This window comes from Streptomyces cyslabdanicus, from assembly GCF_052663305.1.
The window spans coordinates 1-47,199 of record NZ_JBQRUW010000049.1; the positions used below are offsets into that span (position 1 = coordinate 1).

Here is a 47,199-nt window from a genome sequence, read left to right on the forward strand (position 1 = left end):
TCGGTGGTCATAGCGTGAGGGAAACGCCCGGTTACATTCCGAACCCGGAAGCTAAGCCTCACAGCGCCGATGGTACTGCAGGGGGGACCCTGTGGGAGAGTAGGACGCCGCCGAACAAATTGTGAGAGGGTTGGACCCCGAACTTCGGTTCCGGGTCCAACCCTTTTTTGTTGTCCGTTACTTGAAGTTCATGTTGCACAACCAGCATCCGCCTCATGGGTATTGCTGCTCTGCTCAGGGCCGCCGGCGTCGGAGTCGGTGACGAGGTCGTCGTGCCGGCGTTCGGCAACGTGGAAGTCGCCGAGGCCGTGACACAGGTGGGTGCGCTGCCGGTGTTCGCCGACATAGATCCCGTGACGTACTGCCTCGACGCCGGTGCGGTCGAACAGGCCCTGACCCCGCGCACGGTGGCCGTGGTCGTCGTACACCGGTTCGGCCGGTCCGCCGACATGGAGCGCCTGCACGCGACGGGCCGGCGACACGGTCTGCTGGTGCTGGAGCAGGGCGAGTCCGAGGCGCCGTACGACGAGATGGCGCAGCGCAGGGAGCGTGCCGCCTATCTGGACACCAAGCTGCGGGGCGTACGGACGCCCGACGGCGGTGACGGGCACACCTATCAGCAGTACGTGGTGCGAGTGCCCGGGAACGGCCGACCCGACCGGGACGCCTACGCACGTGCCATACGCGCCAGGGGGGTTGACTGTCGCGTGCCCGTGAAGACCCCTGTGCACCGGCTGCCGGAGTTCCGCCGGTGCGTGTCCCTTCCGGAGACCGAGCGGGCCGCCGAGGAGACGCTCACGCTCCCCGTGGAGGCCTCGTTGACGCGCCGGGAGATGCAGCGGATCGTCTCGGTGTGCAACGCGCTCGGCGGACCGATCATGGTTGGGGGCACGGCCCTGTTCGGGGTATGATCTATTCCGTTGCCGCGGGGGGAAATCCCCGAAAGGCGACCGGCCCCTATAGCTCAGTCGGTAGAGCGTCTCCATGGTAAGGAGAAGGTCAACGGTTCGATTCCGTTTGGGGGCTCCAACGAAAAAGGCCTTCACCCATCGGGTGAGGGCCTTTTCCATGCCCTGCGGCGCCCTACTGCTGAGCCCTGCGGCGCCCTACTGCTGAAGACCCGGCACTCGCATCGCCAGGATCGCCATGTCGTCGGACGGGGCGTCCGAGGCGAAGCGCTCCACCGCGCGCATGATGCGAGCCGCCACCGCACCCGCCGTCAGGCCCGTACAGGTGGTGAGAACGTCGGCGAGACCGTCGTCGCCGAGCATCCGGCTGCCCTCACGGCGCTCGGTGACGCCGTCCGTGACGCACAGCAGGACGTCGCCCGGGTCCAGCGTGATCGTCTGCTCGTACAGCTCCAGGTCCTCCATGACGCCGAGCAGCGGCTGGGGGTCGGCGGCCGGCTCCACCGTGCCGTCCTGGCGCAGGCGCAGCGGCAGCGGATGGCCCGCACAGACCACCTTCAGCCGGGCGCTGCCGTCCTCCTGCGGCCACAGCTCGCCGTACAGGAGCGTGAGGAAGCGGCTGCGGGCGCCCTCGTCGAGGATCGCGGAGTTCAGGCGCTCCAGCACCGCCGGGCCGCCGAAGCCCTCGCGGGCCAGCAGCCTGAGCGCGTGCCGGGCCAGGCCGGTCACCGCGGCCGCCTCCGGGCCCGTACCGCAGACGTCGCCGATGGCGAAGCCGTAGGCGCCGTCACGGATGGGGAAGAGGTCGTAGAAGTCTCCGCCGACCTCGTTGCCCTCGCCGGCCGCGCGGTAGATGACCTCGACCTCCACACCCTCGACGTCGGGGAGCCCCGGCGGCAGGAGGCTGCGCTGGAGGGACTGGCTGATGGCCGTGCGCTCCGAGTACAGGCGGGCGTTGTCCAGGGCGAGGGCGGCGCGGCGGCTCAGGTCCTCGGCCAGTTCCAGGATCTCCTGGCGGAAGTGTTCGTCGGTGGGCTTGCCGAGGGTGAGCATGCCGATGACGCGGTTGCGGGCGACCAGGGGCAGGACGACCGTCTCGCCGCCGACAGCGGCGGCCGTGGCGAGGGTCGGTCCGATGGCCGTACCGATCCGGTGGTGCGAGTCGCCGAGGCTGAGGCTGCGCATGGAACTGCGCAGGGCCGCCTGGTGGGCGGCCTCGCCGGGCGCGGTCCACACGCGCGCTCCGGGCGTGGGCACCGGGTCGGGCGGGGCGATCTTGGAGAGCAGGGACTTGATGCCGTCGATCAGTTCCTCGTCCTCGTGCAGCACGTAGGACAGGTAGGGGTCGGAGGCCTGGTCGGCGATCGTGTAGACGGCGCACCAGGTGGCCAGGGTGGGGACCGTCATCTGGGCCATCAGGGCGAGGGTCTGGTCGCGGTCCAGGGTGCCGGCCAGCAGGTCGGAGGCCTCGACGAGGAAGCTGAGGGAGCCGCGGCGCAGCCGCTCCAGCTCGCCCAGGCGGGCCGACTCGACGGCGAGGGCGATGCGGTCGGCGGCGAACTGGAGGCGCAGCGCCTCCTCGTTGGAGTACCGGCCGGGTGCCTCCGCGGCGACGCCGAGCGAGCCGGTGAGACGGCCCTCGACCTTCAGCGGGACCGTGACGACCGAGCGCATGCCCGTGTTGTTGAGGAGGGGGACGGCGCCGGGGACGGCGGTGAGGTCGTCGTGGACCGCGGGCATCCGGGCGGAGCCGTAGCGGCCGGGGCCCGCCTCGACGGGGACGCGGGCGAAACGCTGCCGCGCGGAGGGCAGGCCAGTGGAGGCGCGGACCTCCAACTCCGTTTCGTCGTCGGTGGCCAGCAGGAGGAACGCGGCGTCGCCGTCGAGCATGTCGCGGGCGCGTTCCACCGTGCGTTGCAGTAGGCCGTCGAGGTCGTCGGGGGCGGGAGAGCCGATGAAGACCTCGAACGGGTCGGTGCTGGGGCCCTCGGAGACGCTGCCCGCGTCGGAGGTCGACGGGAAGCGCAACGGTGTTTGGAGCACGGCGCGTTCGTGGTCCCGTACGAGCAGGCAGACCGTGGAGGGCTCGCCGTCGGTGTCGCGGACACGGAGGTGGGAGGCGTAGACGGGGATGACGCGGCCGTGGGCGCCGCGGATGCCGTAACTGCCTTCCCAGCGGGAGAGTTGGAGTGCCTCGGCGATGCCGGTGCTGGTGCCGGGGGTGTGCGGCCAGGCGGCGAGGTCGGTCAGCGGCCTGCCGGTGACCTGCTTGGCGGCGTAGCCGAACAGCTCCTCGGCGTCCTCGTTCCATGCGGTGACGGAGCCGCCGCGCTCGATCTGGACGACGGCGACGCGGACCCGGCCGTCGGCGAGCGGGAGGAGGTCGGCGGGCAGGCTGGGGCCGGCGGCGCGGGTGCCGACCGGGCGCTCGGGCAGGTCCAGTTGGAACCAGACCTTCTTGTGCGTCAGCGTGTACTCCACGCCCCAGTGGCCGGCCAGGGCCGCGCACAGTTGCAGGCCGCGGCCGCCCTCACGGTCGGGGCTGCCCATGTTGACCGCCGAGCTCTGCACCGGGAGCTCGCGCTCGGGGTAGCGGTCGCAGACCTCGATGCGCACCCCGTCGTCGCTGCGCAGGCACAGCACGTCGGCCGCGGTTCCGGCGTGGACGACGGCGTTGGTGACCAGTTCGCTGGTGAGGACCACCGCGTCATCGACGATGTCGCCGAAGCCCCACCCCTGGAGGGTGTCGCGGACGAAGGACCGGGCGGTCGCGACCGATCGGCCCAGGGGATCGAAACTGGCGGCCGCGCGCGCGGTGATCACAGAACTCCTCGTCCGGTTGTCGACGTGGGGACCCTCGTGGCCGACAGGCTCGCGTCGCTGCTCCGGCAACTGCGGTCCGTTCGGCTGCGGCTCCGGGGTAGGTCCCCCCGGGATCACTCCGGTGGTCATGTCTGCGGCCGCCCTCCGATGCCCGCTCGTTCCCGTGCCACCGCCCAGACCGGACGGACCGGTGCGGCTGGACAGCCCCATGCAAGGTTACTTACCTTCGCCGTCCACGCGGATGCCGGTCGCCAGTGTTTCCGCCCCGAGGGTGTGCGGAGGGTGTGCGAAGCTGCCGAACTGTTATGGCCTGGTTCGGCCGGGGTGAAACACTGGGCAGGCTTCTGGTGAAGGTCCGGGCAGGCTGAGTGTGTTCTCTGCACCCAGGGCAGCAGCTCTCCCTGTGTGCTGATTACATCGGACAGTAATACGCAGCAGTAACCGGTACGTCGAGCGGCCGTACCGCAGCACAGCGGTGACGGTCGACCCCTGCGGGAGGGACACAGTGGAGTCTGGCGCAGTGACGCGGGGCACGAAGACGCGCGCGAAGGGCGGACAGTCCCCGAAGAACCGGCGCACGGCGCGCAACGGGACCACCGAGGTGGACACCGCTTCCCTGAACCGGCTGCTGGCCGCGCTGGTGTCGATGCGCGACGGCAATTTCCGCAGGCGGCTCACGGTGTCCGGGGACGGCGTGATGTCGGAGATCGCGGCCGTCTTCAACGAGGTGGCCGACCGCAATCTGCATCTGACCGGCGAGTTGTCGCGGGTGCGGCGCATGGTGGGGCGTGAGGGAAAACTCACCGAGCGGCTGGAGACGGGCGCCTGCGAGGGTTCCTGGGCGACGGCGATCGACCACTCCAACGCGCTCGTCGACGATCTCGTACGTCCGGTGTCGGAGGTCGGCCGGGTCCTGTCCGCGGTCGCCGAGGGCGATCTGTCGCCGCGCATGGAGCTGCGCACCCAGGTGCCGGAAGGGGCCGGGCATCCGCTGCGCGGTGAGTTCCTGAAGGTCGGGCGGACCGTCAACAACCTCGTCGACCAGCTGTCGACGTTCACCGACGAGGTCACGCGGGTGGCCAGCGAGGTGGGCACGGAGGGCAAGCTGGGCGGGCAGGCGCGGGTGCGCGGTCTGTCCGGGTCGTGGAAGGACCTCACGGACTCCGTCAACACCATGGCGTCCCGGCTGACGGCGCAGGTGCGGGACATCGCGCTGGTCACCACGGCGGTGGCCAAGGGCGATCTGTCACGGAAGGTGACCGTCCATGTCGCCGGCGAGATGCTGGAGCTGAAGAACACCGTCAACACGATGGTGGACCAGCTCTCCGCGTTCTCCTCCGAGGTGACACGGGTGGCTCGCGAGGTGGGCACGGACGGCATCCTCGGTGGTCAGGCGCATGTGCCCGGGGTCGACGGCACATGGAAGGAACTCACCGACTCGGTGAACCTGATGGCCGGCAACCTGACGGCGCAGGTGCGCGGGATCGCCCAGGTCACCACCGCCGTGGCGAACGGCGATCTGTCGCAGAAGGTGACCGTGCCGGCGCGGGGCGAGGTCGCGCAGCTCGCCGAGACGATCAACCAGATGACCGAGACGCTGCGCATCTTCGCGGACGAGGTCACCCGGGTGGCCAACGAGGTCGGCGCCGAGGGCCGCCTGGGCGGGCAGGCGAACGTGCCGGGGGTGGCCGGCACCTGGAAGGACCTGACGGACTCCGTCAACACGGTGTTCCGGAACCTCACCACGCAGGTGAGGGACATCGCCACCGTGACGACGGCCGTGGCCAGCGGTGATCTGTCGCAGAAGGTCACCGTCGACGTGGCCGGCGAGATGCTGGAGCTGAAGAACACCGTCAACGGCATGGTGGACCAGCTGTCGTCGTTCGGTGCCGAGGTCACGCGGGTGGCGCGGGAGATCGGGGTCGAGGGCGAGCTGGGCGGTCAGGCGCAGGTGGCGGGCGCGGCGGGGACCTGGAAGGACCTCACCGACTCCGTCAACACCGCGTTCCGCAACCTCACCGGGCAGGTGAGGAACATCGCCCAGGTGACGACGGCCGTGGCGAACGGCGACCTGTCGCAGAAGGTCACCGTGGACGTCTCCGGCGAGATGCTCCAGCTGAAGAACACCGTGAACACGATGGTGGACCAGCTGTCGTCGTTCGCGGACCAGGTGACCCGGATGGCCCGGGACGTGGGCACGGAGGGCCGCCTGGGCGGTCAGGCGGTGGTGCCGGGCGTGTCGGGCACGTGGAAGGAGCTCACCGACTCCGTCAACTTCATGGCCGGGAACCTCACCTCGCAGGTGCGGCAGATCGCCCAGGTGACGACGGCCGTGGCGCGCGGTGACCTCTCGCAGAAGATCGACGTCGACGCGCGCGGGGAGATCCTGGAGCTGAAGAACACCATCAACACGATGGTCGACCAGCTCTCCGCGTTCGCCGACCAGGTCACCCGGGTCGCCCGGGAGGTGGGCACCGAGGGCCGGCTGGGCGGGCAGGCGCAGGTGCCCGGGGTCGCCGGTGTGTGGCGGGACCTCACGGACTCCGTGAACGGCATGGCCGGCAACCTCACCGCCCAGGTGCGCAACATCGCCCAGGTCGCCACCGCCGTGGCGCGCGGTGACCTCTCGCAGAAGATCACCGTGGACGCGCGCGGGGAGATCCTGGAGCTGAAGAACACCCTGAACACGATGGTGGACCAGCTCTCCTCGTTCGCCCAGGAGGTCACAAGGGTGGCCCGTGAGGTGGGCACGGAGGGCATCCTGGGTGGTCAGGCCGAGGTCCAGGGCGTCTCCGGCACCTGGAAGGACCTCACCCAGTCCGTGAACTTCATGGCGAACAACCTGACCAGTCAGGTGCGCAACATCGCCGAGGTCACGACCGCCGTCGCCAAGGGCGACCTGTCGAAGAAGATCACCGTCGACGCCAAGGGCGAGATCCTCGAGCTCGTCACCACCGTCAACACGATGGTCGACCAGCTGTCGTCCTTCGCCGAGCAGGTCACGCGGGTGGCCCGTGAGGTGGGCACCGAGGGCATCCTCGGCGGCCAGGCGCACGTCGCCGGCGTCGTGGGCATCTGGAAGGACCTCAGCGACAACGTCAACCTGATGGCCAACAACCTGACCATGCAGGTGCGCAACATCTCCCAGGTCGCGAACGCGGTCGCCAACGGCGATCTGACGCGGACGGTGACCATCGAGGCGCGCGGTGAGGTCGCGCAGCTCGCGGACACGTTCAACACCATGGTGAAGACGCTGAGTTCGTTCGCCGACCAGGTCACCAAGGTGGCCCGCGAAGTGGGCACGGACGGCATCCTCGGCGGCCAGGCGTACGTCCCGGGCGTGGCGGGCACCTGGAAGGACCTCACCGAGTCGGTGAACCAGATGGCGTCCAACCTGACCGGTCAGGTGCGCAACATCGCCATGGTCACCACCGCCATCGCCAAGGGCGATCTGACCAAGAAGATCGACATCGACGCGCGCGGGGAGATCCTGGAGCTGAAGACGACCATCAACACGATGGTCGACCAGCTGTCCAGCTTCGCCGAGGAGGTCACCCGGGTCGCTCGCGAGGTGGGCACCGAGGGCCAGCTCGGCGGCCAGGCACGCGTGCGCGACGTCGACGGCACGTGGCGGGACCTGACCGAGTCCGTGAACGAGATGGCCGGGAACCTCACCCGGCAGGTGCGCGCCATCGCGCGCGTGGCCACCGCGGTCACCCGCGGCGACCTGAACCTGAAGATCGACGTCGATGCCTCCGGCGAGATCCAGGAGCTCCAGGACTACATCAACAAGATGATCGCCAACCTGCGCGACACCACGATCGCCAACAAGGAGCAGGACTGGCTCAAGGGCAATCTCGCCCGTATCTCCGCGCTGATGCAGGGCCGCCGCGACCTCCAGGACGTGGCCTCGCTGATCATGAGCGAGCTGACGCCGGTGGTCTCGGCGCAGCACGGTGCCTTCTTCGTCGCCATGCCGCTCGCCGACGACACGGACCTCGGGGGCGAGGGCGAGGACTCCTACGAGCTGCGGATGCTGGGTTCCTACGGCTACTCGCTGGGCTCCATGCCGACGTCGTTCGGGCCGGGCGAGGGGCTGATCGGGACCGCCGCGCAGGAGCGGCGCACCATCCTCGTCGAGAACGCGCCCAGCGGCTATCTGAAGATCTCCTCCGGGCTCGGCGAGGCGCCGCCCGCGCAGGTGATCGTGCTGCCGGTGCTGTTCGAGGGGACGGTGCTCGGTGTCATCGAGCTGGCGTCGTTCACGCCGTTCACGCACATCCAGAAGGACTTCCTGAACCAGATCGCGGAGATGATCGCGACCAGTGTCAACACCATCTCCGTCAACACCAAGACCGAACTGCTGCTGAAGCAGTCCCAGGAGCTGACCGAGCAACTGCGCCTGAGGTCGGCGGAGCTGGAGCAGCGGCAGAAGGCCCTTCAGGCCTCCAACGCCGAACTGGAGGAGAAGGCCGAGCTGCTGGCCCAGCAGAACCGCGACATCGAGGCGAAGAACTCCGAGATCGAGGAGGCCCGGCAGGTCCTGGAGGAGCGCGCCGAGCAGCTCGCCGTCTCCATGCGCTACCGCAGCGAGTTCCTGGCCAACATGTCACACGAGCTGCGTACGCCGCTCAACTCCCTGCTGATTCTGGCCAAACTGCTCGCCGACAACGCCGAGGGCAACCTCTCCCCGAAGCAGGTCGAGTTCGCCGAGACGATCCACGGCGCGGGCTCCGACCTGCTCCAGCTGATCAACGACATCCTGGACCTGTCGAAGGTCGAGGCGGGCAAGATGGACGTCTCCCCGACGCGCATCGCGCTCGTCCAGCTGATCGACTACGTGGAGGCCACCTTCCGCCCGCTGACCGCGGAGAAGGGCCTCGACCTGTCCGTACGGGTGTCGCCTGAGCTGCCCGCGACCCTGCACACCGACGAGCAGCGGCTGCTCCAGGTCCTGCGCAACCTGCTGTCCAACGCGGTGAAGTTCACCGACTCCGGGTCGGTGGAGCTGGTCATCCGGCCCGCCCGGGACGACGTTCCGCAGGCGATCCGCGAGCAGTTGCTGGAGGCCGGTTCGCTGACCGACCCGGACGCGGGCATGATCGCCTTCTCCGTCACCGACACCGGCATCGGCATCGCGGCCAGCAAGATGCGGGTGATCTTCGAGGCGTTCAAGCAGGCCGACGGCACCACCAGCCGCAAGTACGGCGGCACCGGTCTCGGGCTGTCCATCTCACGAGAGATCGCGCAACTGCTCGGCGGCGAGATCCACGCCCAGAGCGAGCCGGGCCGCGGCTCCACGTTCACCCTGTACCTGCCGCTGCACCCGGGGGACCTGCCGCCGCAGGGCTATCAGCAGCCCGGCTCCGTGCTGGACGCCGGCGAACTGGTCGCCGCCCCCGAGCCGGACCCGTCCGGACAGGCCGCCGCGCAGGCCGAGACGCCGGCGGAGGTGAAGTCGTACCAGGAGGCGCAGCACGGCCCGGCCGCGCTCTTCCGGCGCCGCCGCAAGGCCCTGCCTCCCACCGAGCCGAGGCCGGCGCAGCACGGGCAACCGCTTCAGGAGCAGTGGGTGGTGGCGTCGGCGGGCCCCGCGGAGCCCGAAACGGTCCCGCAGGGGCACCGCGACATCCGGTTCGGCGGCGAGAAGGTGCTCATCGTCGACGACGACATCCGCAACGTCTTCGCCCTGACCAGCGTCCTGGAACAGCACGGCCTGTCCGTGCTGTACGCCGAGAACGGCCGCGAGGGCATCGAGGTGCTGGAGCAGCACGACGACGTGGCGGTCGTCCTGATGGACATCATGATGCCGGAGATGGACGGTTATGCGACGACCACGGCGATCCGGCGGATGCCGCAGTTCGCCGGGCTGCCGATCATCGCGCTGACCGCGAAGGCGATGAAGGGCGACCGGGAGAAGGCGATCGAGTCGGGTGCCTCCGACTACGTGACCAAGCCCGTCGACCCCGATCACCTGCTGACCGTGATGGCGCAGTGGATGAGCGGGGAGTGACGGCGCGGCGGTGACCGGAACCTTCGGAGGGTGTGGGACGTTGTCGACTCGGAGGCCCCGGAGCCGTGTAGAGGTGCGGATTCCGGGGAACCTTCTGGTCTCCCGCGGCGTTTCCGCCAGGTGCACAGTGACATCACGGTGACAGGGTGTGGCGACGGACGGGGTGCGGCTACGATGACCGGCACAAGGACGGGCGACGCAAGGAAGTCGTCCTCCGGGGCGGCACCCGCCGGTGCCTCCCCGGTTCCTGCGGACAGGGGTGGCCCCAAGCCGGGGCGAGGAGGGCGGGCCATGGTGCAGAAGGCCAAGATCCTCCTGGTCGATGACCGGCCGGAGAATCTGCTGGCGCTGGAGGCCATCCTCTCTGCGCTCGATCAGACGCTGGTGCGGGCATCGTCCGGGGAGGAAGCGCTCAAAGCACTGCTCACGGACGACTTCGCGGTCATTCTGCTGGACGTCCAGATGCCGGGCATGGACGGCTTCGAGACGGCCGCGCACATCAAGCGGCGGGAGAGGACCCGGGACATCCCGATCATCTTCCTCACCGCGATCAACCACGGCCCCCCACCACACCTTCCGCGGTTATGCGGCGGGCGCGGTGGACTACATCTCCAAGCCGTTCGACCCGTGGGTGCTGCGCGCGAAGGTCTCGGTCTTCGTGGACCTGTACATGAAGAACTGTCAGCTGAAGGAGCAGGCGGCCCTGCTGCGGCTCCAGTTGGAGGGCGGCGGCAAAGGCGCGGTGGGCGACGGCAAGGAGTCGGCCGGCCTGCTCGCCGAACTCTCGGCCCGTCTCGCCGCCGTCGAGGAGCAGGCGGAGGCCCTCTCCAAGCAGTTGGACGACGAGTCCGCCGACGCGGCCGCGGTGGCCACGGCGGCCCACCTGGAGCGCAAGCTGACGGGTCTGCGACGCGCCCTGGACGCGCTGGAACCGGGTACGGGGAGCGCGTCGTCGGTGCCTTCGCAGGGCTGAGGCCGCATCCGGGGCGCGGGGCGCCGGCCCACTCGGCGAGCGGCGGAGTCGGGCCACGCCTCCCGTGACGTACAGCTCTTGAGGGTGTGTCAGCCCGGCTCCTCTCCGGACACGACACGAACGGGTGAAGCAGCGGGCGCACGTGTCCGCTGTCGTCTCCCCCGGTAACCTCACACCCATGGCCTCACGTCCCTCCGCAGCCAAGAAGCAGCCCGCGAAGAAGGCTGCCGCTCCCGGAGCGGCTCCGCCGAGGAAGACCGCCGCGAAGAAGGCCCCCGCCAAGAAGGCGCCTGCCAAGAAGGCCGGGGGCAAGCCCGCGTCCAGGCCGGCGCCCAGCCCGACGGGGGGCGTGTACCGGGTCGTGCGCGCCCTCTGGCTCGGGCTCGCGCACGCCGTCGGCGCCGTATTCCGCGGAGTGGGACAGGGCGCCAAGAACCTCCATCCCGCGCACCGCAAGGACGGCGTCGCACTGCTGCTGCTCGCCGTCGCCCTGATCGTCGCCGCCGGCACCTGGGCCGATCTGCGCGGGCCCGTCGGCGACCTGGTCGAGATCCTGGTGACCGGCGCCTTCGGCCGGCTGGACCTGCTGGTGCCGATCCTGATCGCGGTCATCGCCGTCCGCTTCATCCGGCACCCCGAGAAGCCCGAGGCCAACGGCCGGATCGTCATCGGACTGTCCGCCCTGGTGATCGGCGTGCTGGGGCAGGTCCACCTCGCCTGCGGCTCGCCCGCCCGCAGCGACGGCATGCAGGAGATAAGAGACGCCGGGGGGCTCATCGGCTGGGGCGCGGCGACCCCTCTGACGTTCGCCGTGGGCAAGGTACTCGCCGTACCGCTGCTCGTGCTGCTCACGGTGTTCGGCCTGCTGGTCGTCACCGCGACCCCGGTCAACGCGATTCCGCAACGGCTGCGGCTGCTCGGGACGAAGCTCGGCATCGTGCACGACCCGGAGACCGACGAGTACAGCGACGACGACTCGCGCTACGAGGAGCAGTGGCGCGAGGTACTGCCGGCGCGCTCCCGCAGGCGGCCGAGCGCCCCCCAGGACTACGACCCGGACACCGCGGAGCAGGAGGCCCTCTCCAGGCGGCGTTCCCGCCCCCGTCGCTCGGCGGTGCCGCAGCCGGACATGGAACGGCAGATGGACGCCGTTGACGTCGCCGCCGCTGCCGCCGCCGCACTCGACGGCGCGGTGCTGCACGGCATGCCGCCCTCGCCGATCGTCGCGGACCTCACCCAGGGCGTCGGCGTGGGCGACCGGGGCGAGAGCACCACCCCGACGCCCGTGCCCGCCGCACGCCCCGGCGAGGACGGCCGCCCCGGCGAGGACGGCCGCCCCGACGAGGACGGCCGGACCGGGCGGTCCCCGCAGGACGCGCCGGCCGAGCGGCCCGCGAGCCGGCAGCCGTCCGGGGTCCCCGACCTCACGAAGACCCCGGCGCCCCAGCCCCGCGACCTGCCGGCGCGCGCCGAGCAGCTCCAGCTCGCCGGCGACATCACCTACTCCCTGCCCTCACTGGACCTGCTTGAGCGGGGCGGCCCGGGCAAGGCGCGCAGCGCGGCCAACGACGCCATCGTCGACGCGCTCACCAACGTCTTCACCGAGTTCAAGGTCGACGCTCGCGTCACCGGGTTCACCCGTGGCCCGACGGTCACGCGCTACGAGGTCGAACTCGGGCCCGCCGTGAAGGTCGAGCGCATCACCGCGCTGGCCAAGAACATCGCGTACGCCGTCGCGAGCCCGGACGTGCGGATCATCAGCCCGATCCCCGGCAAGTCCGCGGTCGGCATCGAGATCCCCAACACCGACCGGGAGATGGTGAACCTCGGGGACGTGCTGCGCCTCGCGGCCGCCGCCGAGGACGACCACCCGATGCTCGTCGCGCTCGGCAAGGACGTCGAGGGCGGCTACGTGATGGCCAACATCGCGAAGATGCCGCACATCCTGGTCGCCGGCGCCACCGGCTCCGGCAAGTCCTCCTGCATCAACTGCCTGATCACCTCGATCATGATGCGGGCGACCCCGGAGGACGTGCGCATGGTCCTCGTCGACCCCAAGCGCGTCGAACTGACCGCGTACGAGGGCGTCCCGCACCTGATCACGCCGATCATCACCAACCCCAAGCGGGCCGCCGAGGCCCTGCAGTGGGTCGTACGCGAGATGGACCTGCGGTACGACGACCTGGCGGCGTACGGGTTCCGGCACATCGACGACTTCAACGAGGCCGTGCGCAACGGCAAGGTCAAGGCGCCGGAGGGCAGCGAACGGGAGCTGAAGCCGTACCCGTACCTGCTGGTGATCGTGGACGAGCTCGCCGACCTGATGATGGTCGCGCCGCGCGACGTGGAGGACGCGATCGTGCGCATCACCCAGCTCGCGCGGGCCGCCGGTATCCACCTGGTGCTCGCCACCCAGCGCCCCTCGGTCGACGTGGTCACCGGTCTGATCAAGGCCAACGTGCCGTCCCGGCTCGCGTTCGCCACCTCCTCGCTGGCCGACTCGCGCGTCATCCTCGACCAGCCGGGCGCCGAGAAACTGATCGGCAAGGGCGACGGGCTGTTCCTGCCGATGGGCGCGAGCAAGCCGACCCGTCTTCAGGGCGCGTTCGTGACCGAGGCGGAGGTCCAGGAGGTCGTCCAGCACTGCAAGGACCAGATGGCTCCGGTCTTCCGGGACGACGTCGTCGTCGGCGGCAAGCAGAAGAAGGAGATCGACGAGGACATCGGCGACGACCTCGACCTGCTGTGCCAGGCGGCCGAACTGGTCGTCTCCACGCAGTTCGGCTCGACGTCCATGCTCCAGCGCAAGCTGCGGGTCGGTTTCGCCAAGGCGGGGCGCCTGATGGACCTCATGGAGTCCCGGGGCATCGTCGGGCCCAGCGAGGGATCCAAGGCGCGTGACGTTCTCGTGAAGCCCGACGAGTTGGACGGCGTGCTCGCCGTGATTCGTGGGGAGTCTGAGGGGTAGCAGGAAGACACCGTCCGGCGGATGTGCTGGCCGCGGGTGGGCACGTGGACCGTGATCCACCCGTTAGCGAGCCGCGGGCAACCGTTTCGCACGGGCGTACGTCAAGTTGAGCGAGAGGACCGGTGCGGGTCCCACCCCGGACGCCACATCTGTCCCACCATCGGATTGTCCGGCCATTCCGATGGCGTACAAAGTCCTACCGCCGGTTCGCTTCATCCTTTGGCACATCCCTAGACTGAACCCCCAGCACAGGCGGCTACACGCTCGAAAGGCGCCCCCGTGTCCATCGGCAACTCCCCTGAAGACGAGCGTCCCTTCGAAGACGTTTCCGAGGAAGCCCGCCCCTCCGTCGGCCGCGCCCTGAAGGAGGCACGGCTCGCCGCCGGGCTGACCGTCGACGACGTCACCAGCGCCACCCGGGTCCGCGTCGCCATCGTGCACGCCATTGAGGCCGACGACTTCGCGCCCTGCGGCGGCGACGTCTACGCCCGCGGCCACATCCGGAACCTGGCGAAGGCCGTGCACGTCGACCCGGTCCCGCTGCTCGCGCGCTTCGACGCCGAGCACGGCGGCCGCCCCGCCCCGACCCCGGCCGCCCCCCTCTTCGAGGCGGAACGTATTCGCCCGGAGCGGCGCGGACCCAACTGGACCGCGGCCATGGTCGCGGCGATCGTCGTGGTGATCGGCTTCGTCGGCTTCACGGCCTTCAAGGGCGGTGGCGACGACGCGGGTGCCAAGGCGCACGTCGGCGAGGGCTCCACGCCCACCACCGGCACGTCGGCCTCGCCCACGCCGAAGAGCAGCAAGCCCGCCGACGCGGCACCGGCGCCGTCCGACAGCGCCATCGCGGCCGCGCCGCAGGACAAGGTGACCGTCCAGGTCAGCGCCGCCAACGGGCGCAGCTGGATCTCGGCCAAGGACCACAACGGCCGGATGCTCTTCGACGGGCTCCTGGAGAAGGGCGAGTCCAAGACCTTCCAGGACAGCTCCAAGGTCAACCTGATCCTCGGCGACGCAGGCGCGATCCAGCTGTACGTCAACGGCAAGAAGATCGAGGACCAATTCCGGCCGGGTGCAGTGGAGCGCCTCACCTACACCAAGGGCGACCCGCAGGTCGGGTAGTGGCCGACCGGCCCGTACACCAGGGGTCGAACAGGATGGCGAGAGCGGGGTTGGCCGAGATCGGCCAACCCCGTCGACTTGGGCGGTCAGAGAGACAAAGTAGTCTTGAGCCCATGCCTGAACGCCGTACCGTCGCACTAGTCACTCTCGGCTGCGCCCGTAACGAGGTGGACTCGGAGGAGCTCGCAGGCCGTTTGGAGGCGGACGGCTGGCAGCTCGTGGAGGACGCCGCGGAAGCGGACGTCGCCGTGGTCAACACCTGTGGCTTCGTGGAGGCCGCCAAGAAGGACTCCGTCGACGCCCTCCTCGAAGCCAACGACCTCAAGGACCACGGCAGAACGCAGGCGGTGGTCGCGGTCGGCTGCATGGCCGAGCGGTACGGCAAGGAACTCGCCGAGGCCCTCCCGGAGGCCGACGGCGTGCTCGGCTTCGACGACTACGCGGACATCTCCGACCGCCTCCAGACGATCCTGAGCGGCGGCGTCCACGCCTCGCACACCCCGCGCGACCGCCGCAAGCTCCTGCCGATCAGCCCGGCCGAGCGGCAGGACGCCGGGACGGAGGTGGCCATTCCGGGGCACGGTCCCGCCGATCTCCCCGAAGGTGTCGCCCCGGCCTCCGGCCCGCGCGCGCCGCTGCGCCGCCGCCTGGACGGCGCCCCGGTCGCCTCGGTCAAGCTCGCCTCCGGCTGCGACCGGCGCTGCTCCTTCTGCGCCATCCCCTCCTTCCGCGGCTCGTTCATCTCCCGCCGCCCGAGCGATGTGCTGAACGAGACGCGCTGGCTGGCCGAGCAGGGCGCCAAGGAGATCATGCTGGTCTCCGAGAACAACACCTCCTACGGCAAGGACCTCGGCGACATCCGCCTCCTGGAGTCCCTGCTGCCCGAGCTCGCCGAGGTCGAGGGCATCGAGCGGGTGCGGGTGAGCTACCTCCAGCCGGCCGAGATGCGTCCCGGACTGATCGACGTCCTGACCTCCACCCCGAAGGTCGCCCCCTACTTCGACCTGTCGTTCCAGCACTCCGCGCCCGGCGTGCTGCGTGCCATGCGCCGCTTCGGCGACACCGACCGCTTCCTGGAGCTGCTCGACACCATCCGCACCAAGGCCCCCGAGGCCGGCGTGCGGTCCAACTTCATCGTCGGCTTCCCCGGCGAGAGCGAGGCCGACCTGGCCGAGCTCGAGCGGTTCCTGAACGGTGCGCGGCTGGACGCCATCGGCGTCTTCGGCTACTCCGACGAGGAGGGCACGGAGGCGGCGACGTACGACGGCAAGCTCGACGAGGACGTCGTCGCCGAGCGGCTGGCGCGTGTCTCCCGGCTGGCCGAGGAACTCGTCTCCCAGCGGGCCGAGGAGCGCGTCGGGCAGACGATGCACGTGCTGGTCGAGTCCGTGGACGCCGAGGAGGGCGTCCGCGGCCGGGCGGCGCACCAGGCGCCGGAGACGGACGGCCAGGTGCTGCTCGTGGGCGGCGAGGGCCTGGACGTCGGTCGTATGGTCGAGGCGAAGGTGGTCGGTACGGAGGGCGTCGACCTGGTGGCCGAGCCGCTGGCGGAGGCGTTCGCGTGGAGCGAGGAGGCGGGCAGATGACGGGAGTCCCGGCGTCCGCTGCGGGCGGCTCCTCGGGCGCGCAGGGGAGGGGCGTGGGAGCGGCCTCGCGCCGCGCCGGCGCCGACGGGGCTTCGGGCGCTTCCCGTGCCTCCCGATCTGCCGGCTCCGCCCCGTCCGCCGGTTCCGGTGCGGCGGACGCGTCGGGAGCGGCCGGCACCGGCAAGGCACCGCGGGGCGGGAAGATCGCGGCCGCCGCCGTGAACCAGGCCAGTGTGTGGAACGTCGCCAATCTGCTGACCATGCTCCGGCTGCTGCTCGTGCCCTGCTTCGTGGCTCTGATGCTGGCCGAGGGCGGGTACGACCCGGCGTGGCGGTCACTGGCCTGGGCGGCCTTCGCCGTCGCCATGATCACCGACCTGTTCGACGGCCATCTGGCGCGGACGTACAACCTCGTCACCGACTTCGGGAAGATCGCCGATCCCATCGCGGACAAGGCGATCATGGGGGCGGCGCTGCTGTGCCTCTCGGGGCTCGGCGACCTGCCCTGGTGGGTGACCGGCGTGATCCTCGGCCGGGAACTGGGGATCACACTCCTGCGCTTCCTGGTCATCCGCTACGGCGTCATCCCCGCGAGCCGCGGCGGCAAGCTGAAGACGCTCACGCAGGGCGTGGCCGTCGGGATGTACGTGCTGGCGCTGACCGGCTGGCTGGCCACGCTGAGGTTCTGGGTGATGGCCGCGGCGGTCGTGCTGACCGTGGTGACGGGGCTGGACTACGTGAGACAGGCCATTGTGCTGCGCAGGCGGGGAATCGCCGAGCGGCGTGCCGCGTTGGAGGAGACGCAAGCGTGAGTTCGCCGGCCGTCGACGTAGTGGAGCTACTCACGGTGAGGGGCGAGACGGTCGCCGTGGCGGAGTCGCTGACCGGTGGCCTGGTCGCGGCGGAGATCACCGCGGTGCCGGGGGCGTCGAAGGTGTTCCGGGGCTCGGTCACCGCCTACGCCACCGAGCTCAAGCACCGGCTGCTGGGGGTCGACGCCACCCTGCTGGCCGAGCGGGGAGCGGTGGATCCGCAGGTCGCGGCCCAGATGGCGGCAGGGGTGCGGAAAGCCCTGGAAGCCGACTGGGGTATCGCGACCACCGGGGTCGCCGGCCCCGACCCCCAGGACGGGCAGCCCGTCGGGACGGTCTTCGTCGCCGTGGACGGGCCGCGCGTGACCCGAACCGGCGCCGGAGGCGGCGGGAAAACGGCCGCGCTGCGGTTGAACGGCGGCCGGGCGGACATTCGTATGGAGAGTGTACGGAGCGTGCTCGCACTGCTGTTGGAGCAGATCGCGGGCGAACAGACCGGAAACGAGCGGGCACAGGATACGGAACGGAACGGGGGGTTTTGATGTTTGCAGCCCTGAGTGAACACGACATCGCTCCCCGCACGGCCGCGGCGCAAGGCGGTACGGTGGGGCGTGAAGGATGCGGCTACGCGGTCCGAGGAGGGAGCCACCGATGATTCTGCTCCGTCGCCTGCTGGGTGACGTGCTGCGTCGGCAGCGCCAGCGCCAGGGCCGTACTCTGCGCGAAGTCTCCTCGTCCGCCCGAGTCTCGCTCGGCTATCTATCCGAGGTGGAGCGGGGGCAGAAGGAGGCTTCCTCCGAGCTGCTCGCCGCCATCTGCGACGCGCTGGACGTACGGATGTCCGAGCTCATGCGGGAAGTGAGCGACGAGCTCGCCCTCGCCGAGCTGGCCCAGTCTGCTGCGGCCACCGAGCCCGTGCCCACGCCGGTTCGCCCGATGCTGGGTTCCGTGTCGGTGACCGGTGTGCAGCCGGAACGGGTGACCATCAAGGCGCCCGCCGCCGAGGCGGTGGACGTGGTCGCCGCGTGACCTGTCGCACGCGCGCGTGAACCGACGCACACGTGAGTGAGGCCCCGGCCGGGGCTTCTCCGGGGGGACCTGGAGGGGCACGGCCGGGGCTTTCACCTTGTACGGGGGTTTACGGCGGGTCGCGCCGCGCCCGTTTGCCGGTGCCGGGTGGGGCCGCCATCGTGGAGGCCAGTGCGGCGGTCCGCCGTCGGCTGGAGGTGACGGTGGGTGCGATGGCGGGGCCGATAGTGCGCTGGGGGGCCGCTCTGGGGTTCGGCGCGGTGTGGTGGTGGGCGGTGCTGCGGCTGCTGTCGGGCCAGGCGGGGGTGCTGGAGGGGGCCGTCACGGCCGGGGGATGGGGGCTGAGCCTGCTGCCCGTGCACTGCGTGCCCAAGGAGAGGCCCGGGGAGAGGCACAGGGAGAGGCTCAAGAAGCGCACCCGGGGCCGTACGGGGTCGCAGGAAGAGCTGGACGGTTCGGATGACGAGGCGGACGAGGAGTCGGTCGAGGGGCCGCCGGTCGAGGGACCGGGCACGGGGGTGGACGCGGGGCATGAGGCGTCGGCGCTCGCGGACGGCGGTGGAGTGCCGTTTCCCGCCTCCGGGGGGTGGCCGTACGGTGCCTTCGGGGGGTCGCCCTCCGCCGACGGGAAGTGGCCGTTCGGCACCGCGACGGCATCGCCGTCCGACCGTTCGGAGGAGGAACCGGGCCCGTCGTGAAGGACGGGCCGGTCAACCGGTGGTGCGGTGGTAGCGGTTCCGCCACTTCTGCGCGGTGCCCGGCGGTGGCGCGGGGCCCGTCTGGCAGCTCGGACACCAGTACGTGGGCCGCTCCTGGGAGCCGTCGCCCTGGTCGGCGACCCGGACGGAGGTGCCGCAGCGCAGACAGGGGCGGGGTGCCCGGCCGTACACGAACAGGTCATGGCCTCGCAGGCCGGTGGTCCGGCGGACCACGCGGTCGCGGTTGGCCTCCAGAAGCTTCTTGGCCAGGGCGGGCAGCATCGCGGCGCGGTCGCCGGGCAGGGCGCCGACCGGCAGCCACGGGGTCACGCCGAGCAGGAAGCACAGCTCGCTCTTGTAGACGTTGCCGATGCCGGCGAGATTGCGCTGGTCGAGCAGGGCCTCGCCGAGCGGGCGCCCCGGGTCGGCCAGGAGGTTGGCCAGCGCCAGGTCGGGGTCCCAGTCGGGGCCGAGGAGGTCCGGGCCGAGGTGGGCGACGGTGCGGTCCTCCTCCGAGGTGCGCAGCAGCTCCAGGACCTGGAGGCGGTAGCCGACGGCCGCGCGGTCGGCGGTGGCGAGGACGGCTCGGATCTGGTGGCCGGGGCCGCCCTTCCAGCGCTCGCCGGTGGCGTACACCTTCCAGGCGCCTTCCATCAGCAGGTGCGAGTGCAGCGTCAGACCGCCCTCGAACCGGGTGAGCAGGTGCTTGCCGCGGGAGACGGTGTCCAGGACCGTCCTGCCGGTGAGGTCGACCGTGGCGTACTTCGGCACCCGGAAGTCGCTGCGGGCCAGCACCTCGCCCGCGAGGGCGTCGCGCAGCCGCCTCGCGGTCTGCCAGACCGTGTCGCCTTCGGGCATGGGTCAAGGGTGACACGCGCGGGTGGGTGACCATGCAGCGCTGGGCGACCACGTACCGGTGGGGGGGTGACCATGTATTGGGGGTGACGACGTAGGGGTGCGCGTGCGCGTGGCAGCCGCTGCCCGGATCACGCGCGCAGGCGCAGGCCGCGCGGGGTCGCTATGAAGCCCGCGCTCTCCAGGAGGGCGCCGATGGGGGAGGTCAGGGCCGAGGCGCCGTTGACCCGCTCCACCGTGACCGTGCCAAGCGAGCCCGCGCGGGCGGCCGCCGCGAGCGCCTCGGCGGCCTCCCGCAGGCGCGGGTCCTCACCGGCGGTGCCGTCCGCGTCGGCCGGCCAGGCCAGCAGCGTCTTGCCGCCGCGCTCCATGTACAGCGCCAGTTCGCCGTCGACGAGCACCACCAGGGAGCCGGCCTTGCGGCCCGGCTTGTGCCCCGCGCCGGTCGGCGGCTCGGGCCAGGGCAGGGCGGCGCCGTAGGCGTTCGCGGGGTCGGCGGCGGCGAGGACGACCCCTCTGGTCCCGGCGGAGGCGGTACTGCCACGGCGGCCACCGAAGCCGTTGCCGTACGGGAAGGCCTGCCCGCCGCCCCTCGGGCCGCCTTGGCCCGGTGAGGCGAGGTCCCGGGGAGAGACGTAGTCACCGGGGGCCGGGCGGCCGGAGTCCAGCCAGTCGGTGGGACCGCCGGAGGCCGGCCAGTCGGCGTCACCGCCGAATTCGCCGCCGTCCCCGCCGCCGAGTTCGGCGGCGGGGAAGCCGGGGTCGACACCACCGGGGACCCGGGAACCGTCGGGGGAGCCGAAGCCGTCGGGACCGCCGCCCCCGGAGACCGCGCCGGGTAGGCCCTCGCCCCGTTCACGGGCGTTCGCCACCGCGCGCAACCGGTCCACCGCGCCGTCCATCGCGAACTGCGCGGCACCCAGTCCCTCCACCACATAGCCCCGCCGGGCCTGGCCGCTGTCCTCGAAGGCGGACAGGACCCGGTACACCGCCGAGAAGCCGCCCTCCACGCCCTCCGCCGCCACCGCGCCCCGCGTGACCACGCCGTGCCGGTCCAGGAGCGTACGGGCCAGGGCGTGCGCGCGCACGGTGGGGTCCGGGTCGCGGACCGGCAGCAGCGACCAGCGGCCGGCGACGGTCGGCGGGCCGCTGCGGGACGCCGTGCGGGCGGCGGCCGTCAGCGATCCGTAACGTCCGCGCGGGACCGCGCGCTTGGCCCGGTGCGCGGTGGAACCCGCGGTGCGGCCCGAGCCCAGCAGGGAGCGCATCGGGGCGAGCGTGTCGTTGGTGAGCCGTCCGGACCACGCCAGGTCCCACAGCGCATCGGCCAGTTGGGGATCGGTGGCCCCGGGATGGGTGGTCGCGCGGACCTGGTCGGCGATCTGACGGAAGAACAGGCCGTATCCGCCGGACAGGGCGTCCAGGACCGACTGGTGGAGTGCGGTCAACTCCAGTGGGTGCGGGGGCGGCAGGAGCAGCGGGGCCGTGTCCGCCAGGTACAGGGAGACCCAGCCGTCCTTCCCGGGCAGCGCGCCCGCGCCCGCCCACACCACCTCGCCGGCCGCGGTGAGCTCATCCAACATCGACGGGGTGAAGTCCGCGACCCGGGACGGCAGGACCAGCTTCTCCAGCGCGGAGGCGGGCACGGACGCGCCCTGCACCTGCTCGACGGCGCGCACCAGCCCGTCGATGCCCCGCAGGCCGTGCCCCTTGCCGACGTGCTGCCACTGGGGCAGGAACTGCGCGAGCGCGGCCGGCGGCACCGGCTCCAACTCGTGCCGCAGCGCGGCCAGCGAACGCCGGCGCAGCCGACGCAGCACGGTCGCGTCGCACCACTCCTGGCCGATGCCCGCCGGGTGGAACTCGCCCTGTACGACGCGGCCGCCCGCGGCGAGCCGCTGGAGCGCGCCCTCGGTGACCGCCACGCCCAGGCCGAAGCGGGCCGCGGCCGCCGCCGACGTGAACGGGCCGTGGGTGCGGGCATAGCGCGCCAGGAGGTCGCCCAGGGGGTCCTTCACCGGCTCGGTGAACGCCTCCGGGACGCCCACCGGCAGTGCGGTGCCGAGCGCGTCGCGCAGCCGGCCCGCGTCCTCGATCGCGGCCCAGTGGTCGGCTCCCGCGATCCGGACCCGGATGGCCCGGCGGGCTCCGGCCAGCTCCTGAGCCCAGCCCGGCTCGGCGCCCCGCTCGGCCAGCTCGGCCTCCGAGAGCGGACCGAGCAGCCGCAGGACGTCGGCGACACCTTCGACGTCCTTCACCCGGCGGTCCTCGGTCAGCCACTGCAGCTCGCGCTCCAGCTCCCCCAGCACCTCGGCGTCGAGCAGTTCGCGCAGCTCCGCCTGGCCCAGCAGCTCGGACAGCAGCCGCGAGTCCAGCGACAGCGCGGCGGCGCGCCGCTCGGCGAGCGGCGAGTCACCCTCGTACAGGAACTGGGCGACGTACCCGAACAGCAGCGAACGGGCGAAGGGGGACGGCTCGGGGGTGGTGACCTCGACCAGGCGCACCCTGCGCGACTCGACGTCGCCCATCAGCTCGACCAGGCCCGGCACGTCGAAGACGTCCTGGAGGCATTCGCGGACCGCCTCGAGGACGATCGGGAACGAGCCGAACTCGCTCGCCACCTGGAGCAGTTGGGCGGCGCGCTGGCGCTGCTGCCACAGCGGGGTGCGCTTGCCCGGGTTGCGGCGCGGCAGCAGCAGCGCGCGGGCGGCGCACTCGCGGAAGCGGGAGGCGAACAGGGCCGAGCCACCGACCTGGTCGGTGACCATCTGGTCGACCTCGCCCTTGTCGAAGGTGACGTCCGCGGCTCCGACGGGCGCCTGCTCCGCGTCGTACTCCAGGCCGGCCCTCGTCGGCTCCTGGTCGAGCAGGTCCAGGCCCATCAGATCGGCGTCGGGCAGGCGCAGCACGATGCCGTCGTCGGCGTGCATCACCTGCGCGTCCATGCCGTACCGCTCGGACAGGCGGGCACCGAGCGCCAGCGCCCAGGGGGCGTGCACCTGGGCGCCGAAGGGGGAGTGCACCACGACGCGCCAGTCGCCCAGCTCGTCGCGGAAGCGCTCCACGACGATCGTCCGGTCGTCGGGGACGTGCCCGCAGGCCGCGCGCTGCTCCTCCAGGTACGACAGGACGTTGTCCGCGGCCCACGCGTCGAGGCCGGCGGCCAGCAGACGCAGCCGGGCGTCCTCCTGGGGCAGGGAACCCACCTCGCGCAGGAAAGCGCCCACCGCGCGGCCCAGCTCCAGCGGGCGGCCCAGCTGGTCGCCCTTCCAGAACGGCAGCCGGCCCGGCACGCCCGGCGCGGGCGAGACCAGGACCCGGTCGCGCGTGATGTCCTCGATGCGCCAGGAGCTCGTGCCGAGCGTGAAGACGTCGCCGACCCGGGACTCGTAGACCATCTCCTCGTCCAGCTCGCCGACCCGGCCACCGCCCTTCTTGGGGTCCGAGCCGGCCAGGAACACCCCGAACAGCCCGCGGTCGGGGATCGTGCCCCCGGAGGTGACGGCGAGGCGCTGCGCGCCGGGGCGGCCGGTGATCGTGCCCGCGACGCGGTCCCACACCACGCGTGGGCGCAGCTCCACGAACGCGTCGGACGGGTAGCGGCCGGCGAGCATGTCCAGGACGGCGGTGAACGCCGACTCCGGCAGGGAGGCGAACGGCGCCGCCCGGCGGACCAGGGCGAGCAGGTCGTCGAGCTGCCAGGTGTCCATCGCCGTCATCGCCACGAGCTGCTGGGCGAGGACGTCCAGCGGGTTGGCGGGCACCTTGAGGGACTCGATGGACCCGGAGCGCATCCGCTCGGTGACCACCGCGGCCTGGACCAGGTCGCCGCGGTACTTCGGGAAGACCACGCCGGTGGAGACCGCGCCGACCTGGTGTCCCGCGCGGCCGACCCGCTGCAGCCCGGAGGCCACCGACGGCGGGGACTCCACCTGGACGACGAGGTCCACGGCGCCCATGTCGATGCCCAGCTCCAGGCTGGAGGTGGCGACCACCGCGGGGAGCCGGCCCGCCTTCAGGTCCTCCTCGACCAGCGCGCGCTGCTCCTTGGACACCGAGCCGTGGTGCGCGCGGGCGATGACCGGCGGCGCGCCCTGCGCCGCGCCGGAGCCGCCCATCAGCTCGGCGGGGGAGTGGTGCTCGTCCAGGGGCTCGCCGGTCGCCCGCTCGTAGGCGATCTCGTTGAGCCGGTTGCACAGGCGCTCGGCGAGCCGGCGGGAGTTGGCGAACACGATCGTCGAGCGGTGGGCCTGGACCAGGTCGGTGATCCGCTCCTCGACATGCGGCCAGATCGACGGCCGCTCCGCCCCCTCACCGCCGTCGGCGACGGGTGAACCGCCCAGTTCGCCCAGGTCCTCGACGGGCACGACCACCGACAGGTCGAACTCCTTGCCGGACTCCGGCTGGACGATCTCCACCTTGCGGCGGGGCGACAGATAGCGGGCGATCTCGTCGACCGGGCGGACCGTCGCGGACAGGCCGATGCGGCGGGCGGGCCTGGGCAGCAGCTCGTCCAGGCGCTCCAGGGACAGCGCGAGGTGCGCGCCGCGCTTGGTGCCGGCCACCGCGTGCACCTCGTCCAGGATCACCGTCTCCACGCCGGTCAGCGCGTCCCGGGTGGCCGAGGTCAGCATCAGGAACAGCGACTCGGGCGTGGTGATCAGGATGTCCGGCGGGCGGGTGGAGAGGGCGCGGCGCTCGGCCGCCGGGGTGTCGCCGGAGCGGATGCCGACCTTCACCTCCGGCTCGGGAAGGCCGCGGCGGACGGACTCCTGGCGGATGCCGGTCAGCGGGCTGCGCAGATTGCGCTCCACGTCCACGGCGAGGGCCTTGAGCGGGGACACGTACAGCACCCGGCAGCGCTTCCTCGGATCGGCCGGGGGCGGGGTGGAAGCGAGCTGGTCGAGCGCGGCGAGGAAGGCGGCCAGGGTTTTGCCGGAGCCGGTCGGGGCGACCACCAGCACGTCCGCACCCTCGCCGATGGCCTGCCACGCCCCCGCCTGGGCGGCGGTGGGCGCGGAGAAGGCCCCCGTGAACCAGCCACGGGTCGCGGGGGAGAAGCCCTCAAGGGCCCGGTGTGCGTCGCTGACCATGAGTCCATCGTGCACCCGGCCACTGACAACGCCCGCTGACCTGGGCGTGCCCGGACACCCGGGGCGGCCCCACCCTCGCGCGGCGGTGCCGACGACGGAGAATCGGGGGCATGGCGGCAGCGGGTGAGGAACGGGCGCGGCACTGGCGGTACGAGGAACTGCCCGGTGTCGATCTGCTGCGGGCCCGCTACGTCCGCAAGGAGTTCGTGCGGCACACCCACGAGCACTTCGTGATCGCCGCCGTCGTCGAGGGCGTCGAGGTCTTCCACCACGGAGGGTCCGACCAGTACGCGGGGCCGGGGGCGCTGGCGCTGGTCAATCCCGACACACCGCACACCGGGCGGGCGGCGGTGCCCGAGGGATGGCGGTACGGCGCGGTGTATCCGCGGCCGGAGCTGGTCGCCGAGATCGCCGCGGAGACCACGGGCATTCGCGGGACGCCGGGATTCGTCCGCCCCGTGCTCGACGATCCGTACGCTGTCGGGCTGGTCCACCAGGTGCTGCGGGCCGCGGACGAGGGGAACGCGCTGGCCGCCGACACCCTGCTGCGGGTCGCCGTGACGCGGTTGCTGCGGCTCAACGGCGGGGCGCTGCCGCAGCGGGAGACACAGACGGCGGGGGCCCGCATCGCGGCACGCGCGCGTGCCGTCCTGGAGGAGCGGATGGCCGAGCCGCCGAGCCTGGCAGGACTGGCGGCCGACCTGGGCAGCAGTCCGTTCGCGCTGCTGCGGGCGTTCCGCGGCGCCTACGGAATGCCGCCGCACACCTGGCTCACCGACGCCCGGGTGCGCCGGGCCAGGCGGCTGCTGGACGCGGGCGCCGCCCCCTCCCAGGCCGCGGTCGCCGTCGGCTTCACCGACCAGTCGCACCTGAGCCGGCACTTCTCCCGGATCGTGGGCGTGCCCCCGGGGGCCTACCAGCGCGAGCGCAAGAACGTACAAGACGACAGGTCCCGGCTCTTCCTACCCTCGACGCTGTGGCAGAACAGACAGCTCTCGCAGACATGCGCGCCGACGACGGAGGAAAGCCCGACGCCGCCGTCGTACGGGACGCCCTGGGGGTCGGGGTCGCCGTAGGACTGTCCGGGTTCGCCTTCGGGGTGACCTCGGCGGGCAGCGGGCTCACGGTCTGGCAGACGTGCGCGCTCAGCCTGCTGGTGTTCACCGGGGCCTCCCAGTTCGCGCTGGTGGGGGCGCTGGCGGCCGGAGGCAACCCGTTCACGGCGGCCGCGGGCGCCTTCTTCCTCGGCGTGCGCAACGCCTTCTACGGGCTGCGCCTGTCGCAGCTGCTGGCCCTTCCGCGCGCGGTGCGGCCGCTCGCGGCCCAGTGGGTCATCGACGAGACCACCGCGGTGACGCTGGCCCAGCCCACGCGGCGCGGCGCGCGGATCGGCTTCACCGTCACCGGGGTCACCCTGTACGTGCTGTGGAACCTCACCACGCTGCTGGGCGCGCTGGGTGCCAAGGCCCTCGGCGACACCGACGCGTGGGGCCTGGACGCGGCCGGGCCGGCCGTGTTCCTGGCGCTGCTGGCGCCGATGCTGAAGACCGCGACCGAGCGGGCCGTCGCCGTGCTGGCCGTCCTGCTCGGGCTCGGACTGCTGCCCGTGCTGCCGGCCGGGGTGCCGGTCCTGGCGGCCGCGCTCGCCGCGCCGGCCGTGCTGTACCTGCGAGGCCGCCGCGGGAGCGGCGCCCGTGACGACGTTCGAGAGGGAGATCGTTGAACATCTGGATCGCGGTGGCGGTGACCGCTGTCGGCTGCTACGCCGTCAAGCTGGCCGGGCTGCTCGTTCCGGCGGGTGCCCTGGAGCGGCCGCTGGTGAGGCGGCTCGCCGCGTTGCTGCCCGTCGCGCTGCTGGCCGCGCTCACCGCCCAGCAGACGTTCGCCGACGGGCACACGCTGGTGCTGGACGCGCGGGCGGCCGGGCTCGCGGCCGCCGCCGTGGCGCTGCTGCTGCGGGCGCCGTTCCTGGTCGTGGTCGGGGCGGCCGTGGCGGTGACGGCGGGGGTGCGGGCCCTGACCGGGTGAGCTGGTGGGGCAGGGCGTCTGCCGGTGGAGGCTCAGCCGATCGTCCGGCCGTGGGCCCTGAGGGTGCGCAGCGCCTCGATCGTGACCATGGGACGTGCCTCCAGCGCGGGGGCCGGAGCCCACTGGCGCCAGGTGACCGGCCAGCCGCCGTCCTGCTGCTGGCGGGCGGCCAGGTGATCCAGCGAGCGGTTCATCTCCTCGTCCGTGAACCACGCGTGCGCCAGGGAGCCGGGCGTGCGCGCGTAGTCGTGCGGGAAGTGGTGCTCCCCGGGGGCGTAGCCCGGTGCGACCGGGTAGGCCTCCGGCCGCTCCGGGTCCAGCACCACCAGGCGCCGCTCGCGCACCAGGCGGCCGAGCCGGTCGGCGGCCGCACGCGCGCGCGTGCGGTCGGGTGCCGAGTCCAGGAAGGTGATGGCCGCCTCGACCTCGTAGGGGTGGGAGGTCTCCAGGGACTCGACCCGCTGCCAGCAGAAGTCGGTGGCCCGGAACAGCCAGGCGTGCCACACCTCGTTGCGGTGCAGCAGACCCACCGCCGGCCCGGTGGCCAGGAGGTCGCTCGGCGGGTCGTCCACGATCGGCACGAAGGGGGCCGACGGATAGCCGCGCTGGCCGGGACGGACCGCGGGCAGCGCACCGTCGGGAGTGGAGACTGAGGTCAGATAGCGGCACACGCGCTCCACCCGCTGTCCGCCGCAGCGGCCGACGGTGTCCAGCACGTACAGCGCGTGCGTGGTGTGCAGCGGCTGGCTGACAGGGCCGCGCAGATCGGGCTCCAGCGCGTGGCCGTACCCGCCGTCCTCGTTGCGGTAGGCGTCCAGCGCGGTCTCCACCGGATCCGGGCCGCCGTTCAGGAAGTGGTACGCGAACAGTCGCTGCTCCAGCACGCGCGCGGTGAGCCACACGAAGTGCTCGGCGCGGAACAGCGGGGAGGACGCCGGGGGCGGCGGGGGAGAAGGGGGAGCTCCGGTCTCGGCCATGCGTCAGACCGTAGGGCGGAAAGCGGTCTCCCCAGGTGGCCCCGGAACGAGGTCACCCGCAGGGGCGGGATACTGGGATCATGCGGTTGACGGTCTTCTGGGAGCGGATGGCGGAGCACTTCGGCGCGGGGTACGCCGACACCTTCGCGCGCGACCACGTGATGTCGGAGCTTGGCGGGCGCACGGTGCACGAGGCGCTGGCGGCCGGCTGGGACGCGAAGGACGTGTGGCGCGTGGTGTGCCAGGTCATGAACGTTCCGCGGGAGAGGCGCTGACCGGCCCCGAGGACCGCGGGCCGGTGCCGGGCTGTCGGTGGCGTCGGCGAGACTTGCACCGTGGCACCCACTGACGAGACCGGGCAGACGGCCCCGCACGCATCCCCTTTCGCTACGACGCCGCCTCCCCGGTCTCCGGGACCGGCCCGGGGGGCCGCCGGACCGGCCGAGGGAGTTGCCGAGGGTGCCGCCGGACCGGGCGACCGCATGCCCCGCTGGCTGCCGCGGGCCATGGTGCTCGCGATCGGCCTCGTCGCCGCCTTCCAGCTCGGCAGCTGGGCCTTCCACCAGCTGATCGGCCTGCTCCTCAACGTCCTCATCGCGTTCTTCCTGGCCCTCGCCGTCGAGCCCGCGGTCAGCCGCATGGCCGCCCGCGGGATGCGGCGGGGGCTCGCGACCTTCCTGGTCTTCCTCGGTCTGACGATCGCGTCGGCGGGCTTCGTGACGCTGCTCGGCTCGATGCTCGCCGGCCAGATCATCAAGATGGTCGAGGGCTTCCCGGAGTACCTCGACTCCGTCATCAACTGGGTCAACACCACGTTCCACACCGAGCTCAGACGGGTGGACGTGCAGGAGGGCCTGCTCCACTCCGACTGGCTGCGCACGTACGCGCAGAACAGCGCCGCGGGTGTGCTCGACGTGTCCGCCCAGGTGCTCGGGGGCCTGTTCCGGCTGCTGACCATCGCGCTGTTCTCGTTCTACTTCGCCGCCGACGGTCCCCGGCTGCGCCGCACCGTCTGCTCCCTGCTGCCGCCTGCCCGCCAGGCGGAGGTGCTGCGCGCGTGGGAGATAGCCGTCGACAAGACCGGCGGCTATCTGTACTCGCGCGGCCTGATGGCGCTCGTCTCCGGGATCGCCCACTACGTCCTGCTCCAGGCGCTGGGAGTGCCGTACGCGCTCGTGCTCGCTGTCTGGGTGGGCCTGGTCTCGCAGTTCATCCCCACCATCGGGACCTATCTCGCGGGCGCCTTGCCGATGCTGATCGGCTTCACGGTCGACCCCTGGTACGCGCTGTGGGTGCTGGTCTTCGTGGTGGTCTACCAGCAGTTCGAGAACTACATGCTGCAACCCAAGCTGACCGCGAGGACCGTGGACATCCACCCCGCGGTCGCCTTCGGCTCGGTCATCGCAGGCACCGCCCTGCTCGGCGCGGTGGGCGCGCTGATCGCCATTCCCGCGGTCGCCACCCTCCAGGCCTTCCTGGGCGCCTACGTGAAGCGGTACGCCGTCACGGACGACCCCCGCGTCCACGGCCACCGCGGTCGCGGCCCGGTCCCGGGCCTACTCGCCCGCGCACGCCGCCTGTGGCGGGGTTCAGGCCAGTAGATCCAGCAACCGGCCGGCCTGGCGTTCCGCGGTGCCGACGGGGTTGCGAGGATGCTCGGGATCGTCGCCGGCCAGCAGAAACAGCCAGATCAGGGCGAGTAGCCGACGGCATGTCCGCAAGCGCGCTGCCTCCGCCGGGGAAAGATCGAACCGGTCCAGGAATGTCGGGACATCAAGCGGGTGCTCCACCCAGCTCCCCACGTGCTCGGTGATCTCCGCCAACTCAAAGGCGCGATCACTGCGGCCAGAGTCCTCGAAATCGACGACCTGGACCCGGGAGCCGTCCCAGAGATAGTTGGCCAGATTGCCGTCACCAGGGCCGAAGACCGGTGGAACCCCAGCGGGAGTGCCGGCTTTCAAGCCCGATCGGGCAAGCCACGACAACCCGGCCTCCATGGCCTGCCTCACCAGGCCGCCGGCCCGAGGACGTGCTGTCCCGGCCCAGATGTCGAGGTGGCCGATCACTTCGCCTTGGTGTCCGGGCCTGAGGGGGATCTTGGTGATGATGTCGGACGGCACGGCGGAGTGCAAAGCGGTCACCGCCTCGGCCAGCGCCTTGATCTTCTCGTCCCCCACCGCAGCTCCGCGGAGGGGAACACCGGCGAGGCGCGACATCACCACGACAGGCTCGGATGCTGCCAGGTCCGCCTTCCGGGGATCCGGAGCCAGCCCAGGAGCGTGCATGGCGAGGAGCGTAAGCGCTCGCCACTCGCGCTCGGCACGACCGTCGTCCCCCTTCGCGAACCGCTTGATCACGTTGTCAGCGGTCAACTCGATCGTATGGGTGCCCCATCGGCCAGAACTCATGAGACGAGATCCTGCCAGGATCAGGAGTCACTGTCTGTGATGGCGGCTTTCGCGACCCCGGCCCGCAGGTCCGGAGCGTGGCGCCGCCTGCGTTCACCGTCGTGCCAGTGCGGCCAGAAGGCTGTGACGCGATCCCCGTCGCCTCGGGCTCGGCGTCCAGAAGGGTCAAGCGGTCCCACTCCAGTCCCGACGCGTAGCGGATCTGACCTCCGGCGCCGGCGTCGCGCTTGACACGAAAATCGAACATCCATTCTTATGGGAGCTCCGGCGAGGGTCGGCGGCAGGGATTTCGCCCCGGTTTGAGGGGGGATGTGCCTGAGTTGTCCACAGGCCGGATGTGCGTCGGGGCGCATTGTCAGTGGCAGGCGTTAGCGTCTTTGACGTGAAGCGATCGACTCAAGCAAACCGGGTGGAACCCATGGCAGGAACCGACCGCGAGAAGGCGCTCGACGCCGCGCTCGCACAGATTGAACGACAATTCGGCAAGGGCGCGGTCATGCGCATGGGCGAGCGGTCGATGGAGCCGATCGAGGTCATCCCGACCGGGTCGACCGCGCTCGACGTGGCCCTTGGCGTCGGCGGCCTGCCGCGCGGCCGTGTCGTGGAGATCTACGGACCGGAGTCCTCCGGCAAGACGACCCTGACCCTGCACGCGGTGGCGAACGCGCAGAAGGCGGGCGGCCAGGTCGCGTTCGTGGACGCGGAGCACGCCCTCGACCCCGAGTACGCGAAGAAGCTCGGCGTCGACATCGACAACCTGATCCTCTCCCAGCCGGACAACGGCGAGCAGGCCCTGGAGATCGTGGACATGCTGGTCCGCTCCGGCGCCCTCGACCTCATCGTCATCGACTCCGTCGCCGCGCTCGTCCCGCGCGCGGAGATCGAGGGCGAGATGGGCGACAGCCACGTGGGCCTCCAGGCCCGGCTGATGAGCCAGGCGCTGCGCAAGATCACCAGCGCGCTCAACCAGTCCAAGACCACCGCGATCTTCATCAACCAGCTCCGCGAGAAGATCGGCGTGATGTTCGGCTCCCCGGAGACCACGACCGGTGGCCGGGCGCTGAAGTTCTACGCCTCGGTGCGCATCGACATCCGCCGTATCGAGACCCTGAAGGACGGTACGGAGGCGGTCGGCAACCGGACCCGTTGCAAGGTCGTCAAGAACAAGGTCGCGCCGCCCTTCAAGCAGGCCGAGTTCGACATCCTCTACGGCCAGGGCATCAGCCGCGAGGGCGGTCTGATCGACATGGGCGTGGAGCACGGCTTCGTCCGCAAGGCCGGCGCCTGGTACACGTACGAGGGCGACCAGCTAGGCCAGGGCAAGGAGAACGCGCGCAACTTCCTCAAGGACAACCCCGACCTGGCCAACGAGATCGAGAAGAAGATCAAGGAGAAGCTGGGCGTCGGCGTGCGGCCGGAGGAGCCGTCCACGGAGCCGGGCGCGGACGCCGCGGTCACCACCGCCGCGGGCGACACGGCCAAGGCGGCGCCCGCCAAGGCCACCAAGCCCAAGGCCGCCTCGGCCAAGAGCTGACCCGTGACACGGCGAACCGACTGGGCCGAGTACGAGTACGAGCACGCGTACGAGCACGCCGCCTTCGGTGCCCCACGGGGGAGGGGCACCGGGGATGACCTCGACTCGGGCACGGACGGAGACGGCATACACGGGGATGCCGAGCCGGACGGCGGTGTGCCTCGGGGCGACGGAGGACAGCGGCGTGCGGGCGGCCCACCCGCGGGTGGTGCGCGCCGAGGCGGCTCGCGTGACGGCGGGCCGCACGGTGGACGCGGGCGTCGTCGGCGCGGCTTCGGCGAGGCGTCCGCCGAGGACGGGGGCACCGCCTCCTTGCCGAGGGAAGGGCAGGGGGAGCCTCCGGGGGGCCCGGTGGAGCGGGCGCGCGCCCTCTGCCTGCGCCTGCTCACCGGGACCCCGCGCACCCGCAAGCAGCTCGCGGACGCCCTGCGCAAGCGGGAGATTCCGGACGAGGCGGCGGAGGAGGTCCTGTCGAGGTTCGAGGAGGTCGGGCTGATCGACGACAGTGCGTTCGCGGACGCCTGGGTGGAGTCCCGGCACCACGGGCGTGGACTGGCCCGGCGCGCCCTCGCCCGGGAGCTGCGGACCAAGGGCGTCGACGCGGCACTGGTCGACGAGGCGGTCGGCCGGCTCGACGCCGAGCAGGAGGAGGCCACCGCGCGCGAGCTCGTCGCCCGCAAGCTGCGTTCCACCCGCGGCCTCGACCGCGACAAGCGACTGCGCCGCCTCGCCGGGATGCTCGCCCGCAAGGGCTACTCCGAGGGCCTGGCCCTGCGCGTGGTCCGGCAGGCGCTGGAGGAGGAGGGCGAGGACACGGACTTCCTGGCCGACGAGGGGTACTGAGCCGGCGTCCGCCTCGCGACCGGCGAGGGCAGGAGCGAACACCCGCGGGCAGGCACGAACACACAAGGGTGCGCGGGCCTGGCGTGTGCTTCCCGCGCTTCCCGTGACCCCCGCGCTTCCCGCGATTTCCTCTACGCCGACTGAGCGCGGCCGTCCCACGGTGTCACCGGCAGCCCGGCCGAGCGCCATGCCTGGAAGCCGTCCACCAGGTCGGTCGCCCGGAGCAGCCCCAGTTGGTGCAGGGACGCGGCCGCGAGACTCGACGCGTAGCCCTCGTTGCAGACGACGACCACGCGCAGGTCGTGGCCGGTGGCCTCGGGGACGCGGTGGCTGCCCAGGGGATCCAGCCGCCACTCCAGCTCGTTGCGCTCCACGACGAGGGCGCCCGGGATCAGGCCGTCCCTCGCGCGCAGCGCGGAGTAACGGATGTCCACCAGGAGGGCGTCGCCGGCCCGGGCGGCCGCGTACGCCTCGCGTGCCTCGACGCGTTCGTAGCCCTGGCGGACCCGTTCCAGCAACGCGTCGATTCCGACGGGGGGTTGTGGTGTGCTCACTGCCAGTCCTCCGGGCGCTCGACCTGCTCCAGGCGCAGCGTCTGACCGGTGCGACTGTAGCGGCGGATGCGGGGCAGCGGCGGGTGGTAGGCGTGCACGGAGACGGCGTGTCGGTCGGTGGACTCGTTGAGCACCTCGTGCACGTGGTGGCGGCCGAAGGAGCGGCCCCGCCCGGCCGGGAGCCGCCGTTCACGGTCCACCCCGTCGGTGAGTTCGAGGGACTTCCAGCCGTCGGTGGGCAGCCGGGCCGCGAGCGAGTTCTCCTTCAACTCGCCCGCCGCGGTGAGGAAGGCGCCGGCCGAGTCCGCGTGGTCGTGCCACCCGGTGCCGGTGCCGGGCGGCCAGCCGATCAGCCAGGCCTCGCTGCCGCCGGGCCCGTCCAGGCGCACCCAGGTGCGGCCCTCCGGATCGAGCGGAAGCGAGGCGATCAGGTCGGCGTCGGCGGCGGTGCGCCGCACGAAGTCGAGGAGTTCCGCCTGCGTAGGCCCCTGCGCGGAGGGCGCGGACGGCGTGGAAGCGGCGGGAGAGGACTCGGCGGGGGAGAGGCCGGAAGCGGAGGACATGGGGGCGGAGGACCCGGAAGCGGAGGACCCGAGGGGCGAGGCAGACACGTACACCGTCCTGAAGAGCATTCGCGGAGGGCGCGCGGCGGCACGGGATACGGACGGACGTACGCATGTGTGGACGTACGAGCGTACGGGCGTGTGCGGGTCGGGCGGCGCGCGCCGGGGGAGGGGAGGCGAGTTCAACAGGCCGGACGACACACGCAGCCCGCATAGCGGACGAGGTCCATGTGGACCCTCCGCCACAGGCGCACATCGGTGTCGGTCACGTTCCGGAGTAGACCACGGGGGTGCGGACCGGTCAACTCGCCGTAGGCCCTGTGGACCGCACCGCGCGTGCGGTCCACAGGGCTCCGCGATCAGCGCGCGCCCGTCTCGGCACGGTCCTCGGCATGTACGGCGCCGCCCAGTGCGGTCTCCGCCGCGGTGTACAGGTCGGCGGGGCGCACCCCGCTCAGCGCGGTGACCAGGTGCCCGTCCGGCCGCACCAGGAGGACGGTGTGGGGAGCGGCGCCCGGGTAGCTCTCGGCGACCAGCAGTTCGGCGGGGTGCGGCAGCGCGGTCACCGCGGCGGCCAGCCGGGGCATGATGCCGGCGCCCACCCAGTGCCGGCGCTCCCACACACCGGTGCCCGGCGCGATCAGCACCACGAGCAGCGCCCCCCGGCCCAGCCGGTTTCTCAGCTGCACGAAGGAGCCGTCCTCCGCGGTCACCACCACGTCGGCGACCGGGGCACCGGCCGGCGTGTCCACGACGGCCGCCCCGTCGAGGGGCGGCGGTGCGAGCGGCGAGTCCGCGTACACCCCCGGCGCGCCCAGCGAGCCGTCTCCCAGATGGCCGTCCATCAGCAGGGCATCGTGTCCACGGCCGGACCCGGGCACCAGGGACCGCAGTCCGCTGCCCCCGCGCAGCACCGGCAGCAACTGGTCGGCGGCGCGCAGCCGGGCGGCGACGACCACGCGCCGCTCGCTCTGGTAGCTGTCCAACAGCGCCTCGTGCGGCCCGTGGTGCCAGGCGGGCGCCAGCTTCCAGGCGAGGTTGTCGGCGTCCCGCAGGCCCTCGTCAAGACCCTGGGTGCCGAGCGTGCCCAGCAGGTGCGCCGCGTCCCCGGCGAGGAAGACCCGCCCGGCGCGCCAGCGGCGGGCCACCCGGTGGTGGACCGTGTGGACCCCGGTGTCCAGGAGTTCGTACGCCGGCGAGGGCTCGCCGGTCCAGCCGATGAGGGTCTCCCGGATGCGCGCGAGCAGCAGTTCGGGCGTGACCAGGTCCTTGCCGGGCGGCAGCAGCCAGTCCAGCCGCCACACGTCGTCCGGGAGCGGGCGGGCGGCGATCTCCCCGGCGAAGGGGCCGGTCGTCCGCCACGGCGGCAGCCGGTGGAGGAACGCTTCGCCGGGCCGGGGAAGCTCGGTGCGCACCGCGGCGACGGCGTGCCGCTCGACGGCCGTACGGCCGGGGAAGCGGATGTCCTGGAGCTTGCGCACGGTCGACCGCGGGCCGTCGCAGCCGACCAGGTAACTTCCGCGCCACCACGTGCTGTTCGGGCCGCGGGTATGGACGGTGACCCCCGCGGGCTCCTGCTCCATGCCGTCGAGCCGGCTGTCCACGGCGAGTTCGACCAGCGGTTCGCGGGCGGCGGCGGCGCGCAGGGCGCCGGTCAGGACGTGCTGGGCGATGTGCAGCGGCGCGGGTCCGACGTCGTCGAAGGCGATCTCGCGCATCACCTGTTTGCGCCGCAACGACCGCCATCCGGCCCAACGGAGCCCGGCCCCGCCGAGCGGCACACCGGCCAGGCGCTCCACGAGCGCGGCGGTGTCCTCGCGCAGGACGACCGTGCGCGCGGCGCGCGGCGCGTCCGTGCCGGATCCCTCGTCGAGCACGACGGACGGCACCTCCTGACGCGCCAGTGCCAGGGCGAGCGTGAGCCCGACGGGCCCCGCTCCGACAACGATCACCGGGTCCACGGCGCGGCGCCCCCTGCCAGCAGTGGTGTCCTGGGGGTCACAGGTGAACAGGAAGCCGGAGCACGGTGCACGATCACAGAACGTATGCAACAGACTGGGCGCCAGCCGGTCAAGCGGGACGCACGCCGGTGCTCCAGGTGCGCGGTGGCGTGCGCCGCGCGGCGGCTCGCGAGCGCGGCCGACCGCCGTGCTCCTTCTCGGTCCCGGACGCCGGCGGGGGTACGGCGGCACCGACCACCACACCCCCGACGGGTCCCTCGAAGCCGCCTGAGCGGCCGTCAGATCGAGCCGCCCGCACCCGTTCCGTGGGTGCCGCCGACCTGGGCCGGGTTGACCTCCTCATCGTCCACGGCGAGGACGACGCCGGTGCTCCGCTTGCTGCGGCGCAGCCTGCGCTCGAGCCAGCTCGCGAAGCTGGTGAGGGCGAAGTTGAGCAGGACGAAGATGATGGCCACCACGATGAAGCTGGCGACGACGTTGGCGTAGTTGGCCGCGAGCGTGCTGCGGGAGTTCAGCAGTTCGGTGAAGCCGAGCATCACGCCGCCCAGCGCGGTGTCCTTCACGATGACGACCAGCTGGCTGACGATGGCCGGCAGCATGACGGTGACCGCCTGCGGGAGCAGGATGCCGGTCATCGTCTGGCCCTTGCGCAGTCCGATCGCGTAGGCGGCCTCCGTCTGCCCCTTGGGGAGGGCCAGGATGCCGGCCCGTACGACCTCGGCGAGAACCGAGGCGTTGTAGAGCACCAGGCCGGTGACGACCGCGTAGAGGGGGCGCTCCTCGCTGGCGATGCCCGTGGAGCGGACGTAGAACTCGTTGGCGAACAGCATCAGCAGCAGTACCGGGATCGCCCGGAAGAACTCGACCACCGCGCCGGCTGGAACGCGGATCCACCGGTGGTCGGACAGCCTGGCAATGCCGAAGGCCGCGCCCAGCGGAAGGGCGATGACCATGGCGAGCGCCGCGGCCTTCAGGGTGTTGCCGAGGCCGGGCAGCAGGTACGTCGTCCAGGCGGCGGAGGTGGTGAAGGGCTGCCACAGGGCCCACTTGAGCTGGCCCTTGTCGTTCATCGTCGACCAGATCCACCACACGAGCAGTGCGAGCAGGGCGACGAAGACGACGGAGAGGATCACATTGCGCCGCTTGGCCCGGGGGCCGGGGGCGTCGTAGAGCACGGAACTCATCGCTTCACCGCCAGTCGCTTGCCGAGCCAGCCGAGGAAGAGGCCGACGGGCAGGGTCAGGACCACGAACCCGAGGGCGAAGACGGCGCCGATGGCAAGCGTCTGGGCCTCGTTCTCGATCATCGTCTTCATCAGGTAGGAGGCCTCGGCCACACCGATCGCGGCCGCCACGGTCGTGTTCTTGGTCAGTGCGATCAGTACGTTGGCCAGCGGTCCGATCACCGCGCGGAACGCCTGCGGCAGCACGACGAGCCGCAGGGACTGGCTGAAGTTGAGCCCGATCGCGCGCGCCGCCTCCGCCTGCCCGACCGGCACGGTGTTGATGCCGGAGCGCAGCGCCTCGCAGACGAACGCCGCGTGGTAGGCGGCGAGCCCGAGCACCGCCAGCCGGAAGCCCTGGATCTTGAAGTCGGACGCGCCCATCGTCACCCCGAAGATGTCGGCGAGGCCGAGGGAGGTGAAGACGATGAGCACGGTCAGGGGGATGTTCCGGAAGATGTTGACGTAGGCGGTGCCGAAGCCGCGCATCAACGGAACCGGGCTGACCCGCATCGCGGCCAGCAGGGTGCCCCAGACCAGCGAGCCCAGGGCGGAGAGGACGGTGAGTTTCACCGTCATCCAGAACGCCCCTAGGGCGTCGTAACCTTGAAGAAAATCGAACACGATCTCCCGCGCTTCCGGGTGTGTGGCGTACGAGGAGGGCGTGGCGCGCCGCCGCCGTGAGCGCGGCAGGTGGCGGCGCGCCCGGGGAACCCTGCGAGGCCTGCGGATCCCTGCTTACCGGACGAGCCGGGTCACTTGACGATGTCGCCGATCTTCGGCGCGGGCTCGTTCTTGTAGTTCGCCGGGCCGAGGTTCTTCTTGACCGCGGTGTCCCACGAACCGTCGCTGACCATCTTCTCGAGCGCGGAGTTGATCTTGTCCACGGTCGCGGTGTCGCCCTTCTTGACACCGATGCCGTAGTTCTCGTTGCTCAGCTTGAGCCCGGCGAGCTTGAACTGGCCCTTGTACTTGTCCTGGGAGGCGAAGCCCGCGAGGATCGAGTCGTCGGTGGTCACCGCGTCGACGGCACCGCTCTGCAGGCCGGCGATGCACTCCGAGTAGCCCGCGTTCTCCTTCAGGTTGGCCTTCGGAGCGATCGACTTCTGCACGTTCTGCGCCGAGGTGGAGCCGGTCACGGAACACAGCTTCTTGCCGTTGAGGTCCGTGCCCTTGGAGATGTTCGAGTCGGACTTGACCAGCAGGTCCTGATGGGCCAGCAGGTACGGGCCGGCGAAGTCGACCTTCTGCTTGCGCTCGTCGTTGATCGAGTACGTGGCCACGATGAACTTCACGTCGCCGCGGGCCAGCGCGTTCTCACGGTCGGCGCTCTTGGTCTCGACCCACTCGATCTGGTCGGCCTTGTAGCCGAGTTCCTTGGCCACGTAGGTGGCCACGTCCACGTCGAAACCGGCGTAGGAGCCGTCGGGCTGCTTCAGGCCCAGGCCGGGCTGGTCGAACTTGATGCCGACCTTGATCTTGCCGCCACCGCCCGACGATCCCTCGTCCTTCTTGTCGTTCGAGCCGCACGCCGTCGCCGAGAGGGCGAGGGCGAGAACGACGGCCGAGGCGGCGGTGGCCTTGCGGAGCTTCATGTGAACTTCCTTCGGTGTTGAGGAGATGAGAAGCCGTCGGGACGGCGACGGCACGATCACGGGCCGGTGGCGCACGGCGTCACCGGCGGGCCGCCGCGTCAGTGGTGCAGGATCTTCGACAGGAAGTCCCTGGCCCGGTCGCTGCGCGGGTTGCTGAAGAACTGGTCGGGCGCAGCCTGTTCGATGATCCGGCCGTCGGCCATGAAGACCACCCGGTTTGCAGCCGATCGGGCGAATCCCATCTCGTGGGTGACGACGACCATCGTCATACCGTCCCGGGCGAGTTGCTGCATGACCTCCAGCACCTCGTTGATCATCTCCGGGTCCAGCGCCGAGGTCGGCTCGTCGAACAGCATGACCTTCGGGTCCATGGCCAGCGCCCGCGCGATGGCCACGCGCTGCTGCTGGCCGCCGGAGAGCTGCGCGGGGTACTTGTCGGCCTGCGCGCCCACTCCGACCCGGTCGAGCAGCTCCCGGGCCCGCTCCTCGGCCTTCCTCCGGTCCGTGCGGCGGACCTTGACCTGGCCGAGCATCACGTTCTCGAGCACGGTCTTGTGCGCGAAGAGGTTGAAGGACTGGAAGACCATGCCGACGTCGGCGCGCAGCCGGGCCAGCTCCTTGCCCTCCTGGGGCAGCGGCTTGCCGTCGATCGCGATGCTGCCCGAGTCGATGGTCTCCAGACGGTTGATGGTGCGGCACAGAGTGGACTTCCCGGACCCGGAGGGCCCGATGACCACGACGACCTCGCCGCGGGTGATCGTCAACTCGATGTCCTGGAGCACGTGCAACGCGCCGAAGTGCTTGTTGACGCTCTTCAGGACGACCAGATCGGCGGTCGAGGCCACGTCTTCCTTGGCCATCGATACTTCGGTCATCGCTTTCAGGCTCCGTCCTCCTCGGTTTCGGGGGACAGTAACGACCGATGAGACCAGCGTCACCACATCTGAGGGAGATCTGAGCATCACGATCCGGTAGCGGCCGGGCACGTCACGTAGCGCGGCCGGGCGGGGCACGTACCGGCTGGATAACGACACTGGGTGTGCAACCGGAACCCTCTTGACGCCGTCCGCGTCCATCGGCGTCACTGCCATGGTGCACGCGCGCGTGCACGATGTGTACACGCCGTGACCGTACGAACCATGAACCGGAGGGGGCCGGAATGCGACTGCTCCTCGTCGAGGACGACAACCACGTCGCCGCCGCCCTGTCCGCGGTGCTGGCACGGCACGGGTTCGACGTCACCCACGCCCGCAGCGGCGAGGAGGCCCTCCAGGCGCTCGTCCCCGAGAGCGCCTGCTTCAGCGTGGTCCTGCTCGACCTGGGCCTGCCCGACCAGGACGGCTACGAGGTCTGCGCCAGGATCCGCAAGCGCACCAGCACCCCGGTGATCATGGTCACCGCCCGCGCCGACGTCCGCTCCCGCATCCACGGCCTCAACCTCGGCGCCGACGACTACGTGGTGAAGCCCTACGACACCGGGGAACTGCTCGCCCGGATCCACGCCGTCAGCCGCCGCACCGTGCACGAGGACGCGGGCGCCAGCGGCGACAGCACGCTGCGCCTGGGCGCGGTGCACATCGAACTGCCCACCCGGCAGGTCAGCGTGGACGGCACGGTCGTCCAGCTCACCCGCAAGGAGTTCGACCTGCTCGCGCTGCTCGCCCAGCGCCCCGGGGTGGTCTTCCGGCGGGAGCAGATCATCAGCGAGGTGTGGCAGACCAGTTGGGAGGGCACCGGACGGACCCTGGAGGTGCACGTCGCCTCCCTGCGCTCCAAGCTGCGCACGCCGGCGCTCATCGAGACCGTGCGCGGCGTCGGTTACCGCCTCGTCGCCCCGGCGGCCTAGCGGGGACGGGTGAGCTCACGTCTGCTGCCGCTGCTCATCGTCCTGATGGCGGCCGTCCTGCTCGCCCTCGGCGTCCCGCTCGCCGTCAGCGTCGCCGGTGCCGAGCAGCAGAAGGCGGTCGTGGACCGCATCGACGACACCGCGCGCTTCGCCGCCCTGGCCCAGTTCGTCACCGACGGGACCAGCGGCCCCCGGCGCACGGTCCCGGACGAGCGGTTGGAGACCCTCAGCCGCGAACTCGGCAGCTACCACGAGGTCTACGGCATCAGGGCCGGCGTCTTCTACCGGACCGGCATCCCGATGGCCAACGCCCCGGCCGACTGGTCGCTGCCCGCGCGCGGAGAGGTGCGCGACGCCTTCGACGAGGCGTTGCTGAGCCGGCGCAGCCACGACCCGGAACAGGTCTGGCCCTGGCAGCGCCACCGGCTCGTCGTCGCCTCCCCTGTGATCCGGGACGGTGACGTCGTCGCGGTCGTCGTCACCGACTCGCCGACCGGGCAGATGCGTTCGCGGACCCTGCACGGCTGGCTGCTCATCGGTACCGGCGAGATCGCCGCGATGCTGCTCGCCGTCGGCGCCGCGCTGCGGCTGACCGGCTGGGTGCTCAGACCCGTGCGGATCCTCGACGCCACCACCCACGACATCGCCACCGGGCGGCTGAAGTCCCGGGTGGCGGCCGCCGGCGGGCCGCCCGAACTGCGTCGGCTCGCCCGCTCGTTCAACGAGATGGCGGACAACGTCGAGGACGTCCTCGAGCAGCAGCGCGCCTTCGTCGCCGACGCCTCGCACCAGTTGCGCAATCCGCTCTCCGCGCTGCTGCTGCGCATCGAACTGCTCGCGCTCGAACTGCCCCGGGACAACGAGGAGATCGCCTCGGTGCGCACCGAGGGCAAGCGCCTCGCCGAGGTCCTGGACGACCTGCTCGACCTGGCGCTCGCCGAGCACGCGCAACCGGATCTGAGACTCATCGACATCGGCGAGCTGGCCGCCGAGCGGGTGGCGGCCTGGGCGCCGGCCGCCGAGGCCGAGGGGGTGCGGCTGGTCGGCGACTGCCCGGCCACCACGGCCTGGGCCGACCCGGTGGCCCTGTCGTCCGCGCTGGACGCGGTGATCGACAACGCCGTGAAGTTCTCGCCTGGCGGCGAGAGCGTCGAGGTGACGGTCTCCTTCGACCGCGACACGTCGACGATCGTCGTCGCCGACCACGGCCCCGGTCTCACCGACGAGGAGCTCGCCCGCGTCGGCGACCGCTTCTGGCGCAGCGGACGCCACCAGAACGTCAAGGGATCCGGTCTCGGGCTGTCCATCTCCCGCGCGCTGCTCGCGGCGGGCGGCGGCTCGGTTTCCTACGCCCGGCACCGGGAGGAGGAGCCGCGCGGCCTGCGGGTGACGGTGACCGTGCCGAGGTCGGCGCCTACGGCTTGACCGAGCGGTAGTAGCGCCGGGCGCCCTCGTGCAGTGTCAGGGGATCGGTGTAGATCGCGGTGCGCAGGTCCACCAGCTGCGCGGAGTGGACGTGGGCGCCGATGCCGTCGCGGCTCTTGATGACGGTGCGGGTCACCCACTCCGTCAGCCTCGGGTCCATGTCCGCGCGCGTCATCAGCACGTTGGACACCGCGATCGTCGGCACGGTCGCGCCCTGCTGGACCGACGGGTACGCCGACTCCGGCATGTTGGCGGCGCGGTAGTAGCGGGTGGCGCCGCCCTCGGCGTGCAGCCTGGCCACCAGGTCGGCCTCGATCGGCACGAAACGGAACGCGAACTTCTCGGCCAGCCGTTGCAGACCGTCCGTCGGCAGCCCGCCCGACCAGAAGAACGCGTCGAGCTCGCCCCGTCGCAGCCGGTCCGGGGCGGTGCCTATGCCGTCGCTCATCGGGCGGATGCCCGTCTGCGGGTCGATCCCGGCGGTCCTGAGCACCCGCTCGGCGATCAGCCGCACACCGGACTCCGGCGGTCCGACCGACACCCGCTTGCCGCGCAGGTCCGCCACGGAGCGGACGGGCGAGTCGCGCGGGACGACGAGCTGCACGTAGTCGTCGTAGAGGCGGGCCACACCGCGCAGCCGCGCGGCACCCGGTCCATGGCTCACCTCGTAGGTCTCCACCGCGTCCGCCGCGGTGATGGTGAAGTCGGCCCGGCCGGTCGCCACCCGCGCGACGTTCTCCTGCGAGCCGTCGCTGGTCAGCAGCCGCACCTTCAGGTCGGGCATGTCCTTGGCGAACGCGGTGCGCAACCGCACGCCGTACTCCTGGTAGACCCCGCGCAGGGTTCCCGTGCTGAAGGTGATCGTTCCGCTCGGCGGGGCCTCGCCCAGGGGCAGCAGCCACCACAGCAGCAGCCCGAGGACCACGACCCCGGCGGCCGTGCCCGTCAGGCCGCGGCGTCGTCCGATGCGGGGGGACAGCTTTGGCATGCGCGCGATCCTGCCAGCGGTACGCCGAGCTGACCAGGGGCGAGCGACCCGGTGGCCGCCCGGCGCGGTCCGAGCCGGCGGCTACCCTCGCGACATGAGTTCCTCGCCCGCCGATCTGGTCCGTGAGTTCCACCGCGCCTTCGGGCTCGACGCCCGCCGCACGCCGACCCGGGTGCCGCCGGAGCTCGCCGCGCACCGCGGGGAACTGCTGGCGGAGGAGGCGGCCGAGGTCGCGGAGGTCTCCGTCGGCGGCCCGCTCGACCGGCTCGCGCACGAGCTGGCGGACGTCGTGTACGTGGCGTACGGCACCGCCCTGGTGCACGGCATCGACCTCGACGAGGTGATCGCCGAGATCCACCGCGCCAACATGACCAAGCTCGGCCCCGACGGGCAGGTCGCCCGCCGTGACGACGGCAAGGTGCTCAAGGGGGAGCACTACGTGGCTCCCGACGTGTCCGCCGTGCTGCGCCGGCAGGGCTGGGTTCCCGGCGGCGTCTGACGAGGAACGTGTACGGCCCGCGTACGTCCGGGGCGGCGGGCCGCCGCGGTGGACACCGCGCGCACCGCACGGCGAGCACCAGCGCGAGCCCGCACAGCGTGGCCGCGTCCTTGAACGCCCTGCGGGTCGAGCCGTCCAGGTGCGGGAAGGCGAACTGGGGCACCTGCGGGACGAGCGCGACCCAGAACCACGGCGAGCGCGTCACCGAGTCCGCCTCCAGCGCCCCGGCGACCAGCAGCGGCACGACGACGACCAGGTAGTGGTCGTAGGACGGCCGGGACACCAGGAAGGAAGCCAGCATCAGCAGCGCGGCCGTGTCCGCGAGCCGCGCGGGCCCCGGATCGGCGCGGCGCCAGCGCAGCCGGGCGCAGAGCACACCGGCCGCCGCCGCGGCCAGGGCCAGCACCTCGGCCGGTACGAGCGGCAGTTCCAGCCGCGGCAGCACCGCCGGCAGGGAGGCGTCGTACGGACGCATCAGACCGTCCCCGCCCTTGAGCAGGAAGGGCAGGGTGCGGGTGAAGAAGCCGCCCGGGTCCGGCATGATCAGGGCCGCGCCCGCCGACACGGCCAGCGGCACCGCCACCATCCAGGCCAGCGCCCGCCACCGCCGGGCCAGTACCAGCAGGACGATCAAGGGCAGCAGCAGCGGCTTCACCGCCACCGAGACGCCCAGGACCACCCCGGCCGTGTCCCAGCGGCCCCGGTCGGCCAGCAGCAGCGCCAGCGGCAGCGCCAGGGCGCCGACCGCCGTCCAGTTCCCCAGGGTCACCAGGTGGCCTACCGGTGCCCAGCCCAGCACCAGCCCCAGCAGCCCCAGCACCGCGAACCGGCTGCACGCCGGCACCCGGAACAGGCGCACCGCACACCACCAGCCGCCCGCGATCAGCGCCATGCAGGCCAACGGCGCCGCGACACGTACCACGGGCGCCGGGAGCGCGGCCTGCCCGGCGGCGAACAGCACGGCACTGGGCAGGTACAGGAAGCGCCGGTCGGCATACGGAGCGCCCCCGCCCAGCCAGATCTGCCCGGCATGGACGACGAAGGCGTTGTCCATCCCTCCCTGGGTGAACACGACGGCCACGCGCGCGGCGCGGGCGACCAGGACGACGGCGAGGAGGGCCACCGGGAGCGGACCGGCCGGCCGCAGCAGCCACGCGCGCAGCACCGCCGTCGGGGACACTTCCGGCGCGGGTGCCCGCAGGGCGTCACGAAGCTCCGTCACGCGTGTCATTTTGGGCCAGTTGCCCCCATGCGGGAGGAAGTGACCGGCCGTGTCGCCCTCACGTGGACGCAAAGCCTTCCGGCCGGGCCGTCGCTTCCGCGGATCCGCGCGGTGCCCGGCCCGGAAGGCCGTGGCGCTCCGCCCGTCCGGGGGGCTGCCGGGGACCGCCTACCCTTGACGCATGACCAGCAGCAGCGACCGGAGCCCCGCAGTGGACGTTCAAGGACCCAAGAGCTACGAGATCCGCACCTACGGGTGCCAGATGAACGTCCACGACTCCGAGCGGCTGGCCGGGCTGCTCGAGGACGCGGGGTACGTGCGGGCGCCGGAGGGGGCGGACGGCGAGGCGGACGTCGTCGTCTTCAACACCTGCGCCGTCCGGGAGAACGCCGACAACCGGCTGTACGGCAACCTGGGGCACCTCGCGCCGATGAAGGCGAAGCGGCCCGGGATGCAGATCGCCGTCGGCGGCTGCCTGGCGCAGAAGGACCGGGACACCATCGTGAAGAGGGCGCCCTGGGTGGACGTCGTCTTCGGCACGCACAACATCGGCAAGCTGCCCGTCCTGCTCGAGCGCGCCCGCGTGCAGGAGGAGGCGCAGGTCGAGATCGCCGAGTCCCTGGAGGCGTTCCCCTCCACGCTGCCGACGCGGCGCGAGAGCGCGTACGCGGCCTGGGTCTCGATCTCCGTCGGCTGCAACAACACCTGCACCTTCTGCATCGTCCCCGCGCTGCGCGGCAAGGAGAAGGACCGTCGCCCCGGAGACATCCTCGCCGAGGTGGAGGCCCTGGTCGCCGAGGGCGTCTCGGAGATCACGCTGCTCGGCCAGAACGTCAACGCCTACGGCTCCGACATCGGTGACCGCGAGGCGTTCAGCAAGCTGCTGCGGGCCTGCGGCGCCATCGAAGGCCTGGAGCGGGTCCGCTTCACCTCGCCGCACCCGCGCGACTTCACCGACGACGTGATCGCCGCGATGGCCGAGACCCCGAACGCCATGCCGCAGCTGCACATGCCGCTGCAGTCCGGCTCCGACACGGTGCTGAAGGCGATGCGCCGCTCCTACCGTCAGGAGCGCTACCTCGGAATCATCGAGAAGGTCCGCGCCGCCATCCCGCACGCCGCGATCACCACGGACATCATCGTGGGCTTCCCCGGCGAGACCGAGGAGGACTTCGAACAGACGCTGCACGTGGTGCGCGAGGCGCGGTTCGCGCAGGCGTTCACCTTCCAGTACTCCAAGCGCCCCGGCACCCCGGCCGCCGAGATGGAGGACCAGATCCCCAAGGAGGTCGTCCAGGCGCGCTACGAGCGGCTGGTCGCGCTCCAGGAGGAGATCTCCTGGGAGGAGAACAAGAAGCAGGTCGGCCGCACGCTGGAGCTCATGGTCGCCGAGGGCGAGGGCCGCAAGGACGGCACCACCCACCGCCTCTCCGGCCGCGCCCCCGACAACCGCCTGGTCCACTTCACCGAGCCCGAGCAGGACGTGCGTCCCGGCGACGTGGTCACGGTCGAGGTCACCTACGCCGCCCCGCACCACCTCCTCGCCGAGGGCCCGGTGCTCGACGTGCGCCGCACGCGCGCGGGTGACGCGTGGGAGAAGCGCACCGCCGCGGAGGCCGCCAAGCCGGCCGGTGTCATGCTCGGCCTGCCGAGGGTGGGCGTGCCCGAGCCGCTGCCCGTCGCCGCGAACAGCGGCTGCGGCTGCGACTGACCCGTCGAGCGGGCGGCCGCCCGACGCGCGGCCGCCCTGCGGAGCTACCCTGCGGATCATGCTTGTCGCCGCCGCTGTCTGCCCCTGCCCGCCCCTCCTCGTGCCCGAGCTGGCCGCGGGAGCCGCACCCGAGCTGGACCCCGCCCGGGCCGCCTGCGCGGACGCGCTGGGCGTGCTCGCCGCCGCCCGGCCCGACCTGCTGGTGGTCGTCGGGCCCGCGGAGGGCCCCGGGCGCGGCCCCCACCCGGAGGGCACCCGGGGATCGTTCCGCGGCTTCGGCGTCGACCTCGAGGTCCGGCTCGGCCGGGACACCGGCACCGGGGCAGCGGGCGAGCTGCCGCCCTCGCTCGCCGTCGCCGCCTGGCTGCTGGAGCGCGCCGGCTGGTCCGGCGCCTCCGTCGAGGGCCTCGGCGTGGGGGAGTCGCTGGAGCCCGAGCGGTGCGCGGCGGCCGGCCGCGACCTCGCCGCTCAGGCCGGGCGCGTGGCGCTGCTGGTGATGGGCGACGCCAGCGCGGCGCGGACGCTCAAGGCGCCGGGGTATCTCGACGAACGGGCCGAACCCTTCGACGCGGGCGTCGCCCGAGCGCTGGCGCAGGCCGACACATCGGCGCTCATGGCTCTCGACGTGGAGCCGGCCCACGAACTGAAGGCGTCGGGGCGGGCCCCCTGGCAGGTGCTGGCCGGCGCGGCCGAGCGCGCCGGACTCTCCGGCGCGCTGCTCCACGACGACGCGCCGTACGGAGTGGGGTACCTGGTCGCGGCCTGGTCGTGAGAGGGACACGGCGGGCGCGGGGACGCGGCCGGTACGGCCAGGACGGCACGCGTAGGAGACCCGGCACGCGTAGACCCGGCGGGCGCGGGGGGGGGGGGGGGGGGGGGGGGGGTCGTTCTTCTTCCCCCCTTCCCCCCCCCCCCCCCCCCCCCCACGCGGAGGGGGGGGGGG

At 72.0% G+C, this 47,199-nt stretch carries 35 protein-coding genes, 1 tRNA gene, 1 rRNA gene and 3 pseudogenes; 25 read left to right on the forward strand and 15 right to left on the reverse strand.

The features are described 5' to 3' along the window. From rrf to ACTYVM_RS28205, 4 genes and pseudogenes are all read left to right on the forward strand, one after another. Positions 1-116 (forward strand): 5S ribosomal RNA (rrf, locus tag ACTYVM_RS28190). 99 nt (positions 117-215) lie between these two features. Further along, positions 216-440: pseudogene (locus ACTYVM_RS28195) on the forward strand (DegT/DnrJ/EryC1/StrS family aminotransferase); the annotation flags it as partial. A 150-nt stretch (positions 441-590) separates the two neighbouring features. Next, positions 591-911 (forward strand): annotated as a pseudogene (locus ACTYVM_RS28200) (DegT/DnrJ/EryC1/StrS family aminotransferase); the annotation flags it as partial. Positions 912-953: 42 nt separating this feature from the next. After that, positions 954-1,029, forward strand: a tRNA-Thr gene (locus tag ACTYVM_RS28205). A 77-nt stretch (positions 1,030-1,106) separates the two neighbouring features. Here ACTYVM_RS28205 and ACTYVM_RS28210 read toward each other — a convergent pair. After that, positions 1,107-3,860, reverse strand: coding sequence for a SpoIIE family protein phosphatase (locus tag ACTYVM_RS28210; protein WP_445528655.1), 2,754 nt, complete (start codon positions 3,858-3,860; stop codon positions 1,107-1,109). A 376-nt stretch (positions 3,861-4,236) separates the two neighbouring features. On the opposite strand from ACTYVM_RS28210, the gene ACTYVM_RS28215 reads away from it, so the two are divergent. The 9 genes and pseudogenes from ACTYVM_RS28215 (at position 4,237) to ACTYVM_RS28255 (ending at position 18,932) form a co-directional block, all read left to right on the forward strand. Then, positions 4,237-9,744: a HAMP domain-containing protein gene (locus tag ACTYVM_RS28215; protein WP_445528656.1), complete on the forward strand. Its 5,508-nt coding sequence runs from the start codon at positions 4,237-4,239 to the stop codon at positions 9,742-9,744. Between the two features lie 291 nt (positions 9,745-10,035). Next, positions 10,036-10,717, forward strand: a pseudogene (locus tag ACTYVM_RS28220) (response regulator). Positions 10,718-10,895: 178 nt separating this feature from the next. Beyond that, a complete protein-coding gene (locus tag ACTYVM_RS28225; protein WP_445528657.1) occupies positions 10,896-13,685 on the forward strand; it encodes a DNA translocase FtsK in 2,790 nt (929 codons plus the stop codon). Between the two features lie 279 nt (positions 13,686-13,964). Beyond that, entirely contained in the window at positions 13,965-14,807 is an 843-nt protein-coding gene (locus tag ACTYVM_RS28230; RefSeq protein WP_445528658.1) for a helix-turn-helix domain-containing protein, read from the forward strand. Between the two features lie 113 nt (positions 14,808-14,920). Further along, the gene (gene rimO / locus ACTYVM_RS28235) at positions 14,921-16,393 is read left to right on the forward strand and encodes a 30S ribosomal protein S12 methylthiotransferase RimO (protein ID WP_445528659.1); all 1,473 of its coding nucleotides are present in this window, start codon (positions 14,921-14,923) and stop codon (positions 16,391-16,393) included. Further along, on the forward strand, positions 16,390-17,205 hold the full coding sequence (gene pgsA / locus ACTYVM_RS28240) for a CDP-diacylglycerol--glycerol-3-phosphate 3-phosphatidyltransferase (RefSeq protein WP_445528660.1): 816 nt from the start codon (positions 16,390-16,392) through the stop codon (positions 17,203-17,205). The genes rimO and pgsA overlap by 4 nt, the downstream gene beginning before the upstream one ends. Beyond that, positions 17,202-17,747 (forward strand): CinA family protein, encoded by a 546-nt coding sequence (locus ACTYVM_RS28245; RefSeq protein ID WP_400026640.1) that lies wholly within the window; start codon positions 17,202-17,204, stop codon positions 17,745-17,747. The genes pgsA and ACTYVM_RS28245 overlap by 4 nt, the downstream gene beginning before the upstream one ends. Positions 17,748-17,856: 109 nt before the next feature. Further along, positions 17,857-18,234, forward strand: coding sequence for a helix-turn-helix domain-containing protein (locus ACTYVM_RS28250; RefSeq protein ID WP_400026642.1), 378 nt, complete (start codon positions 17,857-17,859; stop codon positions 18,232-18,234). A 212-nt stretch (positions 18,235-18,446) separates the two neighbouring features. Next, a complete protein-coding gene (locus ACTYVM_RS28255; RefSeq protein WP_445528661.1) occupies positions 18,447-18,932 on the forward strand; it encodes a hypothetical protein in 486 nt (161 codons plus the stop codon). Between the two features lie 12 nt (positions 18,933-18,944). Here the strand turns inward: ACTYVM_RS28255 and ACTYVM_RS28260 are convergent, their stop codons facing one another. Continuing rightward, positions 18,945-19,790, reverse strand: coding sequence for an Fpg/Nei family DNA glycosylase (locus ACTYVM_RS28260; protein ID WP_445528662.1), 846 nt, complete (start codon positions 19,788-19,790; stop codon positions 18,945-18,947). 128 nt (positions 19,791-19,918) lie between these two features. Next, on the reverse strand, positions 19,919-24,880 hold the full coding sequence (locus ACTYVM_RS28265) for an ATP-dependent helicase (RefSeq protein WP_445528663.1): 4,962 nt from the start codon (positions 24,878-24,880) through the stop codon (positions 19,919-19,921). A gap of 110 nt (positions 24,881-24,990) precedes the next feature. Between ACTYVM_RS28265 and ACTYVM_RS28270 the strand changes: the two genes are divergently transcribed. From ACTYVM_RS28270 to ACTYVM_RS28280, 3 genes are read left to right on the forward strand one after another with little or no spacing between them, the layout of a single operon-like run. After that, positions 24,991-25,956 carry an AraC family transcriptional regulator gene (locus ACTYVM_RS28270; RefSeq protein ID WP_445528664.1) on the forward strand — a complete coding sequence of 322 codons (966 nt, stop codon included), beginning with the start codon at positions 24,991-24,993 and terminating at the stop codon, positions 25,954-25,956. After that, a complete protein-coding gene (locus tag ACTYVM_RS28275; RefSeq protein WP_445528665.1) occupies positions 25,857-26,603 on the forward strand; it encodes an AzlC family ABC transporter permease in 747 nt (248 codons plus the stop codon). Before ACTYVM_RS28270 ends, ACTYVM_RS28275 begins: the two co-directional genes overlap by 100 nt. Further along, on the forward strand, positions 26,600-26,908 hold the full coding sequence (locus ACTYVM_RS28280; protein ID WP_445528666.1) for an AzlD domain-containing protein: 309 nt from the start codon (positions 26,600-26,602) through the stop codon (positions 26,906-26,908). The genes ACTYVM_RS28275 and ACTYVM_RS28280 overlap by 4 nt, the downstream gene beginning before the upstream one ends. Before the next feature lie 32 nt (positions 26,909-26,940). Here ACTYVM_RS28280 and ACTYVM_RS28285 read toward each other — a convergent pair whose 3' ends face one another. After that, a complete protein-coding gene (locus ACTYVM_RS28285; protein ID WP_445528667.1) occupies positions 26,941-27,885 on the reverse strand; it encodes a hypothetical protein in 945 nt (314 codons plus the stop codon). Positions 27,886-27,965: 80 nt separating this feature from the next. Here ACTYVM_RS28285 and ACTYVM_RS28290 point away from each other — a divergent pair, with 80 nt between their 5' ends. Both ACTYVM_RS28290 and ACTYVM_RS28295 read left to right on the forward strand, forming a co-directional pair. Next, positions 27,966-28,160: a DUF3046 domain-containing protein gene (locus tag ACTYVM_RS28290; protein ID WP_392308744.1), complete on the forward strand. Its 195-nt coding sequence runs from the start codon at positions 27,966-27,968 to the stop codon at positions 28,158-28,160. A gap of 60 nt (positions 28,161-28,220) precedes the next feature. Next, positions 28,221-29,486 carry an AI-2E family transporter gene (locus ACTYVM_RS28295; protein ID WP_445528668.1) on the forward strand — a complete coding sequence of 422 codons (1,266 nt, stop codon included), beginning with the start codon at positions 28,221-28,223 and terminating at the stop codon, positions 29,484-29,486. Here the strand turns inward: ACTYVM_RS28295 and ACTYVM_RS28300 are convergent. Beyond that, positions 29,475-30,257, reverse strand: coding sequence for a phosphotransferase family protein (locus ACTYVM_RS28300; RefSeq protein ID WP_445528669.1), 783 nt, complete (start codon positions 30,255-30,257; stop codon positions 29,475-29,477). The two genes, ACTYVM_RS28295 and ACTYVM_RS28300, sit on opposite strands and share 12 nt — an antisense overlap. Before the next feature lie 454 nt (positions 30,258-30,711). On the opposite strand from ACTYVM_RS28300, the gene recA reads away from it, so the two are divergent. Both recA and recX read left to right on the forward strand, forming a co-directional pair. Continuing rightward, complete coding sequence (gene recA, locus ACTYVM_RS28305) at positions 30,712-31,827, forward strand: recombinase RecA (protein WP_445528670.1); 1,116 nt, start codon at positions 30,712-30,714, stop codon at positions 31,825-31,827. 3 nt (positions 31,828-31,830) lie between these two features. Further along, positions 31,831-32,670: a recombination regulator RecX gene (gene recX, locus ACTYVM_RS28310; protein WP_445528671.1), complete on the forward strand. Its 840-nt coding sequence runs from the start codon at positions 31,831-31,833 to the stop codon at positions 32,668-32,670. A 131-nt stretch (positions 32,671-32,801) separates the two neighbouring features. Here recX and ACTYVM_RS28315 read toward each other — a convergent pair whose 3' ends face one another. The 8 genes from ACTYVM_RS28315 to ACTYVM_RS28350 all read right to left on the reverse strand — a co-directional run bounded on the left by ACTYVM_RS28315 (position 32,802) and on the right by ACTYVM_RS28350 (position 39,440). Further along, positions 32,802-33,224 carry a rhodanese-like domain-containing protein gene (locus tag ACTYVM_RS28315; protein WP_445528672.1) on the reverse strand — a complete coding sequence of 141 codons (423 nt, stop codon included), beginning with the start codon at positions 33,222-33,224 and terminating at the stop codon, positions 32,802-32,804. Next, positions 33,221-33,787, reverse strand: coding sequence for a cupin domain-containing protein (locus tag ACTYVM_RS28320; protein WP_445528673.1), 567 nt, complete (start codon positions 33,785-33,787; stop codon positions 33,221-33,223). Before ACTYVM_RS28320 ends, ACTYVM_RS28315 begins: the two co-directional genes overlap by 4 nt. A 182-nt stretch (positions 33,788-33,969) precedes the next feature. Further along, complete coding sequence (locus ACTYVM_RS28325) at positions 33,970-34,134, reverse strand: putative leader peptide (RefSeq protein WP_445528674.1); 165 nt, start codon at positions 34,132-34,134, stop codon at positions 33,970-33,972. Between the two features lie 12 nt (positions 34,135-34,146). Beyond that, positions 34,147-35,748, reverse strand: a complete 1,602-nt coding sequence (locus ACTYVM_RS28330) for an FAD-dependent monooxygenase (RefSeq protein ID WP_445528675.1) — start codon at positions 35,746-35,748, stop codon at positions 34,147-34,149. 278 nt (positions 35,749-36,026) lie between these two features. Further along, positions 36,027-36,932, reverse strand: a complete 906-nt coding sequence (locus ACTYVM_RS28335; protein WP_445528676.1) for an amino acid ABC transporter permease — start codon at positions 36,930-36,932, stop codon at positions 36,027-36,029. Further along, complete coding sequence (locus tag ACTYVM_RS28340; protein WP_225075944.1) at positions 36,929-37,549, reverse strand: amino acid ABC transporter permease; 621 nt, start codon at positions 37,547-37,549, stop codon at positions 36,929-36,931. Before ACTYVM_RS28340 ends, ACTYVM_RS28335 begins: the two co-directional genes overlap by 4 nt. Positions 37,550-37,725: 176 nt before the next feature. Continuing rightward, positions 37,726-38,565 carry a glutamate ABC transporter substrate-binding protein gene (locus ACTYVM_RS28345; protein WP_445528677.1) on the reverse strand — a complete coding sequence of 280 codons (840 nt, stop codon included), beginning with the start codon at positions 38,563-38,565 and terminating at the stop codon, positions 37,726-37,728. A 98-nt stretch (positions 38,566-38,663) separates the two neighbouring features. Next, positions 38,664-39,440: an amino acid ABC transporter ATP-binding protein gene (locus ACTYVM_RS28350; RefSeq protein ID WP_445528678.1), complete on the reverse strand. Its 777-nt coding sequence runs from the start codon at positions 39,438-39,440 to the stop codon at positions 38,664-38,666. 284 nt (positions 39,441-39,724) lie between these two features. On the opposite strand from ACTYVM_RS28350, the gene ACTYVM_RS28355 reads away from it, so the two are divergent. Both ACTYVM_RS28355 and ACTYVM_RS28360 read left to right on the forward strand, forming a co-directional pair. Further along, positions 39,725-40,411, forward strand: a complete 687-nt coding sequence (locus tag ACTYVM_RS28355) for a response regulator transcription factor (protein ID WP_445528679.1) — start codon at positions 39,725-39,727, stop codon at positions 40,409-40,411. A 9-nt stretch (positions 40,412-40,420) separates the two neighbouring features. Continuing rightward, a complete protein-coding gene (locus ACTYVM_RS28360) occupies positions 40,421-41,836 on the forward strand; it encodes a sensor histidine kinase (RefSeq protein ID WP_445528680.1) in 1,416 nt (471 codons plus the stop codon). Here the strand turns inward: ACTYVM_RS28360 and ACTYVM_RS28365 are convergent. Beyond that, positions 41,826-42,824, reverse strand: a complete 999-nt coding sequence (locus tag ACTYVM_RS28365) for a TAXI family TRAP transporter solute-binding subunit (protein ID WP_445528681.1) — start codon at positions 42,822-42,824, stop codon at positions 41,826-41,828. The two genes, ACTYVM_RS28360 and ACTYVM_RS28365, sit on opposite strands and share 11 nt — an antisense overlap. Positions 42,825-42,918: 94 nt before the next feature. Between ACTYVM_RS28365 and ACTYVM_RS28370 the strand changes: the two genes are divergently transcribed. Beyond that, positions 42,919-43,323 (forward strand): pyrophosphohydrolase domain-containing protein, encoded by a 405-nt coding sequence (locus ACTYVM_RS28370; protein WP_445528682.1) that lies wholly within the window; start codon positions 42,919-42,921, stop codon positions 43,321-43,323. On the opposite strand, the gene ACTYVM_RS28375 is transcribed toward ACTYVM_RS28370, so the two are convergent. Continuing rightward, on the reverse strand, positions 43,247-44,545 hold the full coding sequence (locus tag ACTYVM_RS28375) for a glycosyltransferase family 87 protein (RefSeq protein WP_445528683.1): 1,299 nt from the start codon (positions 44,543-44,545) through the stop codon (positions 43,247-43,249). The genes ACTYVM_RS28370 and ACTYVM_RS28375 overlap by 77 nt on opposite strands. Positions 44,546-44,726: 181 nt before the next feature. Between ACTYVM_RS28375 and miaB the strand changes: the two genes are divergently transcribed. Together miaB and ACTYVM_RS28385 are read left to right on the forward strand one after the other, a co-directional pair. Then, complete coding sequence (gene miaB / locus ACTYVM_RS28380) at positions 44,727-46,256, forward strand: tRNA (N6-isopentenyl adenosine(37)-C2)-methylthiotransferase MiaB (RefSeq protein ID WP_445528684.1); 1,530 nt, start codon at positions 44,727-44,729, stop codon at positions 46,254-46,256. A gap of 58 nt (positions 46,257-46,314) precedes the next feature. After that, on the forward strand, positions 46,315-47,028 hold the full coding sequence (locus tag ACTYVM_RS28385; protein ID WP_445528685.1) for a class III extradiol dioxygenase subunit B-like domain-containing protein: 714 nt from the start codon (positions 46,315-46,317) through the stop codon (positions 47,026-47,028). The last annotated feature ends 171 nt before the right edge of the window (positions 47,029-47,199 follow it).

What these genes read in the sequence shown, in the direction of transcription:
- miaB (WP_445528684.1), top strand. Translation starts at nt 44,727, where the DNA reads ATGACCAGCAGCAGCGACCGGAGCCCCGCAGTGGACGTTCAAGGACCC.
- ACTYVM_RS28385 (WP_445528685.1), top strand. Translation starts at nt 46,315, where the DNA reads ATGCTTGTCGCCGCCGCTGTCTGCCCCTGCCCGCCCCTCCTCGTGCCC.
- rimO (WP_445528659.1), top strand. Translation starts at nt 14,921, where the DNA reads ATGCCTGAACGCCGTACCGTCGCACTAGTCACTCTCGGCTGCGCCCGT.
- ACTYVM_RS28340 (WP_225075944.1), bottom strand. Translation starts at nt 37,549, where the DNA reads ATGACGGTGAAACTCACCGTCCTCTCCGCCCTGGGCTCGCTGGTCTGG.
- ACTYVM_RS28270 (WP_445528664.1), top strand. Translation starts at nt 24,991, where the DNA reads ATGGCGGCAGCGGGTGAGGAACGGGCGCGGCACTGGCGGTACGAGGAA.
- ACTYVM_RS28350 (WP_445528678.1), bottom strand. Translation starts at nt 39,440, where the DNA reads ATGACCGAAGTATCGATGGCCAAGGAAGACGTGGCCTCGACCGCCGAT.
- ACTYVM_RS28290 (WP_392308744.1), top strand. Translation starts at nt 27,966, where the DNA reads ATGCGGTTGACGGTCTTCTGGGAGCGGATGGCGGAGCACTTCGGCGCG.
- ACTYVM_RS28370 (WP_445528682.1), top strand. Translation starts at nt 42,919, where the DNA reads ATGAGTTCCTCGCCCGCCGATCTGGTCCGTGAGTTCCACCGCGCCTTC.
- ACTYVM_RS28250 (WP_400026642.1), top strand. Translation starts at nt 17,857, where the DNA reads ATGATTCTGCTCCGTCGCCTGCTGGGTGACGTGCTGCGTCGGCAGCGC.
- ACTYVM_RS28365 (WP_445528681.1), bottom strand. Translation starts at nt 42,824, where the DNA reads ATGCCAAAGCTGTCCCCCCGCATCGGACGACGCCGCGGCCTGACGGGC.
- ACTYVM_RS28260 (WP_445528662.1), bottom strand. Translation starts at nt 19,790, where the DNA reads ATGCCCGAAGGCGACACGGTCTGGCAGACCGCGAGGCGGCTGCGCGAC.
- ACTYVM_RS28355 (WP_445528679.1), top strand. Translation starts at nt 39,725, where the DNA reads ATGCGACTGCTCCTCGTCGAGGACGACAACCACGTCGCCGCCGCCCTG.
- ACTYVM_RS28320 (WP_445528673.1), bottom strand. Translation starts at nt 33,787, where the DNA reads ATGTCCTCCGCTTCCGGCCTCTCCCCCGCCGAGTCCTCTCCCGCCGCT.
- ACTYVM_RS28285 (WP_445528667.1), bottom strand. Translation starts at nt 27,885, where the DNA reads ATGGCCGAGACCGGAGCTCCCCCTTCTCCCCCGCCGCCCCCGGCGTCC.
- ACTYVM_RS28255 (WP_445528661.1), top strand. Translation starts at nt 18,447, where the DNA reads ATGGCGGGGCCGATAGTGCGCTGGGGGGCCGCTCTGGGGTTCGGCGCG.
- pgsA (WP_445528660.1), top strand. Translation starts at nt 16,390, where the DNA reads ATGACGGGAGTCCCGGCGTCCGCTGCGGGCGGCTCCTCGGGCGCGCAG.
- recA (WP_445528670.1), top strand. Translation starts at nt 30,712, where the DNA reads ATGGCAGGAACCGACCGCGAGAAGGCGCTCGACGCCGCGCTCGCACAG.
- ACTYVM_RS28225 (WP_445528657.1), top strand. Translation starts at nt 10,896, where the DNA reads ATGGCCTCACGTCCCTCCGCAGCCAAGAAGCAGCCCGCGAAGAAGGCT.
- ACTYVM_RS28265 (WP_445528663.1), bottom strand. Translation starts at nt 24,880, where the DNA reads ATGGTCAGCGACGCACACCGGGCCCTTGAGGGCTTCTCCCCCGCGACC.
- ACTYVM_RS28335 (WP_445528676.1), bottom strand. Translation starts at nt 36,932, where the DNA reads ATGAGTTCCGTGCTCTACGACGCCCCCGGCCCCCGGGCCAAGCGGCGC.
- ACTYVM_RS28210 (WP_445528655.1), bottom strand. Translation starts at nt 3,860, where the DNA reads ATGACCACCGGAGTGATCCCGGGGGGACCTACCCCGGAGCCGCAGCCG.
- ACTYVM_RS28345 (WP_445528677.1), bottom strand. Translation starts at nt 38,565, where the DNA reads ATGAAGCTCCGCAAGGCCACCGCCGCCTCGGCCGTCGTTCTCGCCCTC.